Below are 57671 nucleotides of genomic sequence, written 5' to 3'. Positions count from 1 at the left end.
GTAACATTGGCTGCAGTTTCTGTGCCAGTGGCTTATTGGCCAAGAGCCGTGATTTGTCAGCCGCGGAAATCGTGGAACAAATTATGAAGGTGCAATTTCATTTGGACGCCATGGGCAATGCGGAGCGCGTTAGCCACATTGTTGTGATGGGAATTGGCGAACCGTTCGACAACTTCGTGAATATGGTTGATTTTATCCGCGTCGTGAAAGATCAGAAAGGTTTGGATATTGCAGCTAGACACATCACAGTATCTACGAGTGGTCTTGCTCCTAAAATTAGAGAGTTTGCAGACTCGGATTTGAAAGTGAATCTAGCGATTTCCTTGCATGCGCCAACGAACGAGCTTCGTACACGCATCATGAAAATCAACAAAGCGATTCCGATCGAGACGTTGATGGAAGCGATTGAGTACTACTTGGAAAAAACGAATCGCCGTATTACGCTTGAGTATATTTTGCTCAAAGACGTGAACGATGGCAGAGAGCATGCGCTTCAACTAGCTGAGCTGATTCAGCATATCCGCCAGCTGGCGAATGTGAACTTGATTCCGTACAATCCGGTGGATGAGCACAGCCAATATCAGCGGAGTGAGCGCGAATCGGTGCGCGCTTTCTACGATACGCTCAAGAAGCAAGGCATCTCTTGCAGTGTGCGTTTGGAGCACGGGTCGGACATTGATGCCGCTTGTGGGCAACTGCGAAGCAAACAAATCAAACAATCCACAGAGGATAACGTTGTGGCGGGATAATAGAATGGCCTATGGATGATCTTTATTCATAGGCTTTTTTCTTATCCATTTTTCCAAATAGAGGAATTAAATGGCTGAAGTAGAATGAGTAAAGTAAAATAATTAAGTTATACGAGCCCTTCACTACTCAAAGTGGATGCGCTTACGTAATAGTGTAAGTTTTGACATACAATCTTAGAAGAGTTCTGGGGGAGCGTAATGAAACTTATTCAAGTAGAGGAATTAACCAAGAACTTTCGCCAAGCTGTCAAAAGTCCAGGATTGGCTGGTGCTGTTAAACATCTATTCACCCAGTCTTATCGTGAAAAACTGGCTGTTGACCGCATCAGCTTCTCGATCGAAGAAGGGGAGGCTGTGGCCTATGTTGGGCCGAATGGGGCAGGGAAGTCAACCACGATTAAAATGCTGACAGGCATACTTACACCCACAACAGGAAGCATTATTGTCGATGGCCTAGTCCCATACCAGCAGCGCACGCGCAACGCCAAAACGATAGGCGCTGTATTCGGCCAACGCTCACAGCTTTGGTACGACATCCCAATCATTGAATCGTTCTCGTTGATCAAGGATATTTATGAAATTCCGTCCGACGTGTACAAACGAAATATGGATCGCTTTACAGAAATGCTTGGTTTGGCTGAATTTCTGAATCTTCCCACGCGCAAGTTATCGTTGGGGCAACGCATGCGGGCCGATTTAGCGGCAGCCCTGCTGCATAATCCGAAAATCATTTATCTCGATGAGCCCACGATTGGACTGGATATTTCAGTGAAAGTGAAAATCCGTCAGTTCATCAAAGAGCTAAACAAGGAGCAAGGGACAACCATCGTGTTAACGACGCATGATCTCGAAGATATCGAGGATATTTGTCGCAGGCTGATTATTATTGATCATGGAAGGATTCTCTACGACGGGTCACTTCAGTCGGTGAAAGACTCCTTTGCACGTGAGCGGACGTTTCACGTGCAATTGAAAGAGGAGGCTCCTCAGCTCGCCCATATCATTCGGCAGCACCCGGAAATGATCCTTGAGGAACAACAAGGCCGACAACTGTCCATTCGTTTCGATCGAATGCGATTTACGGCGGGCGAGATTCTGGCACTCGTCATGCGGCATGGCGAGATTATTGATTTTCACATCGATGAACCGAGGATTGAACAGGTGATTCGCAAGCTATATGATGGGGAGTTGGAGTTAGGTCAACAACTCATGGGGGCTAACGAGCGATGAGAAAATACATCACACTCGCTAAGTTAGCTATGCAGGCTGCTATCGCGTATCGCATGTCTTTTTTGATCAATATGTTAGGCGGGATGTTTTTCATCATTGCCATGTTTTATTTGTGGGAAGCGATTTATCAAGGGAAACCAGTCATTGTTAATTTTACTTGGGAACAAATGAAAACGTATTTATTTGTCGCGTATTTATCGAATTCCCTGCTTTCTTTTTATTCAGAGGGTAAAATCGGCGGACGTATTCGTAGCGGTGAGGTGGCGATCGACTTACTTAAACCGCTCAATTTTCAGAGGGCACGTTTTGCGGAGACGATCGGAACGAGTGTGATTGAAGGCGGTTTGACGGTTGTCTTGATGGTCGGGCTGGCCATCGTATTTGAAGGCGTTCAGCTGCCGACACATGCGCTGACATGGGTATATTTTATCATCAGTATGTTGGGAGCGGTTGTGATCAAGTTCGGTGTCGTTTATTTGTTTGCGCTATGCTGCTTCTATACGGATAGTGTATATGGTATATCGCTAGCGCGGGCTGCGGTGACGAATTTGTTTTCAGGAGCGTTAGTGCCGTTTGCGTTTTTGCCAGGTTGGCTCAATAGCTTATGTGAGGTGCTCCCATTCAAAGGGATTGTGTATGTCCCTTCCATGATCTATTTAGAGCAATTGAATGGCAGTGCGCTGTGGCAAGCCATCGGCGAGCAGTTTCTATGGGCTGCCGGCTTATGGATACTTGGCACCCTATTGTACAGCAGAGCCGTTCGTCAAGTAACGATCTATGGAGGGTAATGGTATGCGTCGGACTATGTATTTGTATGCGCGTCTGTTTAGCCAGCAACTGAAGGCAATTCTGGAATATCAGGCGGATTTCTTAATTCTAGTTGTTGCCGCTATGCTCACACAGGTGCTCGGATTAGTGTTTATTTGGCTTGTGTATCAGCGCATTCCTGTCGTCCATGGATGGAGCTACTGGGAAGTGATATTTGTATTTGCGATGGTGAACTTATCAACGGGGATCTCGCAGTTTTTCTTTGAAGGTACGTGGCGCATCAGCGGATTGATTAACACGGGTGGCTTTGATCTGATTCTTCTTCGCCCGATTTCGCCTACTTTGCAAATCTTGAGCGGTGCTGTTGGGATGAATGGGCTCGGGAATTCCCTGCTAGGCGGTATCATGCTGTTCCAAGCACTTTCACATGTTGCCATTGACTGGTCCTTTCTTCGTGTAGCGATCTTCATTCTGCTCTTTCTATGTGCACTCGTGATTCGTGTGGCGATTAATTTGGCATCGAATAGCCTATCCTTCTGGACGGGCGCGCCAGGCAACGCATTTCCTATGATGGTAAGCAGCTTGTCGGAGTTCGTGAAGTTTCCTTTGACGATCTATGCTACGGGTGTGCAACTGTTTTTCTCGATCATTATTCCTTATGCATTTATTAATTTCTATCCAGCATCCTACTTGTTTAATAAACCAATGGGAGCGACGATGGGGTTGCTGACTCCAGTCGTAACAGTGCTGTTTGCGGCTGCATCTATCTGGATATTTAGAAAAGGTCTAAACCGTTATGAGGGCACGGGGAGTTAACGTGTACATAACTGGAACGAGCACTTCCGGAGGATATCGGGGGTGCTTTTTGCTTATATCGGTTTATGTAAAAAGAATTGAATTAATGCTGATGTGGACAATCGTGGCATACAATAAATACAAACGATCAATGCTATCATCCTGCTCGGTACTAACTTCTCGAAAGTGACTCGAAGGGAGTGGTGAACTTGAACAAATGGTTGCTTGCTCTTATCGGCAGCATTGCTTTATTTACAGCGACAGCTGTCTACGCTTCTGACCCGTTTCAGATGGGTAGACAAGTAAAGGTGAATGGCAAAGTGCTCGATACACATGTGGAAGTAACGAGTGATGGAACAACAATAACCTCGACTCGAGCGATTGCGGAAGCGCTTGGTGCAGAAGTGAACTGGAACGCACCGTTGAACACGGTTGAAATTCGTAGTGCAGAAGACAATAGGATGCAATATGCCAAGTATGTGTCCTCTCTCCTTCACGGTACATATAGTTTGAACATGGAGATTATAGGAGAGAATCTAGGCGCGCATTCGGATACGACAGTCGTGTTCTCGGATGGTTATGTGGATGTGCCTGACAACACGGATTTTCAGAAACTTTTCCTTCTCCTCCTTGCTGACCAAATGGGGGATCTACGAGTGAATAAGCGTATCGAATTCTGGTCTAATAGAGAGCTTGCGCAAGCATATGTCTCTGGGGAATATCGCGTAGATGGGATAGAAGGCTGGTCGGGATTGAATGCTCGGTTTGGCTTATTAACGAAAGAGGGAGAACGCCTATCGCTTTCACATATTCTGAGTGTCCATGAGCGTGACAACGTCTCGATTGGCAAATATAAGCCCCAATGAAACAAAAAGGCGTCCTTGCAGTGAACCCTGCAGGACGCCTTTCTTATTGGGATTAGTTGCGACTACGTACGATCATCATGAGGCCGCCAACGACGATGAGGCCAATGGCGATGATTGAATTGTTATGGAAGAGCGTCCCGAAGATGGAACCGATGGAGAAGATCGCGAAGAACAGCAACGACATCACCGCTAGGATGTTAATTGGAATAAGCAAATATTTATTGCGGCCGCCGAACCAATACAGTTCGAACAAGCCGACAGCCACAGCGAGCATGAAACCTGGCCACATGAGGTGCCAAATATCAAAAAGCGCGGAGATTTGGCACACGATACCTGCCGTAAGTAGAATACCACCTGGAACAAGTACGCCTACGCCTCGTCGTTGCGTGATGAAGAAGTACAACCAGTGGAAGAAGACCCCGACGGGAATAACGAAGAGTGTCGGCCAGAAATATTCAAAAATAGTGCCTGAGCTGAACGATACATCCCCTTTTAGAAACAAAAAAACACCTAGCAGAATCAAGATCGGGCCGAGAAAGGCGCTGCGATTCATATTCAATTTGTTCACTCCTACTGTTTGGATTCATTACTCTAAGAATACCATGATAGGGTACAAGTGTCTTCAGACTATAGGGAAGGACGAAGATCGGTCTGAGGACTGATTTAACTGCAAATCCTACAGCTAAATTCAACCAATTCGTCATTGGAAAAGGAATAACTGGATTTCCTACAGCTAATTTCGCATATTCCGTCCCAAAGCGCCTTAAACCCGAAATTTAACTACCTAAAATCCATTTAATTGAATAAATTCGCCCATTTGCGCTTGATTAGATGTAGTTTTTCCAGTTAATCCAATTCCAATCTACACAAGTGCCTGGAGGGGGAGTTGGCTGCGTACTTAGTGGGAGAAGGAGCTGTTGGTGGAGTAGATGGAGACGAAGAAGTTGGATGGGACTGTAAATGGCGTGGTTGCGGAGACAGGTGTTTGAGGAGCAGTGATGCAGGAGCGGTAATGCGGGTGAAGTAATAGCGGAGCAGTAATGCAGGTGAAGTAACTGAAGAGGCAGGAGCTTAGGATTCCCCATACGTCAAAAAGCCTTCCCCCCACAACGTGGAAGGAAGGCTTCTACAGAAGGGGCAGAAGCCCCTATAAACCCTTACTAGAAAAACTTAACGAGCTCATCCTTGATCTCGTTGTTCGAACCGCCGACCACCTTCTGGAACTGTGGTTTGTCGAACAGCGCTTGGATTTGCTCCGGATACGTCTGCGCAATACCGCGCAAGCGGATCGACTCATCGAACTTCGCCGGATGCGCAGTGGACAAGGATACCGTTACCTCACCAGCGACGGCGAGTTTATCGGCTGCAGCAACACCGCACGCTGTGTGCGGATCAAGCAAGTACTCGTACTTCGCGTGGTAGTCGCTGATCGTGTCGAGACATTCCTCGTTCTTCACACCGTACGCAGCGAAGTCAGCCTGAACGGTCTTGAGCTTGTCGGCAGGGATGACGACGCGGCCTTCAGCCTTGAACTGCTCCATGATCGCGTTAACAGCCGCAGCGTCCTCGCCGTACAGATAAAACAAGTAGCGCTCGAAGTTGCTCGCAACTTGAATGTCCATGGACGGGCTATACGTACCGCGGAACTCGCCTGGTTGATATACGCCTTCTTGTACGAATTTCTCAAGGATATTGTTTTCGTTCGTAGCAAGAATGAGCTTGTTGATTGGAAGTCCCATTTTCTGAGCTAGGTAGCCAGCAAAAATATCGCCAAAGTTCCCCGTCGGCACGCTGAAATTCACTTTAGCAGCCTGCGCCTCTTGTGGCAGTTGGAAGTAAGCGTAGAAATAATACACGGTTTGCGCCAAAATGCGTGCAATATTAATCGAGTTAATCGCGCGTAAATGGTAGCGGTGTTTGAACTCAACGTCAGCGAAAAGCTCCTTGATAATGCGTTGGCAATCATCGAAAGTACCTTCAACGGAAAGATTCAATACATTCTCGTCATTGACGGTTGTCATCTGAAGCTCTTGTACCTTACTCACCTTCTGGTGCGGATGCAGGATACAAATGCGGATGCCTTCTTTGCCGCGAACACCTTCAATAGCCGAAGCTCCTGTATCACCGGAGGTAGCTCCAAGGATGTGGATGATGGAGTTCGTTTTGCGTGAAACATACGAATACAGATTGCCAAGGAATTGCAGAGCAATATCTTTGAAAGCAAAAGTAGGTCCGTGGAACAATTCAAGTACATACGTATCATCACTTAGTCGCTTAACCGGCGTAACCGCTTCGTCACGGAACGTTGCATAGCTTTCATCAACAAGCTGCTTCAACTCATCGCGTGGAATTTCGTTGTTTACAAACAGTGAGAAAATTTCAAGAGCGAGCTCTGAATAGGAGAGCTTCGACCAGCTTTGAAGTGTGTCAGCGGATAGCTGCGGGAGGCTTTTCGGTACGAGTAGACCGCCGTCATTGGCTAATCCCATCAGGATCGCATCGATGAAGCCGATAGGTTCTACTTTGCCGCGAGTGCTAATGTATTCCATAGGAGTCCCCTTATACGATTGAATTTTCAGTAATTGTATCAAAAAACAGAACATTTGGACAGTGTACATCCATCACGGGCGCTCACCAGTCCAAACAAAAACAGGCTGTCCCATAAGGACGGCCCGAAATTTCTTTCATAGTGTAGTGTTCGAAATCCTACTCTTCCGCAGCAGCTACAACGATTTTCCAAGCGTTGCTGATCGGCGGCAAGCTTTTGGTCATCATAGGGCTATAAAAACCAATAACTTTCGTACCTTTAACAATTGCAGATTTCTGGGCAGGATCACCCTTGCCATTTACGATCGCTGTGTCTTTGTCGATGGTTAGAACAATTTCGTCGGGTGCATTCTCGGTTAGGCCTTCACCTTTAACGAGAAGGCTGCCATCTTCACGAACAACTTCAATGACACCTGCGGTGCCTAAAGCGTCTTTATGGACCGCTGTATCAAGCACCGTAATGTTGGATGCTGATGTTTGCGGAGGCAAGCTCATCGTCATTGCCAAGGAATGTTCAGCAGTGATTGTCAAACCAACGTGAAGATCAGCAAGCGTCAGCTTCGTACCATCTAGCATTTGGTAGGTGGTGTCTTTGCCCACATTGAGCACAATGCCGCCCAACCCCGTGTCTTGAATCTGAATTTGTCCGTGATCACCTGTTGTACGAATGGAGGTAATGACGCCGGTCGATTGCACTTTTTTAGTCGCTTCTTCCATTGTGATTCCGCTAAAGCCTCCTACCGCTGTATCGGGTGCCATAGCTTCTGTAGTACCTGTATAAGCCGCTCCTATTGTCAGCATGGTGGATAGGGTGAGGATCGCTAGTTTTTTTTTCATCATTATTTTCATCGTTGGCGACTTCCTTTCTGCATGTAAAATATGGTAAGATTTTGTTCTCATGGTGTTCGTATCTGTGACAAGGTTGCGGACGGGCAGAAAGTTTCATTTTAAATGAGTTACAGAGTGGACTTCACTTAGCTTAAACTATAGAATCAATGAGTATGCCAAGAATTCAAAAAGAGGTGGTAATGTTGTCTTTTGTTATGAAGCTTAACTGGTTTTTTAAAGAGAGATGGAAGTATTATGTACTCGCGGTCTCCCTCTTAATCGGTGTGAATATCTTAGCGACGATTCCGCCCAAAATGATCGGGAATATCATCGACCATATCCGTAATGGAAATTTAACAGCTTCCGGGCTTCATTATACGGTTTACTTGCTGATTGGGCTTTCGCTGCTCCTTTATGTCATGACGTATTTGTGGATCATCAACTTATTCGGTAACTCCGCTTTGGTGGAGAAGCTGCTTCGAGGGCGATTGTTAACGCATTTGTCTAAAATGTCGCCTCCGTTCTTCCAACGCAACACGACGGGGCAGCTGATGGCGCTGGCGACGAATGATATTCTTGCCATTGGTCAAACTTCCGGGTACGGGGTGATGACGCTCGTCTCTACGATCGTAGGGGCATCCGTCGTCATCATCACGATGGTGTCTCTGATTTCGTTTAAATTAATGCTTGCGGCGTTAATTCCGCTGCCTTTTTTAGCTGTGATGATTAATTTGTTAGGCAAAAAAGTGCGCGTGCGCTTCCTAGCAGCTCAGGCTTCCTTCGGTGTGATGAATGATCATGTGCTGGAATCGATCTCTGGCATCCGAGTGATTCGTTCCTATGTCCAAGAAGCGCAGGATTTGAAAGCCTTCGATAATGTTACATCGGATGTGATGAACAAAAACCGCCGTGTATCCATGCTCAACGCCCTGTTCCAACCGTTGACCTCGTTGATCGTTGGGCTCAGTTATTCAATCGGCATCGGATATGGCTCATATCTCGTGTTCCAAGGCGAAATCACGCTAGGACAGCTGATTTCTTTCAATATTTACCTCGGTATGCTCATCTGGCCGATGATTTCCTTCGGCGAGTTTATTAACGTTCTGCAACGCGGCAGCGCCTCGGCAGATCGTCTGGATAAGGCCCTGATGCAGCAAGCTGATATTGTTGACGCGGAGAAGCTTGTTCACGTCGCTGTGCCTGAACGCATCGCGATGAATGATCTGACGTTCACCTATCCGACTGCGAATCATCCAAGCCTCGTCCACGTCTCTTTTGAGTTGGAGCGAGGACAGACACTTGGGATCGTTGGCCGGACTGGCAGTGGCAAAAGCACGCTCCTCAAGCAACTGCTGCGCCAATATCCCATTGATCCAGGTAAGTTGAGCATCTCGGGTGTGCCCATCGAGCAAATCGCGTTAGATCAAATCAAACGCTGGGTTGCCTACGTGCCACAGGAGCATCTACTGCTATCAAAATCTATCCGGGATAATGTCGCGTTAGGTAAACATACGGCTTCACCTGAGGAGATTGCGCACGCCGTGGAAATGGCCTCTTTTACCCAAGATATTGCCCAGATGCCGGAAGGTTTAGCAACGATTGTTGGTGAGAACGGCGTGATGTTGTCCGGCGGACAGAAGCAGCGTCTAGCGATTGCGCGAGCGTTGTTGATTGATTCGGAGATTTTGCTGCTGGATGACTCGCTCTCAGCGGTCGATGCACGTACGGAAAGTCGCATTCTCCAGCATATCCGCAAGGAACGCGCGGGGCGTACGACACTCATTTCCACACACCGACTGTCAGCTGTGAGCCACGCGAACTGGATTCTCGTCCTAGATGAAGGGCGGGTCATTGAAGAGGGCACGCATGAGGAGCTTATGCAGTTTGGTGGCTGGTACCGGGAACAGTGGGATCGTCAACAGATGGAAGCCAGTCTCGAAGATTGAGAAAGGAGGACAACTATTTTGTCTAAACCGACTACGGCCAGACGACTCGTGTCTTATGCACTCGTCTACAAGTTCAGAATTCTCGGAGCGCTGCTCATTCTTTGTTGTTCAGTAGCTGCCGAGCTGGGCGGCCCTTATATAACGAAAACGATTATTGATACCTATCTTTCTACAGGTGCGAAAGAAATAGCTCCGGTGCTCAAACTGCTTGGCCTCTATATGGCTTTACTGTTAACAGCGGGTCTGTGTAATTATTCACAAGCCTATATTCTTCAATCTACCGCCTTACAAATTATAAAAAATATGCGGATGGACCTGATGGGTCACATTCAGCGTATTTCACTTCGTTACTTCGACAACACGCCGATCGGCCAAGTCGTCTCTCGTATCGCAAATGATACGGAAGCTGTCCGTGATCTGTTCATGAGCTTCATGGCCACGTTCGTTGTCAGCATGCTGCAACTAATTGGGATTTACGTCGCACTCTTCCTATTGGATTGGCGTCTAGCCATGTTCTGCTTGGTGCTGCCGCCGATTTTTGTGGTGATTATGTATGTTCATCTCAAATATTCGAAAATCTTCATCACCATCATGCGCGCTAGACTCAGCGATATGAACGCTATGATTAATGAATCGATCGTCGTGATGCCGATTATTCAGGCTTTTCGCCGCGAGAAAGTGACGCTGGATGAGTTCGAAGTACTGAACATGGATCGCTATGTGAACCAGCGGAAGCAATTTCAAATTTACGGCCTTTCCACACGTAATGTGGTGGGGACGATCGGCAGTTTGGTGACGGCGATGGTCATTTGGTATTTTGGTGGAAAATCGTTAGAAACCGCTATTTCGTTCGGGGTGTTCTATGCGTTTATTGATTATTTGGGTCGGGTATTTCAGCCGATCATCGGGATTTTCGATCAGTTAACGAATGCGCAGCGGGCTTTTGTATCGGCGGAAAAGGTGTTCACGATTCTTGACATGGAGGGTCAAGACGTTGAGCAAGTTGGCCACGTGCAGCGACCTGAGGGCATCGTGAAGTTCGATAATGTCACCTTTGCTTATAAAGAAGGGGAAAATGTACTGAAGGGTATTTCGTTCGAGGCGCGAAAAGGGGAAACGATCGCCCTAGTCGGGCATACGGGATCAGGCAAAAGCTCCATCCTGAATCTTCTCCTAGGCTTCTACGAGCCTGGTGAGGGCGCGATCACGATTGATGGCCGTAACATCAAAGGCATGTCCAAGCAAGCGCTGCGTAAGCATATGGGGATCGTGCTGCAGGATCCGTTCCTGTTCGCAGGGGATATCAAGTTCAATGTCAGCCTGTACAACCAGGACATCTCGCTCGACAGAGTGAAGGCTGCGCTTCGGGATGTAGGCGCGGCTGGCTTTATCGAGCAACTGCCGAAAGGCTACGACGAGCAAGTCGTCGAGCGGGGCAGCACGCTGTCCTCCGGTCAGCGGCAGTTGATCTCATTCGCACGCGCGCTAGCGTTCGATCCGTCGATCCTGATCCTCGATGAGGCGACAGCCTCCATCGACAGTGAGACGGAAGGACTCATCCAGCGTGCGCTGAAGGTTGTGAGTGAAGGGCGGACGACACTCATCATCGCGCATCGATTGTCCACGATCCGCGATGCGGATCAGATTCTTGTGCTGCACCGCGGCGAGATCGCCGAGCGGGGCAATCACGAGACGCTCATGGCGCTAGGCGGGCGCTACGCGAAAATGTACCAACTGCAGAAGGGTTCATCTGCAGTTGTAGGGTAAAGAAAGGCGCTTCCTCGATTGCTGAGGAAGCGCCTTTTGTGTTTTGGTTTGCTGCGGTGCACAGCGCGGCTGGTGCCGGCGACGACGGTCGCTGCGACTAGCCTGCCTAGGGGCGACGAGCTCCCGCGTCAGGGCCGTCGATGTCCCAGGCGACAGTCGGACGAACGCGCCGCATGAGGAGAGGCGCTTTCGCACCCGCACCCGCACCCGCACCCGCACCCGCACCCGCACCCGCACCCGCACCCGCACCCGCACCCGCACCCGCACCCGCACCCGCACCCGCACCCGCACCCGCACCCGCACCCGCAATAACTGGAAAACTTCCATCTATTTTCGGAAATTTTGCCCCTGATAGACGAATAGCTGGAAAACCTCCAGTTAATATCGCCGATTACGGGCTTGACCGCTGAATATATCCAAATTAACTACAGGAAATACAGTTAAGTTCCCTAAAGTGAGGAAAGTGGCGAAATTAGCTGTACTTTTTACAGTTAACATACGAGCGTGAGGTGGAGTAGTGGACAGTAGGCAGTAGTCAGTAGGTAGGGGATAGTAAATAGTAAATAGTGGGGAGGAGTAATGGATAGTGGACAGTGGGTAATGGTAATGGTAGTCGATAATGAGTTGTAGTGTAGAAGTAGAAGTAGAAGTAGTGAAGGGTGAGTAATGAATGTAAGTGAGTAGGAGTATAGTAATGAAAGAGTAAGAAGTAAGAAGTAAGAATAATGGGGAAAAGGCTGGAAGAAAACAGTCCTAAAGCTAATTTGTTTAAAACACGTGTCCCTCAACAGAGCTATAACCCAACATTCCCCATCAAATTGACTGGAACTCTAGTAACACGCCACTCTCCAACAGCACAACAAGCGGATAACTCATCAGAACAAGAATCTCTGCGACTGCCCACGCTGTACATCTACAACCTCCATGATAACACTCGACAACAAGCTATTTTCCTGCCCGTCCACATGTTAAATCCCTTATCTTAATATCCAATCTCTTAACCAACCCGTAATTTAGCCGCACTCTCTAATCAATGATTAAGCGATAAGTGAACCAATATTTCCATATTCTGTTTGACATGCAACTAAAATGTTGCATATAATAGGCGTATGGACAAACTTTTTAAAGCACTTGCAGACGGAACACGCAGAGAATTATTAGACATCTTGTTCGTGAGTAACGGACTATCCTTAACAGAGCTCTGTCAGCAAATGACGATGAGTCGCCAAGCTGTTACGAAGCACCTTTTGCTGCTGGAGGAAGCTAATCTGGTTACTGTCATGTGGCATGGCCGCGAGAAACTTCATTATCTGAACCCGGTACCGATCGGGGAGATTTACCATCGCTGGATCGGTAAGTTCGATCAGCGCCGAATTGAGGCGTTAACTAATTTGAAGCAAGCTCTTGAGGAGGATTCGAATCATGAATAAAAAGTCTTTTGTATATGTGACTTACATCGCAACGACACCGGAGAAGCTGTGGGCAGCCCTGACGAGCAGCGAGTTTACGAAGCAGTATTTTTTTGGTCGTGAAATCATTTCAGATTGGCAAGTCGGTTCGAGTTTTCACTTAATGAATAAAGACAAGACGGAGCATTACGGTGAAGTACTTGTCTATGAGCCGTATCGGTTGCTCACGATTACTTGGAGCATCAAGGATGCGGAAGGCGATCGGATGTCCAACGTGACTTATGAACTAACGCCATTGAATGGTACGATCAAGCTAACACTTCGCCATGAAGAGCTGTTGGAACAGGATATTCGTAAGGATGAAGGCAAGATCGAAGGATTTAACAATGGCTGGCCTGTCATTCTCAGCAATTTGAAGAGTCTGCTCGAAACAGGCAAGACGCTGCCAGCATTCTAAGCTTGAAGCCTTAAGCTAGTATCCCTGAAATTTATCTCATAGGAGGGAAAGATAGTGAGCGCAAATCAATCGAATTACTCGGTTAACAACGCGGGTGCATTTTCTGATTTTGCAAGTGTGACGGAAGGCATGTTGAAGGGTAAAATCTTTCTTAAAGACGCCCTACAACTAACGAGTATGGAAGTTTCACTTAATCATTTACCCCCGCAAGGGGAGATCCCCTTTTATCATAAGCACCAGCAGAATGAAGAACTCTACATCTTTCTTCAAGGGCAAGGCCAGATCCAAGTGGACGGCAACGAAATCGATGTGCACGAAGGCACGTCCGTTCGCATTGCACCTGATGGTGTGAGAGTATTGCGGAACACGTCGGCGACAGAAGGCCTGCATTTTATTGTCATTCAAGCCAAGGAGAACAGCCTCATCCAGTGGGTAGAGTCAGATGGAATCATTTTGGATCAACCGGTCCAATGGGCTATCCAGCACTAGATGTTATAATAAAAAACCAGCGGCAAGCAAAGACTTATGTTCAAGTCCTAGCTTGCCGCTGGTTCGTCACTTGTTCCTACTATTTCACCTTACGATCCCGGAGATAAGTCCACAGCATCAAAACAAACCCCGCCCCCGTCAATCCCGCGCCGATCCAAGGCAATGAAGACAGTCCTATGTGCGTAATCGCCCAGCCACCTAGAAAGGCGCCGCCAGCATTCCCAAGATTCAACGCAGAATGCGTTGAGGTGGCGGCGAGCTCTGGCGCGTCTTTGGCCAGATTCATGATACGAATCTGCAGACCAGGCAAAATCCCGAACGCCGCAATGCCCCATATGAATATGGTAATAATCGCGGCAACCGGGAATTGATCCGTATACGCGAACACGGCTAGAATAAGCGCTAACGCTGCGAAATTGCCGATCAAGGAAGGCATGAGCTTCCAGTCCGCCATTTTGCCACCTAAGATATTGCCTAGGGTGACGCCAAAGCCGAACAAAACGAGAATCCACGTTACGCTGCTCTCTTTGAACCCTGTGATGTTGATAAGAATAGGTGCAATATAGGTGAACACTGCAAACAAACTGCTGCAACCTAATGCGCCAATCAAGAATACGAGTAACAATTTCGGCTGCAATAGAGCGCGAACCTGTTTGGCAAGGCTGTTATTGGTTTTCTGTGTAATCTGTGGGATGAAGATGAGGATACCAATGAAAGAGATGATCCCCATAATGACAACGGAGCCGAAGGATGCCCGCCAGCCAAGATGTTGACCGATGAAGGTGCCAAGCGGTACGCCAAGAATATTCGCGATGGTTAGTCCCGCCATCATCACTGAAATGGCGCTAGCCCTCTTCTCAGGGCGAACCAAATTGGCCGCGATCACAGAGCCGACACCGAAGAAAGTGCCATGAGCCAAAGCCGTGATCAATCGCGCTACGAGTACAATTCCATAGGAAGGAGCAAGCGCGGCTAAACCATTGCCTAAAATGAAAATGAGCATCAGCATGAGCAGTAGGCGTTTTTGCGGCAGCTTATGAGTCAACATAGCGAGAATCGGAGCGCCGAATGCCACGCCAAGTGCATAACCCGTAATCAATTGCCCCGCTTGCGAAATGCTAACGTTCAAGTCATCGGCCACATTGGGCAGAATCCCCATAATAACAAATTCCGTCATCCCAATGGCAAAGGCGCCAACCGTCAGGGAGAAGAGGGAGATAGGGAACCGCTCTTTCTCGGTCACTGTCCCTTGTAAAGCTTGTGAAGTGTTCATAATTGCTTAGAGCCCACCTTTCTTTCCTAAAGGCTTAATCATACCACGAGACGTATCGGAAAAGGTGTGACAGTCTGTTCATTATTTTTCCAATTGTAAAGGAAGGATGGTAAGGGCAAGTTAAATTAGGCTACAAAAGGGATGAGACATTATTAAAATACTTGTTGACATTTATCTTTAAATAAAGTATCTTTAAATCAAGATAAACGAAGCGAACAAGAAACGAGGTGAAGCGACATGAGCGAAGCAAGAAACCAATCTTTAGATCTTTACATTGCCCTATCTAGAGCGAGTGAGTGGGTGAACGCCCACGGAGATCGAGATATTCGCAAGCATGGACTGAACCGCACAGAGTTTGGTGTACTGGAACTGCTTTATCATAAGGGAGCGCAGGCGATCCAACAAATAGGTAGCAAGGTATTAATGAGTAGCGGGAACATCACCTATGTGGTCGATAAGCTAGTCAAAAAGGAATTTGTTATACGTAATACCTCGACGGAAGATCGCAGATTAATTTTTGCTGAAATCACGGAAAAAGGGAAACAATTTATTGAGGACGTATTTCCGAAACACGCTGAAGTAATCGAGAACGCAGTAGCGGGGTTGACGGAAGAAGAGAAGCAGCTAGCAAGTCAGCTGTTGAAGAAGCTTGGCAGGTATGCGCAGGAAGGATTCAAGTAGTGATTGGGCTGACATCCACCTCAATCATGAATGGACTTCCATGATTTAAATGATAACATTGCACGCAAACTATCTTAAAACAAAGATTCTTAATATGAAGGAGTTGGCTATTATGACAACAACACAACAACAAACCGCAGGTATCCACCATATCACCGCTTTCGTACAACATGCTCAGGCAACTGTAGATTTTTATGCAGGTATTTTGGGTCTTCGTTTAATCAAAAAAACAATCAATTTCGATGCACCGGAAGTCTACCATCTCTATTTTGGTAATGAAGCAGGCAGCCCAGGTACAATCATTACCTTCTTCCCATACGCAGGATCTCGTAAAGGTCGGGTCGGCGGTGGTCAAGTTGGTATCACGACTTATGCCGTGCCAACAGGCAGCCTACCTTTCTGGGAAGCACGCCTAACCCAATTCGGTGTTGCCCATGAGAAAAATTCGCGATTTGGGGAAACGTATGTACAATTCAAAGACCCAGACGGCCTAAAACTAGAGATTGTTGAGCGCGAGCAAGGCGCGCCAAGTCAGTGGGCGTTTGGCGGCGTACCCGTGGACAAAGCGATCAAAGGCTTCGGCGGCGCTGTGCTCTACAGCACGGCACCTGACAAAACTTCGGAGCTCCTCGTGAATGTCATGGGGCTGAAAAAAGTAGGGCAAGAGGGCGCCTATGCACGCTTCACTTCCTTCGGTGACTTGGGTAACATCATTGATATCAATGTAACGCCTATGGATTACGGTGCTGGCGGTGCGGGTACTGTCCATCATATCGCATGGCGTGCCAAAGATGATGCTGAGCATGCGCTATGGAGAAGTCATGTAGCAAGCAACGGCTACCACCCGACACCAATCGTGGACCGTCAATACTTTAATGCGATTTACTTCCGTGAAGAAGGCGGCATCCTGTTTGAAATTGCTACTGATCCTCCAGGATTCGCAAGAGATGAAGCGCCAGAAGCACTTGGTGAAAAATTAATGTTGCCAGAATGGTTTGAAGCAAGCCGCGATCAAATCGTGCAAAATCTGCCGCCAATCGAAGTGCGGGTATTGGAAGGTGATGAGCAATGAAACATATCTATCAGCAAGGATCTGATGTGACTGCTCCCGTGCTCGTTCTGTTTCACGGAACGGGCGGGACAGAGAACGATCTGTTGCCGTTGGCGCAGGCGATTTCACCAACCTCCTCCGTACTAAGCGTACGGGGGAACGTCCTAGAGAACGGCATGCCGCGGTTCTTCCGTCGGCTGGCTGAGGGTATCTTCGACGAGGAGGATCTCATCTTCCGTACGAAGGAAGTGTACGATTTCCTCGACGAAGCAGCTGTCGAGCATGGCTTCGATCGCAACAACGTCGTCGCGATCGGCTACTCCAACGGCGCGAACATCGCGGGCAGTCTCCTGTTCCACTATCCGAATGCGCTTCGCGCAGCCATTCTTCATCATCCAATGGTGCCGCGGCGCGGCATCCAGCTGCCGGATCTCTCAGGTACCCCTATATTCATCGGGGCTGGCAAGAACGACCCGATCTGCTCACCTGAGGAGTCGGAAGAGTTAGAACGCCTGCTGAGTGATGCTGGATCGGATGTTCATGTGCACTGGGAGAATTCAGGCCATCAATTGACGCGCTCTGAGGTTTTTGCCGCAGCAGAGTGGCTCAAAGGAATCTCACTCTAATAGATGAAGAGGGGGATTGTCACCATGACAATGCTAGGGATTGATCCATCCGCACAAAGCGAGAGAGAGAACTATAAGCTGCTCATCGGCAGCATTATCCCGAGGCCGATTGCTTTCGTCTCGACCTTATCTACGGAAGGCGTCCTGAACGCCGCACCTTTCAGCTATTTCACCATCGTCACGGCAGATCCGCCGATGGTAGCCGTTTCCGTGCAGCGCAAGCAGGGTGTCCGCAAGGACACCTCCCGCAACGCGGTCGATACAGGAGCCTTCGTCGTGCATATCGCAGACGAATCCTATATCGACCAGATCAACCAGAGCGCCGCTGCGCTGCCTCCTGAAGAGAGCGAAGTGACGCTGGCGGGACTAACGCCCGTCATGAGCAGCCAGATCGGCGTTCCGGGCATCGCCGAAGCCAGCATCCGCATGGAATGCGTCCTCGAGCAGGCGATTCCGCTTGGCGGAACGTCGGATGCACCCGCGGCAGATTTGTTAATCGGACGTGTTGTATATTTTCACATCGATGACAGCTTAGTTGACAACGGACGTATTGACCCTCAGAAGGTGAAACCTGTTAGTCGATTAGCAGGCCACTCTTATGCGAAGCTTGGCGAGCTTTTTGAGATAGAGCGCCCCATTTAAAGAGAGACGAATTGCTTCGTTCTTACACAGAACGAGAGGCGATTCGTCTCTTTTTTTCTGACTTCGGCTTTCCCACCCGGTCTAAATGGAAAATATACAGCTAATTCTCGCAATTTCCTCCAAATTCAACGATTAGATGGAATTTATGTCGTTAAATCATCGAATTCCATGCGTATTCTCTTGAAATCTTGAAATTAAATGGGTAATTTCCAGTTAAATCACGGAAACACGAATTAGACGTGAGATTAGCTGTACAAATTACAGTTACTCTAGTGTTTGGCCCACGGCTGCCCGCATCCCTGCACGAGCAAGGGAGCGCGAACGTGGCTGCCGTATACAGAAGGGACGTACTTTTCAAGTACAGTCCCTTTTCTTGTATTTCTCCATAAACACACCGTCCTTGAGGGACGGCGGAGGCGGTTTTCTTGGAAGACTTACTTATATTACATTTTACAAAAAAGGTTTACCCACGTATGATGAGATAGCTATGTAATATTTGTTATCGTATAACGGGAACTTATTTCGATTCGTAACGTACTACTTCAAGTGATATTAACTTACGAGATCCGAAACGACGCGGAGAGAGGGAGTTCTAACAGGATGAAGCATGAGGATAAGGGTGGGTGGCGGTCAGATATCGCGCCTTACGAAAGACCACATATGAAGCACAGCGTGTGGCAAATCATCAATACAGTGGGACCCTTTTTCGTGCTATGGTATTTTGCTTTTCTAAGTTTGTCCGTTTCCATTTGGCTAACTTTCGTAATTGATCTAATAGCAGCAGGATTCTTAATCCGCATATTTATCATTTTTCATGATTGCTGTCACAAATCCTTTTTCAAAAACAAACTAGCCAACGAAATAGTCGGCACACTAACCGGAATATTAACCTTCGTACCGTACCATCAGTGGCGCCATACGCATTCCGTTCACCACGCATCTAGTGGGAATTTGGACAAAAGAGGCGTTGGTGACATCTGGACGCTAACCGTGGATGAATATATGCAAGCAACATGGCTTAAACGCATGACATATCGCCTGTATCGCAGTCCGTTTGTGATGTTTATCATTGGACCGATTTTCATTTTCTTGATCGATTACCGGTTTAACCGCCGGAAGGCAGGCATGAAAGAAAGAATCAATACGTATATAACGAATATCGGTATTATTGGCAGTATTGCTCTGCTTTGTTGGGGGATCGGATGGCAGTCGTTCTTGCTGATTCAAGGACCGATGTTCTTCTTCTCGGGTATGGCGGGAATTTGGCTATTCTATGTACAGCATAACTACGAAGAAACGTACTACGAGCATAATGAAGAGTGGGATTATGTGAAGGCCGCGATGCACGGCAGCTCATTCTATAATTTACCGCGTGTTCTACATTGGATTACGGGTAATATTGGCTATCACCACATTCATCATTTAAGCCCGCGCGTGCCTAACTATCATTTGGAAAAGGTGCACAACAAGAACGCAGCACTTCGCAATGTGCAGACGATTACACTGAAAACGAGTCTGGAATCTCTGAAATTCCGTATCTGGAATGAAGAGTCCAAGAAATTCATTCAGTTTAAGGATTTGAAGCAGTTCCGCGTGAACAGCCTGAAAGTGAAGCCGCGTATTGTGAAAGCTGTAGATGTGGAATGAGGAATTTGTGTCTGACCTGTGATTATCTGCAGGTTGGGCGCTTTTTTTTATCAAAATAGCGTTGAAATGCCCAAGTGGGCGCTGTATAATCCAACTATGATGTCAAAAAGTGAACGGGTGTTTATTAATGCAAATTTTAAAAGATGAAGTCAAACAAAGTATCCGCCAAGCGGCATTGGCCGAGTTCAAGAAGCATGGATATTTGAAAGCCTCCATTCGGCAAATTGCAGAAGCAGCAGGTATAACACCTGGCAACATCTATCGCTACTTCAAGAGCAAGGATGATCTCTTCGATGAGCTTATCCAGCCGATTCAAGAGCAGTTGGCAGAGGTGCTTAGAGTTAGTAAGCAAGAGGTAGATAATACCCTTTGTACCGCTTTATCCGATCATTTAGTCATTCTTCGCCAAATTGATGCCTCTCTGATGATCCTTTTCAAGGAGTCCAGTACGGAGCTAACGATTCTGTTGAACTTAAGTGAGGGCTCTCGATTCGCATCGGCGAAACAAGATATGATTACACTGGTACATCAGATTATTTCAGAGGTATTTACAGCGGAAATTGCGCCATCAGGCACGTTATCACAGAAAGATCAGCTTGCAGCGCGCATGATTGCATCGACAATGATTGAAAGTATTTGTCTTATTTTGCGCGACCATGAGGATGGCGATACGATCAAAATGCTCGTTGATGAACTGTTGTACCTGTATTGCACGGGTATATCAGAAAAAATAAAGCTAGCACAGGCATAAAATTTTTTGGATCAATAATGAACGCTTGTTTACTACTAGTTGAAGTGAGTGGAGGAGAAGAGAGAGATGAAATCCATTATTAAATGGCGCTGGGCAATTCTAGCGGTATGGTTGGTCGCGACGGTGTTGTTGACGGTTTTCCAACCCAATGTGAATGCGATCCTTGGACTTAGAGGGCAGGATCCGTTGCGTAGTGATGCACCGTCAAAGGTTGCCTCAACGATCCTGAACAAAATCAATGGTGTCGAGGGCACGAGCGATATCGTGGTTTTCCATAACCCCAATAAGCTGTCAGATGCCGACATGAAAGCGATCGAGGCCGGTATTACGAATTTGAAAAGCCATCAAGACCAGCTCGGCTTCAATCAGTTGATTGATCCGTTTACCATGCCTGAGGCGAAATCATCGCTGATTTCTGAGGATGGCACGACCTTGATGGCGAGCTTTTCTTTGGATAAAAGAGGGCGTCACGTCGAGGACATTAAGTTGGAGTTTGAAGATGTTCTGAAGGACATGAAGGTTGAGTATTACCTCTCTGGGGAGGATTTCATTCAGGATGATTATATTAAAGCTTCCGAGTCCGGTGTTGAAAAAAGTGCCGCGTTGACGGTCATTTTCATCCTCGCTGTCTTGGTCATTATGTTCCGTTCCGTCATTATTCCAGTAGTTTCCTTGCTCGCGGTCGGAATTTCGTACCTGGTGTCCATGGGGATTGCCGCGCAGCTCATCGATAAGTTCAATTTCCCAGTGACGAGTGTCACGCAAATGTTGTTGATCTTGATTCTTTTCGGGATTGGGACCGATTATAACATTCTCTTATTTAATCGATTCAAAGAGGAATTATCCCATGGCTTATCCGTGGATGAAGCCATTATTGTGACCTACCGAACAGCAGGTAAAACGATTTTTTATAGTATTTTGACTGTGTTTATCGCATTTGCTGCATTGACGTTATCCGATTTCGGTATTTATCAATCAGGTAACGTGGTTGCGATTGGTACGGCGATTCTCTTGCTCCAAATCGTAACGGTGACGCCATTTTTCATGAAAATGCTAGGGAATAAGCTCTTCTGGCCTTCCAAAGGATCGACAGGGCATAAGGAGAGTAAATTCTGGGCGGGCTTGACGAAAATTGCGGTGAAAAGACCAATTATTACGACGGTCATCATTCTGATTATAACGATTCCGCTTGCGCTTGCGAATCATCAGAAATTGTCTTTTGACCAGTTAAAAGAGCTTGGGAATGACCACCCGTCCACCAAAGGCTTCAGCCTTGTGGCGGACCATTTCAGCCGAGGTCAGGCGCTCCCTACTATGGTTGTTATTGAGAATGATAAACCGCTTAACACGAATGATGGTTTGGCGGCAATTGATAAGGTAACGGAGAAGCTGAAAACTATTCCTGGTGTCGACATGGTATCCAGCGTGACACAGCCGCAATCTAAGCCGATCGATGACTTCTATATTTCTACGCAAACGAAGACGGTTGCCGATGGTATTACAGCCTCGCAAAAAGGTGTTAATCAAATACGTGATGGTCTTACATTGATGCAAAGCAAGCTGGAGGCGCCGGATACGTCTAGCGTTGGTCAACTGGTAGAAGGCACAGGTCAAGTGCAGGACGGCTATAGCAAGCTAACAACTGCGCTAGATCAAGTGGCTAGCGGTATTGCGCAAGGTGCTGGCGGTGCAGGTGAGCTAAGTACGGGGATTGCTGCGCTGAAAGATGGCATGGATCAAGTGAGTGCCAATAGCGTTAAGATCACGGATGGTTTGACGCAGCTTGGTCAAGGGTATAGTGCTGTGACAGATGGCTACGGCCAAATTGAGGGGCAGCTTACAGGCATTCAGCAAGGACTTGTCGGCATGAATGGTCTGATTGGCGGGCTTGGCAGCAAATACAGCCAGCTGGCGACTGATGCCGACTACATCAAGTTGAAACAAACCGGTGAAGGTCTTGCCTCCGGTCTGACACAGTTGAGCGGCGGGTTAGGAGAGCTGGGCAAGAACGCAGCTAAGCTGAACAGTGCTTTCGCCGAGGCGACGCAAGGCCTGGCGCAAGTGAACGGTGCGCAGGCGCAGCTAGCGGCGGGACTTACGCAGCTGGAGAGCGGAGCCGCTGAGCTCGCCAAAGGGCTGAAGCAAGGCAGCGCGGGCAGCCGCGAGATCGCTGCGAACATGGCGAAGCTGAACGCTGCGCTAGGCAGCGTCAAAGACGGTCAGCAGAAGCTGAGCGAAGGCTTGTCGGGTCTCAGCGGCGGCATGGGCCAGCTGAAGGACGGCCTTGGCCAGAGCGGCAACGGACTCGGTGACGTGTCCGAGGGGCTGGGCATGACGAGCCAGTTCTTGACGCAGCTGAACGGCTCGAAAACGTTCTTTATCCCGAAAGAGGCGCTATCGAGCGCGGATTTCGGGAAGTCCTTGGACAGTTTCATGTCCAAGGATCGGACGATGACGAAGTTGATCGTCATCTTGAAGGATGATCCGTATTCATCGGCGGCGATGGATACGATTGAAGGTATTAATGCCGAACTCGCTGCGAGCGTGAAAGGTACTGTGCTGGAGAATGCGAAGGTCGGCGCAGCGGGACCGAGCTCGACGACGTACGATACGAACAAGGCGCAGCTGAAGTCGTTCAATAGCACCGCGATTATTGTCATCATCGGTGTGTTCATTGTCTTGTTGTTCGTCATTCGTGCCTTCTGGCCAGCCGTCTATATCATCCTTAGCCTAGTGATTTCCTACTACGTGGCGATGACGGCGACAAATGTCGTGACAGATAAAATCATCGGTGCCGACGGGGTTTCCTCCTTCGTACCGTTCTTCTCCTTCATCATTATTATTGCAGTCGGCGTCGACTACAGCATCTTCCTGATGATGCGTTACAAAGAGCTTGGTGAGCTATCGCCTTCGAAGGCGATCGTGCAAGCAGCGAAGCACATCGGCGGTGTGGTGATCTCGGCGATGGTGATCCTTGGCGGAACTTTCGCCACGCTCGTACCATCCGGCCTCGTTCTATTGGTCGAGCTAGCTGTGGCCGTCATTGTCGGGCTCATCGTGCTCTGCTTCATCTTGCTGCCGATGTTGTTGCCTGCGCTGCTGGCTATGCCAGAAGCACTACGGGCAAAGCGCGGCGCCAGCGTGCACAAAGTGTCGACAGAGAGTCGCACGGCATACGAATCGTAGTATACATCGAAAAGTGCCTTTCCACCTATTGTGGGAGGGCGCTTTTTTTTGCGTGTAAAAAGCTAAACGCGAGGTGTGCGTTTGGATAAAACTAGAAGAAAAAGCAGAACCTACTCGTAAAACACATGGGGGGATGACTATGGTCTCTCTAATTTTTGCTCTTATTCTGTTGGTAATCGGCCATCCCAAGAAACGTGCCCGCCAGCAAGATCACAGAATTGTTCCTGCTTATGTCACCTTGCTGCTAATCGCTCTCATCCTTGCTGTACTTCATGCAACGGGAACCGCTTATGTGCTAACGGACATGATGCAAAACGTAATGAATAGTCTAGTTGAAAAGGTAGGCGGATAGTTTGTCGTTATTGGGAAAACTCCTCAAAAAATCTGCCTCTAACGCATCGCATGGACCGCTGTCTGAAGCTACTCATGGACCCGATCTCGCAGAACAACAATTAAGCGGGAATCTCGAGAAGGACTTGCAGTTAATCCTTTCGACCACTCAGCATCCGTCGGATCTTATTGTTCGTGAACTTCTCCTCCAGATGGGGGATGGTTCGGAGATTCGTGCAGCCGTTCTCTATATTGATGGACTCGCTGAAAAGGATATTGTACACCAATGTGTCATTCTCCCCCTGATGCAAATGGGTCATCAAGATGAGGTTACCTTAACGTATATCGAGAAATTTGTGATAACAGCTAGCGGTATCAAGCGCGTAAACTCGCTCGCTGAGAGTATCAAGGGACTGCTGTATTCGAATACGCTTGTTTTACTTGATGGGATTGCGGAAACATTGCTCATCACTTCAGAAGGATGGGAGCATCGATTTGTAAGCAATCCGACCAGTGAACCGATTATTCGAGGCCCTCAAGATGCTTTTAATGAAGTGCTGCGCACAAATACGGCCTTAGTAAGAAGAAAAATTAAAGATCCCAAATTGGTTCTTTTTCCGATTCAGATTGGCACGCGCACGTTGACGGATGGGGCTATCGCGTATTTACAGGACGTAGCCAATCCAAGCATTGTTGGCGAAGTGAAGAGAAGACTGATGGCGATCGAGACCGAGGGAATCCTAGATAGCGGACAGCTTGAGGATTATTTGGAGGATTCGCCACTCTCGCCATTTCCGCAAATTAGCTCGACAGAGCGGGTGGATAAAGCGGCGGCAGCTATCTTAGAAGGTAAAATTGTCGTTCTAGTAGACGGCACACCATTTGCCTTAACCATGCCGATCACCTTTACGGAATTTCTACTATCGACAGAGGATTACTACACGAGTTATATCGCAGCCACGATGTTGCGCTGGGTGCGATTCCTAGCGATGATGATGGCGCTTATGCTGCCATCCATCTATATTGCGATTACGACGTATCATCAAGAAATGATTCCGACGGAATTGATGCTGGCCATTGCGAGCAATCGCAGCGGCATTCCATTTCCTGCCTTTGTAGAGGCGCTGATTATGGAGATTAGCTTGGAACTTTTGCGAGAGGCGAGTCTGCGACTGCCTGGCACCATGGGGCAAACGATTGGTATCGTCGGCGCGCTCGTGATTGGACAAGCGGCGGTTCAGGCGAATATCGTTGGCCCTGTATTGACCATCATCGTCTCCTTTACAGCGATTGGCGCCTTTGCCATACCCAATTACAATGCGTCCCTAGCCATCCGATTGCTGCGTTTTCCTATCATGATATTAGCCGCTGTTTTCGGTATTTTTGGTATCGTATTCGGCACCAGCGCGATACTCATTCACATGATTCATCTGCGCTCTTTTGGCGTTAGCTATCTGGCAGCATTGACCCCGCAATCGCTCAAAGCTGTGGATGATTCGATTGTCTTTAAGAAACCGGCGCCATCACTCAAATATCGTCAATCATTTCTTGGTCCTAAGAAGCAAAAACCTTAAGCGAGAAGAGGAGCATCCTTGTCATCTGCCCAACTAACAACCAAGCAAATTATGATTCTTCTCTGCTTTACTGTGTTTGGCACGATTTTTTTTACACTTCCACGTACGATAATGCAGGCTTCGGGGCACAGTGGATGGGTGTCGATTCTGGTCGGCAGCCTGATGGTGCTCCCCCTTCTCTGGCTAATCTCACAAATTGGTTCGTCTATGCAAGAGATGAGCATTATCGCTTATTGCCTGAGCCTATTCGGACCCTTCTTCGGCCGCGTGTTTGCGCTTCTCATTTTGGTGCCACTGGTATTTCTTTCAGGTACGTCCATCAGACTTGTTGGCGAATTATTCGTTACGCTGATTCTTCCAGAAACGCCATTGGAGATCATTGCGATCATGTTGCTCGTTCTGCGCTACTATTTGGCGAAAGGCGGGATGGCATCCATTGCACGCTGGGGAGAAGTGGTTATGCCTGGTGTTGTCGTATTGATCATTATTATGTTTGGCCTCTCTTTTCAAAAAGTGGATGTGGAACGCATACTGCCACTTTTGAATGCGTCCCCTATGGATGTGTTTAGGGGCTCTTTAGCCATTTGGAGCGTTTTCTCTGAGATTAGTGTACTGCTATTTATTTATCCGCAAATTAAGCATAAAAACCACATGTTCAAGAAGCTAATCTGGTGCACGATCATTGTTATGTTTCTATTCGAGGTTATCTTTCTAGTTACGATAGGAACTTTTGGCAGTGCATATACGCAGAGGCTTATGTTCCCGGTCGTCGAGCTAATTAAAGATATTGCGATCTTTGATTTTATCGAGCATCTGGAGAGTATCTTCTTGGCGCTATGGGTATTCATCAATGTGTCAAAGGGGGCATTAACGTTTTATGCTTGCTGTATCGGAACGCAAGACTGGTTCGGAACGAAAGATTATAAGGAATTGATGCTGCCTGTTTCCGTCATTATGTTCTATATTTCATTACTGCCCGACAATATTTACGTGTCCATTGTTAGTTTTGAAATTGCGAAAGGAGTCACCTTTTGTTGGTATGCCTTCATCCTACTCATCATCGTTTGGATCGCAGGTAAGTTGAAAGCGAGGAGAACAGCGAATGATCAGAATACTTAGAACGCTGCTATCACTGGGCCTCCTGCTGAGCGTAATCACAGGCTGTTGGAATCGCCAAGAATCGGATAAAGTCGAATACGTCCTTGCTGCAGGCATTGATCTGAATGATAAAGGGCAAATCGTTCTTACCGTGCTTACGCCTGTATTGGAGGCTTTAAAGCCAATGAGCGGTTTGAAGGCAGAGCAGAAGAAGACCTTGAGTGTCGTTGGGAATACCACGTTTGAGGCTGTACGATCCTATATTAAAATAACAGGCAAAAAGCTGTACTGGTCCCATTTGCAAATGTTATTAATCGGGGAATCCGCTGCAAAAACAGATGCGCGTTATTACTTTGACTTCTTCTCATCCGATCCGGAGCTTCGGGGTACGGCTTATATTGCCACAGTAAAAGGACGTGCGCTGGATATGCTGGAATCTAGTCCAGACATTACCGCTTTATCATCGAATTATCTGAAAGAAATCATAAAAAACTCGGACTTGGAGGGAAAAGCTGCCATGGTGTATTTATCTGAGTTTGCTCGAAAGCTTGCACAACCAACAGGTGCTCAGCCGTTCAGTCCGATTATTCGTTTAATTGATCAAAGCGATTACGTCAAAACGATTGTTGGCGTGGAGCCCTATGAGCAGAAGGACACCCATCAATCTACGTTATTTTACGCTAATGGAACAGGCGTGTACGCTGACGGGAAAATGGTAGGTACATTGAATGGTACGGAGACAAGGGGGTTTTTATGGGTTATGGGGAAATTAAAATCGGCACTTGTCGTCGTGCCCTGTCCGGATGAAACCGATTGTCACATATCCTTGGAATTATCCGGTGAAAAGGTCAGTAAACGAAGAGTGAGCTATCAGGACGGTCAAGCCAAGATTCAACTTCGCATTGAAGTGGAGTTCAATATTGGAGATAAGGCGAGTACCAGGTTCAAAACAGATCCCCAAACGATTGCCTATGTCCAAGATCAATTTTCCAAAACGATACAAAATGAAGTGAAAATGGCTTTTCACAAAGTTGCTGTCGACTATCATTCGGACATATTTGCTTTCGGCAACAGCCTGGAAGATCGAAACCCTAAACTATGGAAGCAGATTAAAGATCGCTGGGAGAATGAGATATTACCAGAGGCCGAACTGGACGTACAGGTCATCTCCAAGCTTCGCAGAACGTCAAGAACGCTCTATTCACCTTGGGTAAAGGCGGATCATTCTTAATTAGATGTAAGTGGGGGACGTATGATGCGCGGTATTATGCATGGTCGTCCTCTTTGCTTTGTCCCAAAACCTAAAAAAAACACAAGTCAGTGAAAAGCCATTCCATAGTTGAAAGCGCTGTATCAGGGTACGATAGACCTATAACATCGACGAAGATAAGTGAGGGGGGCCAGAGGATGGCGGTCAACGCACAAGCGGTAAAACAAATGAGTGGACGTAAGCAGATGAGCAAAGGTAAGTCCTTGCTGCGAACGTTTTGGAAGTATAGGGCGTTATATCTCATCTCGCTGCCAGGTATTATTTATTTTATTGTTTTCAAATATGTACCTCTGCTAGGATCAGTTATCGCTTTTCAGGATTACAACATTTTCGACGGCTTCACAGGCAGTAAATGGGTAGGTTTTGAACATTTCACCCGCATGTTCGCACACTATGATTTCCTCAATATTTTGAAAAATACAGTGCTAATCGGTGTCTATGATTTGCTGCTAGGCTTTCCGGCGCCAATCATTCTAGCCTTACTATTGAATGAACTGCGCATCGTGATGTACAAGCGTATTCTTCAAACGGTTGTGTACATGCCTCACTTCTTATCCTGGGTTATCGTAAGCGGGATTGCAATCGGCATTCTTTCTCCTTCAACAGGGGCTGTTAACCACTTTATCACTTGGTTAGGTTTTGAACCCATTTATTTCATGGGTGAAGAATCGTGGATTCGTACCGTGTTAATTTCCTCAGGTATTTGGCGGGATTCCGGTTATGGAACCATCATTTATCTAGCAGCTCTAGCTGGGATTAATCCGGATTTGTATGAAGCTTCTGAGGTAGATGGCGCCAATCGATGGAGACAAACGATATCCATTACACTACCCTCATTGTTGCCGACAATTATGATTTTGTTCCTCTTACACATTGGTAAATTCCTTGACTTTGGCTTCGAGCGTGTTTATGTATTCTTGAATCCGCTTAACAAAGAAAGTGGCGAAATTCTAGATACGTATATTTATGCGCAAGGTTTACAAGGTCAGCAATTTAGTTATACGACAGCTATAGGACTTTTCAAAGCCGTTGTAGGCGTGATCTTTATTGTAACTGGTAATCTTCTAAGCAAAAAAACAACGGGTGAAAGCTTGTACTAAGACGGAGGTGAACGCTATATGAATCGCAAGCCGACAGCCGGCTGGCAAGTGTTTAACGGCTTTAATATATTATTTCTATCACTCCTATCGTTAGCGATGCTCCTGCCGTTCTTAAACGTGCTGGCTCAATCGTTCAGTTCTTCGGAATCAATTGTGAATGGGAAGGTATTGTTCTGGCCTGTTCAGTTTACATCGATTAATTATCAATATGTATTTAGTGATGCGGCAATCTGGCGTTCCTTCGGAGTAACTGTGTATATTACTGTAGTGGGAACACTCATTAATCTGATCGCGACCGCCTCACTGGCTTATCCGGTGTCGCGTCCTGAGTATGCTGGCCGTAAAGCAATCGTTATTATGGTTCTAATTACGATGGTTTTCACAGCGCCGCTCATTCCTAACTTTATTTTGATGAAAAATTTACACCTGACGAACTCGCTTTGGGCCTTAATGATTCCTGGTGCGATCAGTGCTTTTAACTTCTTCATTATGCGTTCGTTTTTCATGCAAATTCCGAGTGAGTTAATTGATTCTGGTCGAATCGACGGTTGTTCCGAGCTCAGAATGATTTGGAATATTGTTTTACCGCTATCCAAACCGGTTATGGCTTCCTTGGGGATTTTCTACGCTGTAAGCCATTGGAATACGTTTCAAGCTGCCTTGTACTATGTGAATAAGCCTGCACTTTGGCCGCTTCAAGTGAAGCTTCGTCAATTGATTGTATCCGAGGACATCAGTATTGATCCGAATGCCTCCCAGTTCAGTGGACTTGCTCACATGGACCCAGAAGGTATCAAAATGGCGACGATTATTATCGCTACGCTTCCGATCATTATTATTTACCCGTTCTTACAACGTCATTTCGTTAAAGGTATGATGGTTGGATCGGTTAAGTCCTAATTAACATCGACAGATTTATACAAAAAAACTACTTTTTAACTCTTTTTACACAATTCTAAAAAAAAGACAATTCGAACTAAAGACAGTCCATAGTCGCTAATTGTAAACGCTTTTACAATGAGGGTATGAAAGTGTTAGTTACCTAGTCGATATGAAAAGAGGGGTAGAAATGAAAAAATGGATTCCCACGACGATGGCTGTCGTATTAATGGCCAGTGTGATGGCTGCTTGTTCTTCTTCCAAGACTGAGGATAAACCAGCATCTAGTGCTGGCGCGACTACAGCTGCTAGTACTAAGCCAGCAGAGAAAACAAAGTTCTCGATCTCCTTGCGTACACTTGCTTTCGGACATGTTGAGAAATCGCCTGATATTAATCAAGACAAATGGGTGAAAAAGCTTGAAGAACTAACAAACTCCGATATGAATATCGTGCTTGTTCCACACAAAGAATATGAACAAAAAATGATCCAAATGTTTGCAACAAATGATATCCCTGATGTCGTACAAGGCAGCGGTGGTGTGAACGGAAAAGAAATGGCAGGATCTGTGAAGGCTGGTGTATTCCAACCGCTAGATGAGTTGCTGAAGAAATACGGTCAGAATTTGCTGAAAAAAGTGCCGAAAGACGCTTGGGATAACGTAACGTACAACGGTAAAATCTATGCGATTCCGGAGTACTTGTCCAACCCGTCCCGCCGTTCGATCTTTATTCGTAAAGATTTGCTAGACAAAGCAGGTTTAGGCGTGCCGAAAACGGTAGATGAGTACATGGCAGTTCTGCGTAAGTTCAAAGAAATGGGTGTTGAGAACCCGTACATGGGCCGTGAGAACTTCAAGTATGCCGATTCCTTCTTCGGGGCTTATGATGTGTATCCGTACTTGTCGATGTTCGAGAAGTCTGGCGATCAAATCTTGCCGAAATTCTTCGATACAGAGAATATGACGAAAGCTCTGCAAACGTACAAAACGATGTTTGACGAAGGCTTGATCAACAAAGAATTCGCAACGATTAATGCAACGGTGTTCAAAAACACGATTCTTGCAGGCAAAGCAGGTATGTGGTCCATGAACGCCAATGAAATGCTGCAATGGGAGACACAACTGAAAGCGACAGTTCCAACGGGCGATATCGAAATTATCTCATCCCCGACTGGACCTGATGGTAAAGGTGGTCACTACTTGTATGGACCAGCGCCGCGTGCTTACTTCATAAACAAGAACGTGAAAAATGCCGAGCAAATCATCAAGTTCTTCGACTGGATGATGTCCGATGAAGCTGAGAAATTCTTCACATTCGGTATCCAAGGCGACACGTATACAGAAGCTAATGGTAAAATCGACTACAAAGCACCAACAGATCCAGCTGCAGTTGATGAAGAGCGTTACCGTCAATCTTTCTTGTGGCTTGTTCAAGATACAACTTATAATAAGGGTACTCTTAGCTTGACAGAAGATGGCAAGAAATTGATGAACGTGTATGATACGACGTTGAAGAATGAAGGACGCGATGGTATCAACTTCGAGCCACGTCTAGAATCTTTGATGAAAAATCCTGATATTTCACCACTTTCTGACCAAGCGCCTCCAGTTATTCTTTCCCACATGGTGAAAATGGTTTATGGTAAAGAACCGATTTCCGACTGGCCGAAAGTATTGGAAGAGTGGAAGTCCAAAGGTGGAAACGAAGTCATTAAGGAAGCAACAGAGAAATTTAATAGTAAAGATTCCGGTACGACTGTGTCGATGCCGCGTAAATAAGCTCAAGTATTGAGCATGCCGCCTCCTCACGTACCCAACGGTGCGTGGGGAGCGTGCATTTCATCCCATTTTGAAAGGAGAGTTTCTCATGTACCGCATACTCATTGTCGATGACGAACCGATGATACGCAGAGGATTACAGAAGCTTGTGGAACAATCGGGGCTGCCCATTGAAAGCTTGCGAACGGCTGAGAATGGTGTTGTCGCAATGCAGCGGATTCAAGAGGAACGACCTGACTTCCTTTTTACAGATATTCGCATGCCGAAAATGGATGGTCTAGAGCTGTGTGCGCAAATTGCTGAGATGGATGCTGACATTCAGGTGGTTGTGATTTCTGGCTATGGCGATTTCGAGTATGCGCAGAAGTGTGTGTCTTACGGGGTCAAAGAATATTTGTTGAAGCCAGTCAACATCAAGGGGTTTCAGCAGGTATTAGAGAAACTCATTCTGAACAAAAGCAAGGTGAGCTCGGAGTCATTTGTCGCCGTCACGAAGCTGGAGAGCTGGGCTACTCGTTTGGAGCAAGCGGTATGGATGCTGCAACAAGAGGAGCTGGACCGAGATCTCGAAGAGATCAAAGCGGAGCTAGGTGCCTATAAATTAAAGCTCAATCGTATGAGTGATATTGTGCAGGAAATCTATACGCTTGTACACGGGCGTCTCATCGTTCGCGATGTGTATATGATTCAGGAAGAGCCGCAGATCTCTGCTTCGCTGAGCGAGGAAGATGTGTGGCTGTGGTTTACAGCCTCTGTGAAAGGGCTGTTGCAAGAGCTCAAAAGCAAGCGCAAAGGCAAGCAGAAGGACCCTGTTGAGGAAGCGAAACAGTACATGGAGAAGCATCTGGCGGAGGAAGTTTCCTTAGAAGAGGTGGCTGAATTCATTGGACTCAATCCCTCATACTTTAGCCAATTGTTTAAGCAAAACACGCAAGAAACCTTTGTTCAGTATCGAACACGTCGCCGTATGGAGAAGGCGAAGAAACTTCTTCAGCAGCCACATTGGCGCATTACCGATATTTCCGGTGAGGTTGGGTATGCGGATCATCCGCATTTTACCAAAACGTTCAAAAAGTATGAAGGCTGTCTACCCTCGGAATACCGTCAGCGTATGGGGATCCGATAATGAAGAGAAAGTCGCTATCGCGTCAAATCTATGCGTATTTTCTCATCGTCATCGTGCTCTCGTTGGTGTCTGTAGGCGCTGTCTCCTACGTGCAGTCTTCGCGGGCGCTGGATGATCAAGTTAAGCAATATATGGAGCAGATGGTCGATAGTGCGAACTATCAGACAGATAGCTATTTACAGGCGTATGAGCTGCTCAGCAATGCCTTTTCGTCGAATTCGGATGTGCGGGCGTTTATGGAAATCAAGCCAGATGATGGTTATGAATACTATGTGTATTCGGAAAAAATCAAGGAATTCGCCCGAATTTCGGTCACTTCCGTCATTACCCTGTATAAACAGCTAAACATGAGCTACGTCGTGGGCCAGCACGGTCGATCCGTTATTTATGAGAATCAGAACCTGCTGAATTTCGATCCAGTGCTTGTCCGTGAAAAGTTCGACTACTTGATGAAATCAACGCCTGGTGATGGCAAAATTGCGCTGCTCAATATGAGTATCCGTCCTGTTGATGAAGGATCCGTTGTAACGATGGCTCGCAAAGTGAGGGGTCCCTCCTATGGGGATGCCAACCGCGGGGTGGTCGCCATTGAAATCAAGTTAGATGAACTGGCGAAGACGTGGGATCGTGTTAGTTTGGGGAAAGAGGGCTTTTTCTTCATTGTGGATGACGCCGGTAACTACATTTATCCACGTACGATGAGCCAACGCAAATCGCAGGATGAGTTAGCTTCGCAAGTGCTGACAAGTGGAAATCAAACGTTTTTGTCCAAATACAACGGAGAAGAACGTATGTTTGTATCGAGAAAATCAGGCTACTCCGATTGGAATCTTGTCGCCTCTATGCCCGTGCAAGAGCTGCGTCGACCTGCTAACACGATTCGAACAACGACGATCATTGTAGGTCTGGTTACTCTGGCTGTTGCACTTGTGCTTGCTTCTCGCTTTGGTCGCTCCATTATTCGGCCGATTCGGGATCTCAAAGACAGCATGCGGGAGACGGAGAAAGGGAACTGGCAGTATATCGAGGACGCGGGGAGAACGGATGAGATGGGCGGACTCATTCACAGCTACAACCTGATGGTAACGCGTCTATCGGATATGATCGAGCGGGTATATGAGGCCGAGCTGGAGCAGCAGAAAAATGCTCTGGAACTTGGCGAAACCAAGCTCGAACGGCAGAGGGCTGAATTTCAGTCCCTGCAGCTGCAAATTAACCCCCACTTCTTATACAACACATTGGAAACGATCAATTGTTATGCCATTGTTCAGGATTCAGGAGAAATTACGGAGATGGTTGAAGCGATGGCTTTCATGCTTCGCTACTCCGTCCAGACCAACATAGAAGAAATCACGGTTGCGAATGAGCTGAATCATGTGCGGAACTATATGATTATTTTGCAGCATCGAACGGAGCGGGAATTCGAGATTGATGTAGCAATCCCGCCAAGCCTGCTGCTAGAGAAGATGGTCCGCTTGACGTTGCAGCCGTTGATTGAAAATATTTTTCAGCATGCTTTTCCAGATGGTGTGGAAGAGCGGCATATCATTCGAATTGATGCCCGCAAAGAGGGTGGTTTGTTCCAGGTTTTCATTGAAGACAACGGCGTGGGCATGATGCCGGAAAGACTGGCGGAGTTACGCAGAAAGCTAGAGGAGAACCGTCTGGCGGAGCCGGAAGAAGCGAGCACTGGGACCAAGCGTGGTGGGGGCATCGGACTGATGAACGTCCACCGACGGATTCAAATGGTGTTCGGCGAAGCTTACGGGCTGTCCGTTGTCAGCGAGTGGGGGCGCGGTACCTGCATCACGATGACGATGCCGGAGACGGCGCGGCCTCGGCTGCGCGGGTGAATGGAGGGGCGCCAGGGAGTCAGGGAGCAAACCGAACCCTTCTCTGCCCTACGGATTGCCCCTTCGCGCCCGTCCCCGTCCCGTCCCGTCCCCCGCCGCCTCGTCTTACGGACACAGGGGACGCTATTCGGTCTTTTAGCGGGATTCACATGTTCTAACGGACAACATAGACGTTATTCCCTTGTTAGGGGGACTATTTTACCCCCAAAACAGTAAATAGCGTCGGTTGCGTCCGTTATACGAGGAAATTGTCTTTTTATTAGAAATAGCGTCGCTCGTGTCCATTACAATTACAGGTAGTTACGCTGCACAAGCAGCGATTCAAATAAAAATAGATTACATCCATGGGAGGATATTACAATGAACATCAACTTAACAGGGAAAATAGCACTTGTCACAGGATCGAATGCAGGGATTGGACGCGCAGTTGCACTTGCTTTAGCTAGCAATGGTGCGAAGGTAGGCGTGAACTGCTTGAACAATGTAGCACAAGGGCAGGAAGTTGTTGCAGAAATCCAAGCTTTAGGCGGGGAAGCGGTACTAGTACAAGCAGATGTAACGAATGTGGAGCAAATCGACAGACTTGTGAGCGAAGTGGAGCAAGCGCTTGGTGGAACGATCGATATTCTTGTGAATAACGCGGGTCACCTTGTACAGCGCGTACCCAATGTAGATATGTCCGAAGAAATGTACAACCGCATCATGGATGTCAACTTGAAAAGCACCGTATTCGTTTCGAAACGAGTGCTCCCTGGGATGAAAGAAAAAGGCTATGGCCGGATTATCAACATGACATCCGTAGCTGCTCATAACGGTGGTGGACCTGGCGGAAGTGTGTATGCAGCAAGTAAAGCAGCGGTTCTTACTTTCTCTAAAGGTTTGGCAAAAGAAGTTGCAGCTAGCGGCATCACTGTGAACAACGTTTCACCGGGTTTCATCGGCAATACGATGTTCCACGCGACATTCACAACGGATACAGCGCGCCAAGCAACAATTAATGGCATTCCGCTGCAACGTGAAGGAACTCCAGATGATGTTGCTGGCGCAGTTCTTTACCTAGCTTCCAATTTAGCTGCTTACGTAACAGGTGAAACGATCGAAATCAACGGTGGGATGATGATGCGATGAGTACCGCGATCCCCTTAGCCGCTAAAGTAGAGACGTTGACGTGGGCGGGCCAAACTGCCCACAAACTCCAAGAAGAAATCGACAGGCTGCAGCAAGCAGGCAGCCTGGTCGTTCCTAAAGAACCTGGTGGTTGGTGGCACCAGTATGTTTGTCCACACCATCATACCGAACTGATGTTCGATGAAGCTCGTGTAGATGCTTCAGAATTTCTGTGCCCACACGGTTGTGTGATTACAGGTGATGCCTACCGCGGTGCGTGGCTTGTATTTAAGCACCAATCCTTGGCACGTGTGGCGCTGCAGTCGGCTGCTGTTTATGCGGCCCTGGGTGACGTTTCCTATGCACAGATCAGTAAACGTTTGCTTGTCGAATACGCCGAGCAGTTTCCGCTCTATCCCGTGCATCCAGAAGCACAGAGCTGGATGCTGAAGGGACGCGCATTCCACCAAGCGCTGACCGAGGCGATTTGGTCTACAACGCTAATTCGCGCCTATTTACTGCTTCGCGATGGAGGCATTACCTTCGATGCGAAGGAACAAGTTGCGATCGACGTGTTCTTAGGTTTGTTGGCGGGAAGCATGGAGGAGTACCGGCATATTTTGATCCATGAACGGAACAATGCGGAGAACAACTATACCGCTTGGCTGAATGCGTCTTTATCTTGTGTGTATGCGGCGAGAGGCGATCAAGCGCTGCTTGAGGCACTTATTGAAGGCCAAGGAGGCTTCATTCATCATCTTTCCATCGGCGTGAAGGCCGATCAATTCGAATTCGAAGGAAGCACGTATTACCATGTCTTCGTGCTTCGTGCCTATCTGATCGCTGCCGAAATGGCGCAGCGCTTCGGCATTGATCTCTACGCCACGACAGGCGCAGAGGGGCAATCCATGCGCGGCATGCTCGAAGCGTTGGCCGACTTGGCCGACGACCAGGGCGCTTTGCCGGCCCTGCATGACGGGCCGCTGGAGCGGGGCCCTTACGCCCGCGAAATCGCCGAGATCGCGGAGCAGGGGCTCGCGATCTACGGCATCGCTGGCCTCGCGAAAGTAGCGCGCGAAGCGTACCGGCAGCTAGGCGCTGCCGGGAACGAGCAGCTCGAGGCGCTGCTCTACGGTGGAGGCGCTGACCGCGCCGCTGCCTCGGAGCCGCGCAGCTCGCGGCTCTGGCCGGACGCGGGCTTCGTCATCGGCCGCATCGCGGGGAACCCGCTGTCGTTCCTCGCCGATTTTGGCGAGCACGGCGGTTCCCATGGCCACTACGACAAGCTGCATCTGACGTTGATGCACCAAGATCAAACCCTGACACCCGATCTGGGGATGGTGCCTTACGGCTCGTCCATGCGCAGATCGTGGTTTGCCGAGACGGCCAGCCACAACACCGTTTCGCTGGCGGGTCAATCACAAGCGCCGCATGAAGGGCGCCTAATACACTACGAAGCAACAGAGACTTCGGTGTACGCTTGGCTGCAATCGACGGAAGGTTATGAAGGCTGTACGATGAATCGACATCTTTTGCTAACGGATGATTGGATGTTGGATTGGTTCCAAGTAGAGCTTTCTGGCAATCAGCCGCAAGCGATTGAATGGTGGATGCACCCGGTCGTAGCGGTAGAAGCTTCGCAACAACCACTTGACCCAGAGGCTGCTTATCAGTTACTTATTGCTGAGAAGGCGGGGGACATTACGACAGTCAAGGAGCAGCAACTGCCCATGACTAGCAGATTCGTGCCGAATGAAGGCGTTGCCGGCAATGGAGCGGGTGAACTGCAAGCTTTGTACAACCTCACCAACGCAGACGCTGTCATCTACCACTCTGCACTCGTTCAACCAGGCGATGAGATTGTGGCTGTTCAGACACCAGGCGATGCCGTAGACCCTAGTCGCTCACTTACAGCCATGCTTCATCGACGTCATGATCGTAAGGCGGATTTCATTCATATGTATCGCGCAGGCAGTGCCGTGCAGCTTTCACAAATGACGGATAATGAAATTAGCATAACCGTTCCTAATGATTCTGTTCGTGTTAAAATGACAGATAAAGGATTACAAATTTTATAATTTGTCATTCGGGCTTTTGTTCGAAAGATATACGCGACGCGCAGAAATTCATCATCGAGCTTAAGAAGTCGCCATCATCTTCGCACTCATTGTCATAATTAATCAAGCCTCACTACCGAGCCTGGAGGGGAATTATCCATGTCATTATCGCCACTTTACGAACCACAGAGCGGTGTGTTAACCGTACAATACGAGCCGAACGAGAAGACGGTGCTGCTGGAAAACCCGCCTCGCTTCACGTGGATTCCGGCACAGCTGGAGCATGATCGTTATGTGCTTCAAATCTCAGAATCGGAGGTTTTCTCACCGACAGAGACGCAGACCGTGCAACCAATCCCCTATAACTTGTATACACCTGATGCTGCGCTCAACCCAGGCACATACTACTGGCGTTATGCCCTGCTTGAAGAAAATGGCGAACATACCGCATGGAGCCGCACTCGCCGCTTCGAAGTACCGGCAGATTTGCCGGAAACACCCCTGCCTAGCAGAGCTACGCGATACGCAGAGGTTTCTGCTCAGCATCCGAGATTATGGCTGCAAGCTTCGGAGGTAGAGGCCTTTCGTGCCGAGCTAGCGACGGATCCAAGCTATTGCGAATGGGATGTTTTTTTCGAGAAGTCAGTTAAGCCTTGGATCGAACGAGATCTGATTGCGGAGCCGCGTCATTACCCAGGAAATAAGCGAGTTGCCAATCTGTGGCGTCAGATGTATATGGATACACAAGAAGTCTTGTATGCGGTACGTCATTTGGCCGTAGCAGGAAAGCTGCTCAACAATGACACACTATTAGATCGAGCGAAAACCTGGCTGCTTCATATCAGTACTTGGGACATTAGAGGGACGACGAGCCGCGACTATAACGATGAGGCTTCCTTCCGAATGGCTGGCGCCATTGCTTGGGGTTATGACTGGCTTTATGATCAATTATCAGAGGATGAAAGAAAGCATATTCGCCACGTTCTGCTCGAACGTACACGCCAAATCGCGCAACATGTGATCGAACATTCCAAAATTCATCACGTACCGTTCGACAGTCACGCCGTTCGCTCTTTATCCAGTGTGCTTGTGCCTTGCTGTATTGTTCTTTTGCAGGAGGAGCCGGAGGTTCAAGAATGGTTAGACTATACACTTGAATATTATGCATGTCTCTACTCGCCGTGGGGCGGGCCGGATGGGGGCTGGGCCGAAGGTCCGATGTATTGGACGACGGGGATGGCTTTTGTTACGGAAGCGATGAATTTGCTGAAAAAATATACAGGCATTAACTTTTATAAGCGGCCGTTTTTCGCAAAAACAGGTGATTTTCCGCTGTATGCGTTCAGCCCTGACACCCTGCGTGCAAGCTTTGGCGATCAATCGACATTGGGAGATCCAGTTAGTTTGAAAACGGGCTTCAACATTCGTCAATTTGCAGGTGTGACAGGAAACGGTTTGTATCAATGGTATTACGAACGGGTTCGTGAGACGGATACAGATTCCGAAATGAAGTTTTACAACTATGGTTGGTGGGACTTCCGTTTTGATGAAATGGTCTATCGTCACGACTATCCGCAGGTTGAGGCTATCGCGCCTACCGATGCAAATATTCAATCGGTCAAATGGTTCCGTGACATTGACTGGGTCGCTTTCCATTCCAATATGGCGGATCCAGAACGTCACATTATGCTCCTCACGAAGAGCAGCAAATATGGATCTGTCAGCCATAGTCATGGCGATCAAAATGGCTTCTTATTGCATGCCTACGGAGAACCGCTGGCCATTGAGAGCGGCTACTACGTGGCGTTCAGCTCCACAATGCATATGAATTGGCGCAGACAGACGCGCTCAACGAACAATATTTTGATCGACGGACTGGGTCAATACGCGGAGAAAAACAAAGTGCTAAATATGGCGGCCAATGGTTTCGTCGAGGTTGCCGAGCAGCGCAAAGGCTACGGTTATTCCCGCAGCAACGCAACCGCGGCCTACCAAGAATATGTGCCATACTTGGAACGGTATGTGCGGGAACTTTACTTCTTCGGTACCTACGTTGTGGTTGTCGATCATATCGATCTCGCGCAGGCTGGTACCGTAGATTGGCTGTTCCAAACGCTATATGAGATGAAACTGAATGGACAGACCTTCAAGGTTCAAGGCCGTAAGGCTGATATGGACGGTCGGTTCGTCTACTGCTCCTCAGGAGAGCTGGAGCTTACACAACATCAGAGTTTCACCGACATCGATCAATCCGAAATTGAAGGTTTGCCGCCACACTACCATTTGAAGGCAACGACGAAGTCAGCCCGAAGCCATCGTATTGCAACTTTGCTTGTACCGATCAAACACGGCGAACCGAAATACGTATCGTATTTCATGGACGATCAAGGTTTCGACGTTCATATCTACTTCACCGAAGATGGTATCACGAACCGCGTAGAAGTGCCAAAGGCCTATTAATATCTCCGTATTTATCAAGCGATTCCAAGGTCAGCGTGAGCTGCTGAGGGGTCGCTTTTTTGTATCGCTTTAAAGGTTAACTCATAAAAAATCCCCCGAACGGGAAAGTTATGTGGGACGATAAATCTATAGAAATCAAACATCATATCTAAAGTTCACACATTGTAAGGGGTACCATTTTCACGGCATAATAAGGACATAAAGACATTCACTTAAAACGAACGAGGGGGATTTACATTGGTGAAAAAGTATAAAGCACTAACAGTTATTGGAGCAGGCGTGCTAGCAATGAGCTTAACAGCATGCGGATCGGATAAAGGAAGCACGAGCACGGCTTCACCGGCTGCAGGCGCATCAACAGCACCAGCTGCTACAGCAAAAGCTGAAAACGTTACGATCACATTCCAAAATATATATCCAGATCCAACAGATCCGAAAAACGGTATGTTGAAGAAAATTGTTGCTGACTACCAAACGAAAAACCCGAATATCAAAATTGAGCTTGATTCGTTGAACACGGACCAACAAAAGCTTAAATTGAAAACTCAAGCAGCTTCCAAAGAAGTGCCTGATATCACTATCGTTAACCCAGCAGCACAAATGCAACCTTTCGTAGATGCGGGCCTATTCGCACCACTGAATGACATGGTTGAGCAAAACGGACTTAAAGATACATTCCAAAGTGGAATTCTTGACTTCTACAGCTTCAACAAGAACATTTACGCATTGCCAGATGGTAACAACATCGGTGTTATTTACTACAACAAAGATTTGTTCAAACAAGCTGGAATTGCTGAAATTCCAAAAACTTTCGAAGAGATGGTTGCGGACGTAAAAATCTTGAAATCCAAAGGCATTCAGCCAATGGCGATCGGTGAAAAAGATTCCTGGACGGGTTCCTTCTTGTTCATGAACGTATTGCTTCGCACAAATGGCGGCCCTGGATTCTTGCAAGCTGTTGTTGACGGTAAGAAAACATTCGCTGATCCAGCATTCACGGATGCAGTTAGCTCCTTTGAAGATTTGATCCAAGCTGGCGCGTTCCAAGAAGGCGCAACTTCCTTTGATTACAACGCAGGAGAGAACTTGTTCAAAACAGGTAAAGCAGCTATGTACTACATGGGTAGCTGGGCAACTGGCGGTATCGAAACTTCCTCCGTTAACGGTAAAGTTGGCGTGTTCCAATTCCCTACAGTTAAAGGGAAAGGTAACCCTGATGAGTTCATGCTGGCTCCAGGATCTGCATTCGCAATCTCTGCAAACAGCAAACATTTAAAAGAGACGAAAGATTTCTTGAACTACTTCATGTTGAACTTCCCTAAAGAAGCTTTCGCAGTTAAAGGCGCTGTTGGTTTGGCTCAAAAAGTTGACGGCGACTTCAAGGCTGCTGGATACTCCGATATGGCAATGGATGTTCTTGCTTTGTTCAAAAAAGTTAAAGGCGGCGACCTAGCGTTCGATAACACAATGAACCCAGGAACTGCGCAAGGTCACTTAACGAGCATTCAAAACCTTTTCGTACAAAAAGTTGATCCTGCAACTGTAGCGAAAGAGCACCAAACCGCTTACGACACAAATAAAAAGAAATAAATAAATAGATTTGATGTAGTAGCCCAATAGGGAATTTACCTAGAGCGCCTCAGAGGTGCTAAGGGTAAGTTCCCCATGGGTATATCTAACCCCATGAAGGAGGCGAGCCAAGTGAATGTGTTAAGAGTCTCCAAGTGGACGATTGCCATGTTTGTACTGCCCTGTTTGATCATATATGTTGGCCTTGTGTTTGTACCTATTCTCGTATCCATGTACAGTGGATTGCTGGAATGGAATGGGATTGGCGCTTCGAAGTTCATTGGTTTAGAGAACTTCCGCACGATGCTTTTCCATGATCCTATATTCTGGCCATCTGTCAAACGCACATTAATGTTTGCTGTGTTTTCCATGTGTGAAATCCCGATTGCATTGGGTGTAGCCATTTTGCTAAATCGTTTTATTAAAAAACCGAATTTCCTTGTTTCTGCTTACTTTTTACCGGTTATTTTATCTGTAGTTATCATTGGGCAATTGTGGAAAACAATTTACAATCCAGCATCAATGGGTGGTATGCTCAATCAAGTTCTAGATTTACTAAACTTACATAGCTGGACGAGATCATGGTTAACGGATCCCAAAATTGCTATGTATTCCCTTTATTTTGTAGCCCTATGGCAGTACTTGGGGTATCACACCTTAATCCAGTTTACTGGTATTCAGAACATCCCGGCTGATATTTATGAAGCTGCGCGTCTGGATGGAGCAGAAGGCCTTAAAGCCGACTGGTATATCACTTTCCCTATGAATATTCCGATTTTCAAAATATCGATCGTCCTAGCTTTTATCGGTTCCTTACAAGCATTCGACATGATTATGGTCATGACAGGCGGCGGTCCTGCACATGCAACGGATGTCATCTCCACCTTGATGTACAACAATTCCTTCCTTTCTCTGAAATATGGTTATGGAAGCGCGATTGCAGCCTTCTTGGTTGTGGTATGTCTCGTAGCAACCGTCATTATTAACTCGTTATTCAACAAACTAGAGAAAAAATATACGTAGGAAGGGGAGTGTCACCATGTTAAACGCCAGGGATGTAGCTTCGGCTAAACCTGCCATCATCCGGAGACGCAAAAGCTTCTCTATCCTAAAGGTTCTTGTTGTTATATTTCTATCCTTACTTGTGGTCACACAGGTATATCCATTGCTGTGGTTGTTCATTTATTCTCTCAAAACGAATGAGGAAATCCTGTCCGGCCGTTTCTTCTCCCTGCCGCACGTGCTCCAATGGAGCAACTTTACGAATGCGATCAAGTCGGGGCATTACTTCCAGTATTTGAAGAACAGTCTCTTCGTTACCTTAATCACAATGGTATGTGTCCTGTTCTTGAGTTCTTTAACGGCTTTTGCCATTACACGGTTTAAATGGAAGTACGGGCAGCTCGTCATGGTCATCTTCCTGATAGGGATGATGGTTCCTATGCAGGCAACCTTGCTGCCGCTTATGATTATTTTCAAAAACATGCACATCCTAAATACGCATCTTTCGATCATTCTGCCCTATATCGCGTTTCAAACGCCAGTTGCGGTCTTTATCCTCAGCGGCTTTATGAAATCCATTCCGGCAGAGATTGAAGAGTCGGCTGTCGTGGATGGCGCGGGGATCTTCAAAATTTTCACGGGGATCATTCTTCCTATTTCAGTTCCTCCGATGATGACGGTGTGTATTCTCACCTTTATTAACATCTGGAACGAGTACATCCTAGCAGCGACGTTTATCTCGTCCGAGCGGCTTAAGACGCTTCCTTTCGGAGTGAACAGCTTCGTAAGTCAATACTCCGTTAACTATGGCGCGATCGGGGCCTTCCTTGTACTCGGTGCGTTACCGGTTATTATCGTGTACTTCTTATTAGCGGACAAAATTACAAAAGGTATGGTAGCGGGAGCGGTGAAGGGTTAACTTCACCCCTCGCTTTTTTTCTATTTCAGATAAGACTATGATAAAATAGCAAATACCGCCTTAGGAGAGGGGATCACGACAGGTGAAAAGGGGCCTTAATTCCATTCATAATCGGCTATTTATGCTATTTATCTCCTCGATGCTAGCGCTCGTGCTGATTGTCAGTTTTTTGTACTATCAGAAAACGACGCAAATCATACATAACAAGATTAACGATTTGGCTCAGAAAAATATTTCACAAACCGTAGGCTTATTTGATTTGCTCCTGCAAGGGTATGACAGTATTACAAAATCCTTGAATAGTAACAATGAAATGATTCGGTTAATTGAGGAACGGGATTACAATCCTGATGTGACAACAAGTATTTTCAATGAGCGAACCATTACGAATATACTAGGCGCTATTTATTATTCGCGGGATGATATTGTTGGGATCCACGTCATCACGAATGCGGGCAAAAATTATAATTACGAACGCGGCTTTGATACCGTCATCGATGCGAATTATTCCTCTACAGATTGGTACAAGAAGCTTCAGGATTCCACTGGGGAGATGGTTTGGTTAGGACTCGTACAAGGCTCTGTTATCAATCAATTTCAGCGTGATCCGATGTTTGTCTTTGGCCGCAAGCTGTTTGATCTAACTGACCATCGCGTCATCGGCGTCATGCTGATCGAAACGAATCCACAGCCGATTCTAGCTGCTCTATCCAACGTTACGATTAGCCCGAACAGTCGGGTCTACATTGTAGATCAGGATAATCGATTAATTGCAACGACCGCGGAAGATAAGAAGAATTCTCCTTCTTTTAGTGGACTGCCGCGTCCTTATAAAAATGAGATCATTGTCGATGATCAAACGGATCAGTTGATTGTAGCTGCCAATGCGAAAATGTCGAATTGGACCGTTTTTGGCTTAACCCCTAAGGGTGATATTAATGCTGAAATTGTTAAAACGCGAGAATACTTATATGTCGTGATTATTGTTCTCATTATTCTTTCTACTGCTTTGGCGAGTTTGATCTCGCAGAACATTGCTTCCCCTCTGAAACTGCTTATCCGTGAGATGAAACAGGTCGAGATGGGGAATTTCAAGGGCTCCGTAACGGTTAGGTCGTTCGAAGAGATTAATTCCCTCGTATCCTCCTTTAATCGGATGGTGAACCGGATGGATGAGTTAATTGAACGGATTACACTGTCTTCGATGAGCGAGAAAAATGCGGAATTGCATGCCCTGCAGTCTCAGGTAAATCCCCATTTCCTGTACAATACACTGGATATGATTTATTGGATGCTGGATGAACGAGAGAATGATCGGCTGGGGAAAGTCATCCTAGCGCTGTCGCATATGTTCCGGTACAGCAGTGATTGGCAAGAAGCTTCCAAAACGACGCTGCAGCATGAACTGGATCAGATGCGCCATTATATGACGATTATTGAGAATCGGCTGGAGGGCAGGGTCCGAACCGAGATACAGATAGACCCCGAGTGGTTGGATGTTACCTTACCTAAGATGACCTTGCAGCCCATTATCGAGAATGCCGTTAAATATGGTCTTGAACCGATGCGGGAGCCAGGTGTGTTACGGGTGTTCGCGGAGGTGCAAGAGCAAGAGCTTCATATTATCATTTCCGATAATGGTGTAGGAATTGAGCAAGGTCTTCTGCGTCAGATGCAGGAAAAGCTCGAGGAGGATGCTCGTATGATTGGGGATCAATTCACGTACAAAGATAATGCTGCCAACAAATCACAGCTCGTACAAGACGGCAAGACTCGACGGGGTATCGGACTTACCAATGTCCATCGGCGTATTGCATTAATGTTCGGTGACACGTATGGACTTCGAATTGAAAGCAAACTAGAGGTAGGAACCACGGTGATCATCGCGATGCCGCTACCTCGCAAGGGGGTATAAAAACGTGGATATTCTAATTGTGGATGACGAGACGATTATTCGAGAAGGCATTCAACGTACGCTGCAGAATCGCTTTCCTGAGCACACTATACATTTGGCCTCCAATGCGGAGCAAGCGATCACGATACTGCGGAGTCAATCCATACACATCGTGTTAACAGACATTCTCATGCCCGGGATGACCGGCTTAGAGCTCATGAATATGTCGCGAAGCCGGCATCCCCATGTAAAATGGGTCGTAATCTCGGCGTATTCGGAGTTCTCCTATGCACAAGAAGCTGTGCGCCTTGGTGCAAAGGACTATTTGCTGAAACCAATCGGTAAAGAAGTGTTGAGCGACATGATTAGGAAGCTAAGCGAGGAAATCGCCCATGATACCGAACTGATCGAGGAAGCGGAACTGCTCAAGACGAATCGCAAATATCTGCAAGAAGCTGTGTTTCAGCGCTGGGTGCAGGGTTTGGATACGGGGCGAATTGATATGGGGCCATTCGTGGAGCAGCATCCTTACTTCTATCTGATTATGGTCAAAATGGAGACGGATAAGGCTGTTTTCTTGGAAAATTTCATTATCGAGAACGTCCTGTTGGAGCTGATCGAACGCTACGGCAAAGGTTTCGTGACTGTACACGACAGCAAAAGCTTGCTCGGACTCGTGACTCTGCCTGAAGGAACAAGCATCGCACATCTCGTTGAGGAGCTTCGCAGCCATCTCATTAAATATTTGAAGGTGCCGTTCCAGATCATGACTACGGAGCGGATTGAGCAATTCCAGTCCGTACCTGCCGAGGTGCAGCGGATGCGGCAGGCATCAACAACACAGGTCTATGAGTATCATGCCAGCGGCAGTGATCGTTCTGTTGAAGTGGCTCTGCAATATATGCGCACGCACTATCAAGACGACTTATCGCTTGAGAAAGTAGCTTCCATCGTGTATTTAAACCCCGTGTACTTTAGCCAGTTGTTTAAACAGAAGACAGGTCAGGGTTTCAAGGAATTCGTCATTAACTTGCGGCTAGAGCAGGCGAAGCAGTTGCTGCTGAATCCCAAGATCAAGCTGGCGGACGTTGCCGAACGCATCGGCTATCAAGATATGAGGCATTTCTCTCAGGTGTTTAAGAAGAAATATGGTGTGACCCCGTCAGAGTTTCGGCAGGAACATACTGGAGATAAAGCGGATTCATTGGTGTCAAGAGATTGATTCTCATCGAATTCTCATGAAATTCTCAGAATAGTGCCTACGATTAGGTGTGATGCGACTTTCCTCCTTTTTTGTTAAATATTAGGGCATGGGGCTTGTGCTATGGTAGTAGCAGATCCCATAAGCACATATTTCATGCCCAAGGAGGAAATCAATCATGCCTGTTATGAAGAAGAACCACCTTAATTCAACTGTCGTAGGTCTAAGTCTATCCTTGCTAATCGCGGGAACTGCGTTATTAAGCCCGCAAGCGGCCTCTGCTGCGACGACAACCACGAATGGGGTGGTAGCTGCCGCGACAGCGACAGCTACAAGCACGTCCCGTGCAGAGAGCATTGTGCGTACAGCGAAGTCGTACATCGGGGACGTCACTTACCGATATGGTACTAGAAATACTAGCCGTCTAATCCTGGACTGCTCTGCCTATACACAGTTAGTTTTTAGCAAGAATGGGATCACGCTTCCATGGGGCTCCCAAGCGCAAGCGAAGCTAGGAACCCGCGTCTCCAAGAAGACAAGCCTAAGCAAGGGCGACCTCGTCATGTTCAGTACATCGACACCAGGCCGCATTAATCATGTAGGTATCTATGTCGGCAATGGCCAGTTTATTAGCAATACAACAAGCTCAGGTGTCGTAATACGTTCCATGACCTCAGGCTATTGGAAAGATCGTTTTATTATGGGACGTCATTTTTAAAAAATCATCAGACATATTGACCACAACTCCCTTCGGGTGGTATATAGTAGAAATCTATAACCATGTTAAGGGAGATCAGATACAATGACATTAAAGCTAGCCTTCGATGCTGTGAAGAAGTTCCATGAAACGTTTGAGCACCCAGTGGGCGCATCACCACAGCGCCTATCTGCTCAGCGTAAAGCCGCGCGCCTGGCGTGGATGCAAGAAGAGCTCAATGAATTTGAAGAAGCAGCTACATTAGAAGATGAAGTAGATGCGATGATTGATGAATTGTATTTTGTACTAGGGACGCTTGTTGAAATGGGTGTAGAGCCTGGACCGATCTTCGATATCGTACAGCACGCGAATATGTCCAAGGTTTGGCCCGATGGGAAGGTTCATAAGAATGAAATGGGTAAAACCATCAAGCCGCCGCACTGGGAAGACCCATTCGACAAAATTAGAACTGAAATTCAAAAACAAAAAAATAAAGAAAGTTGAGGTGGGGCGAGCATGTCCTTCCACATCCGGCTCAAAGAGCTGAGACAGCAGGAAAATCTTACACTTCGTAAACTTGGAGAGAAAGCGGGGATCAGCTATTCCATCATAAATTCTATCGAAAATGGTCGAATTATCCCGTCGAAAGATGTCGCATTAGCACTAGCTATAGCACTTAAAATTGAGGATCGTGAATCCTTTGTCTCGTTAGCAATAAATCCCTCTCAGGTATAATTGCAATACCTAATATAGTGTGGTACAGTATTAATAGTCTTAAAGGGAAAACCTGAATTGCGTATTGCAAAGGGTTATCATTTAAGTAAATGAAACCTTTTCCAATGTGTAATTTTTTTGTTCGAAACAAGAAAAAAGACATGTTAATAAAACTTTGGAGGTATTACCCATGGCAGTAGGAACAGTTAAATGGTTTAACGCAGAAAAAGGATTTGGATTTATCGAAGTTGAAGGTGGAAACGATGTATTCGTACATTTCTCCGCAATCACTGGCGAAGGTTTCAAATCTTTGGACGAAGGCCAACGCGTTGAGTTCAACGTAGTTCAAGGCAACCGCGGACCACAAGCTGAGAACGTTGTAAAACTGTAAGCTTCAGCTTGCAAATATAGCATTCTCCAGAAAGGCTCTTAACTTCGGTTAAGGGTCTTTCTTTTTTTGCGTTCGGGAGGCTGCTAGCAATTTGTGTAGACAAATTTGTCATACCAAGCGTACAGTATTCTTGGAGTAAAAAGCTTCGAGCATTGTTATGCATCGTGCAAGGAGAGTAGATCATTCGTGGCAATTAAAGATATGGAGATGTTTAAGGACTTCTCTAACATAGAGTTAGCCAAGCTTCTGGGCAAATTGGACATGGTGAAGGGGCAAGCTGGAGATATGCTGTTCGAACAAGGCGATCCTGGTGACAGCATGTATCTGATTGAGAGCGGGAGAATTGAGCTGTTCTCTCAGAAGCAAGATGGTACAAGGCAGTCGCTCGCGAGCTTACAGGATGGAGATACGCTCGGTGAAATGGCGTTGTTAACGAACGAGCCCAGATCAGCAACGGCAATCATAGCTATAGAAAGCGTTCTCTACTATATTGATCGAGAAACCTTCGATCGGTTAGTCGTTGAGCAGCCGCAGATCTCTTCCTATTTCATTCGGCTGTTGTCGCAACGGTTGGTATCAACCAATGGTCGCTTACAAGCCTCCAAGGAAGCGAAAGCCCAATGGGTATTGCATGAGGTGGAGCTGCTGCCGACGCATTTGCGGGATTTCCTTCTCGCGTGCGCTTGCTTGCCAAGTGTGCGTGATGGACTGCTCAAGCATCTCTTCGGTATGACCATAGAAGATGCCAATCAGGCTTACGCTGCTCTTGGACGGTTCGTCCAGGAGGACGTGGAGCGTGATTCCGTTCACATGCGGCCCGAAATCGCTCGTGTTCTGCTCGACATCCTGCCACAGCGGTATGGTGAGCGTCAGCAGCAGCTGTGGGTGGATCAGGCTTTGGCTTACTATCGAACCGAAGGTGATTGGGCGTCGGTGGTTGAGGTCTATGCTGCGCGCAATGAGTGGGAGCTGGCGCTGGAGGTCGCGGCTATTGCAGCGGGTGAATTAGTGGAAAAGGCAGAGATGGCAGCAAAAGCTGCTCTGGACGAGTCTGAGCGGCAGCAACGGTCGATCGGCCAGGCGCTTCGGCGCTGCCCGGATGAGCTGCTCGTCGCGCGTTACGCGGTCTTGTGGGCCTATGTCCGCTACTGCGTGGAACACGCGCCTGAAGCGGGCTTGTCCATCGTCGAGGCGGCGCTGGATCAGCGAGGTGCCGCCTATTCGGCGCAGCAGCTCGCCACCGTCTACGAGTGGGGGGCTGATTTGTGCCGCAAGCTGGGGCGAAAGCAGCTTGCGCTCGAGTATTTGCAGCTCGCGGAGTCAACCGCGCTGTCGAGCTCGGGGTCGACCAAGCGCAGCGGCGACCAAAGCTTCGGTCTGGCCAAGCAGATGCTGGCCAGAAGCAAGAGCGAGCGCCTCGCCGCAGGCGCGGGGCGGCTTAGTGATCGTAGCCGCTGGCTGGGCCTAGCGGCTGTCATCCTGGCCGTGGCCTCCGTGCTCGGCTTCCACGTCGCCGAGCCCGTTGCGGGGTTGTCCCGCCACGGCATGGACTTTATCGGGATCGGCTTAGCCGCCGTGATCCTCTGGATCGTGAACATCATGCCCGACTACATCGTAGCCTTGGGCATGGCCATGCTCTGGGTGCTCGGCGGACTCGTCGAGCCCGAGATAGCCTTGTCGGGCTTCGCCTCGCCGACCTGGCTGTACATGATCTTCATCATGGCGATGAGCGCCGTCATTACGAAGTCGGGCTTCTTATACCGCTTCTCCCTCCATGCCCTTAAGCGCTTCCCCGCGAACTATCGCGGGCAGCTGTGGGGCATCGTGGCCGGCGGCATCATGCTCAACCCGATGATCCCTTCCTCCTCAGCGAAGGTATCACTCGGCGTGCCGATTGCTCAGACGCTGTCCGAATCCATGGGATTCGGAGCGCGCAGTCATGGCGCAGCAGGCTTAGGCCTTACCGCTATGCTGTTCTACGGCTTCACAGCGCCGTTTGTGCTCACGGGCTCCTACACAAACGTACTGGCGTTCGGACTGGTTACCAGCGCTTCGCCTGTGAACTGGATTCAATGGTTTCTCTATGCCTTACCGGCATTTATCATATTTAGCAGCGTGCTGCTTACCATTATCTTCATCATGTTCCGCAAGACAGCTTCCGCCAAGCCGATCGCTGCCGACGTTCTAGACGAGCAGTTACGACTGCTAGGACCGCTGACGCGCGAGGAGCGTATTGCCGTCGTAACTGTCCTGAGCTGCATCATCATGCTGGTACTACAGCCGCTTCACGGCATCGATAGCGCTTGGATTATGCTGATCGGCTTTGCCGTACTGGTCATCAGCGGCGTATTGGACCGCAAAACCATTTCAACCGGCATCGACTGGACATTCCTGCTATTCCTTGGCGTAGCCTTCAGCTTCTCGGCTGCTGCCAATGAGCTTGGACTTGTCGAAGCGCTGTCTTCATTCCTCGGTCAGCATATGGGCATTTTCGTAACGTCGCCATTCTTCTTCCTAGCCGCGGTTATCGTGCTCTCGTTTATCGTCACGTTGATCGTCAGGGACGATCCCGCTGTTATTTTGCTGGTCACGGCACTCCTGCCGCTGGCTAATCAAGCGGGGGTTCACCCATGGATTCTCGTATTCGTGGTACTATTGTCAACAGACCCTTTCTTTTTCGCGTATCAATCGCCGACGTATTTGACGGCTTACTATAGTTCCGAAGGGAAAGCGTTTAGCCATCGACAAGGCCAGAAGGTTGCATTTGCTTATGGATTAGCTGTATTGCTGCTTGCACTTCTGTGTGTGCCTTATTGGAAATGGTTAGGGTTGATTCACTAGAAACGCTAAATGGCTAAGGAGGTCGGACCGTGTGTTTGATCCTCATCCCTCTTGGCATCTGACGTAGCCCACCAGTCATTTGAAAGGGAACGAGAATGCGCTAATTGCTGCCAAATAGACGAATTCGACGTCGAAGGGAACCACAGTGCGCTATTTAGCTGAAAAATGCCTGAAATGCCGGGAAATCAGGCAAATATCGCACTCAGGTTCCCCTTTGGAGTCAATATTGGCTGATTTCGAAGGAATAAGGCATCTACGTTCCCTTTCAATACTCGTTTCGGCCATTGTGGGAGCCGCGCCCCTAAAATAAAGAAGAGGCTGTGCCTATGTAGAAAAGTCTACGTAGGGTACAGTCTCTTCTTGTTTGTGTCGCGCTAATAAACGCTAGCGCAGGTTCGCTCTCTTCAACAACCGCTGAATCGAGCGGTTCGCTTCGGGCAGGACGATGTCCTTATCAACCGTCCGCAGGATGCGGTTTTCCATGACGATCCGACCATTGATGATGGTCGTTTCGACATCAGCACGCGTCGCCGAGTAGACGATGCGCGAGATCGGATCCACGTCGTAAGACGGATACGTGTGGAAGTTGTTGAGATCGAGGATCGCGAGGTCGGCTTTCTTGCCGACTTCTAAAGAGCCGATCTCATCAGCCATGCCAACGGCGCGAGCGCCGCCGATGGTCGCCATGCGGAACACCGTCTGCGCGTTCATCGCCGTCGGTCCGTGCACGGGCTTCTGGATGAGCGCAGCGAGCCGCATCTCGTTGAACATATCGAGATTGTTGTTGCACGGCGCACCATCTGCCCCTAGGCTAACCGAGATGTCTAGTTTGAGCATCTCGGGCGTCTCGGCGATCCCTGAAGCCAGCTTCAGGTTGGAGCCAGGGCAGTGGCTGACATGCACGCCGCGCTCGTGGATGATGCGTTTTTCTTGCTCATCGAGCCAGATGCAATGCGCTAAGATCAGCCGCTCGTTCGCCAAGCCGAGATGATCGAGGTAGACGACGTTGCGCATGCCCGTTTCGGCTTGCACGATCTCGATTTCACCGAGATTTTCAGAAGCGTGCGTGTGGACCTTCACGTTGTACTGTTCCGACAAATTACGAACCTCGCGCAGCAGCTCTTCCGTACACGAGATAACAAAACGCGGCGAGAACGCGTACTGAATACGGCCACCGTCGTGCCCGTTCCATTTTTCCAGCAAATCAACGCTTTGTTGAAGCGATTCCGTCGTATTTTCCTGCAAGGCAAACGGAACTTCGTCCCCTTTGTCCATCATCACCTTGCCTGACAGCGCACGAATCCCGCTCTCAGCAATGGCTTGAAAAGCAAAATCCGTATGGTGAACCGTCTCCATATCCACAATGGTTGTGGTGCCGCTTTGAATCAGTTCCCCGATGCCGAGCATCGCCGAATAGTAGATCGACTCCTCATCATGGGAGGCTTCCAGCGGCCAAATGCGCTTTTTTAACCAATCCATAAGCTCGAGATCGTCTCCCTTACCACGGAACAACGTCTGGCACAGGTGGATATGCGTCTGAATAAAGCCTGGAATGATCGTGCGATTCTTAGCGTTGATAATTTTATCTGGGTGTGTAGGGTTCAAATCGGGTCCGATCGCGGTTATGCGATCATTTTCGATGAGTATATCCCCCGTTATGATGTCTCCGCTCCGATTCATGGTCACGATCTGAGCATCTTTAATTAAAATTGTTGTCATCGATCAAAACCTCCTACTCCCCTAATATATGAAAATATAGGCACAAAAAAACTAGCCATGAAAAATATGCCTGTTTCTCAGTGCACATTTTTCGTAGCTAGAAATTTACGGTTTCTAAGTAGAGACCCTTAATCCAATTATTAAGGTTATACGAAAGAGGTCATATGCAATTTGTCGTGCCTTCCTCTTTTAGAGTAAACTGCTAAGGTATGTTTTGTCAACTGTGTGTAAGTTAATGTGACATGCCCTCCCTCTTTTTTGAAAATAGAGCTTCCAATCTTGTCGAAATGGTGAAGACCATTCACTCCGGATGATTCTGTGTACCACTTCCAACCGAAAATGGCGTTGTCACTCCTTCATACATCAAATGCATCGACATTCCCGCGGCAGCGTGCACAAGGTTATGGCAGTGATCCATCCATAGTCCAGGGTTATTCGCCACGAAAGCAACCTCATACGTTTCGCCTGGCTGAACATCTAGCGTATCCGACCACCAAGGACTCCCGATGGAAGGCTTACCATTGCGTGAAAGGACAAGCACATGATGTCCATGCAAATGCATCGGATGCTCGACATTTCCGCGATTAATGAACGTCGTTTTAACCAAATCCCCTTCCTTCACCATGAACATCGGCGCATCTGGGAACACTTTTCCATTCAACGTATAGAGGAAATCAAAATTTCTGTTATAGAAACCCAATTTATTATCTAAAATCAGTGTAAAATCTCGATCGAATTTGCTATTTGCATCAAAAGGTGTGGCCGCAGGGCGTCCATAGGTAAGCGGATCGAAAGCTACGGTTTGCGGCAGCTCAGGAACGTTTCCTTGGCCATCGGCTGACAGAAAAATCCCTCCTTTTTTATTAGTTCCCACATTTAAATAAACAGGATGATCCGGCATAACAAAGGTTAGATCAATTCGTCCGCCAGTTGGTACAATGACACGTGTATTGGTCAAGAGATCCGGCTTATTCAACTCTGTCCCGTCGATAGCCGCCACTTCAAAGGGCGTACCCACTAGCGTATAGGTTTGATTGACCCAGTCATCTGTATTGATGAGTCGCATTCTGACAGGCGTACCAGGAGCGACCGCTTGACGGTCCAATTCATCATTGGCGCCAATAGCGAACGCATTCTTCCAAAGATGGGTCATAACCGTAATATCTTTAAATGGAATCGTAAATGTCGTTGTATCTGCAACCTCTTTCGGTTCCACAATCAACGCTCCGAAAAGCCCCTTGCTAACCGCTTCTTGTGAATCCTGATGGGAATGGTACCAGAAAGTGCCTACCTGTTCAGCGCGGAAACGGTACGTATAGGTTTCACCTGGCATAACGGCATTTTGTGTGGCACCAGCAACGCCATCTTCGGCGTTAGGTACATCTAAACCGTGCCAATGGGCGGTGACGCCAACATCAATATCTTCGTTCGTTAATGTGACTTCAATGAGCTCGCCTTCTTTCATACGAAGCTCAGGTCCAGGGAGTTGACCGTTATAGGTCCAAGCATCCACGGTTTTGCCAGAGCTGAGTGTGACGGTTTTTTTCTGTGCTACGAGTGTAAAACGACGATCCGGCGTCCCTTCTTTCGGGCCCGTTAGGTCAGCGACAGATACCATGCCAGCCATTGCCGTCATGTCATGATGTGCGTGATCCATTGTGGCAGCCCCACCGCCGTAATCATGTGTTCCGCTTGCCATATCGATCTCGGCTGGGAGTACGCTTTTGTCCATTGCAAATGTAATTAAGTAGAAACCAATACCAGCGATCACGATGAGAACGCCCGTCATGGCCCCAAAGCGCGCCAATAAACGAGGTGCTTGATAGTTAGTTGCTTTACGAACTTGTTTGGCGCGCAGCGCATGTCTCGACCAAAGTCCAGCTGCTAAGACAAGAAAGACTGCGAGCGGAATCGCGACTTCTAACCATTGGAAAGGAACTGGCGGTACAAATGAGAAATATAGCGACGTTACTGCACTAAGAGCAGTTAATTGATAAGGAAATATAAGGCCTGGGCTAGCGGCTCTTTGGAACATAGCAGGCTCAATTGTGGCGCCACTTTCGGCTAAGCTTATCCTGATTAGAGAGCGAAGCTTCAGCAGTTTAGGAACAGCCACGAACCATATGCTCAAAAGAGGAACAACGACTAGCGGCGCTTGCAGGAAGATGCGATCCTTCCAAAAAATCGGGTCCATGTTCATCTGCAGCCAGACGATGGAAGCTGCAATTGCTCCCGCAGGAAGGATTGGAAACCATGCCCAGAAAAGCAGCTTGCGTGTTTTGCGGTTCAGCTTCTCCAAGCTTCCGCTGTACAATAATCGGGACGCTTTGACGCTTCCGATCCATGTGAAAATGACGAATAAAACACTTACGGCTAATATCGTTTGAATACTTGCGTTATACACGGTGAAAACCCTCCTAAACTCGATACGTCAAGTATAGTCCCCCTGCCCTGCGCATCAAACCGTCTGGAGACCAAGGGGCAACCTAGACTAAAGTTGGGGCAGCTTTCACAAAATTTACACTAGTAAGTTCTGGAAATAGTTTGCGTTTTCATAAGTGGTGTGTTATGATAAATCCAATCGACAAATAGAACCTGAATTCACATATTGTAAAGGGTTTTCATTTTTGTTAGTGAACCTTATACAATGTGTGAATTTTTTCTCTTTGAAGAATAAAAAACATGTTAATAATTTTTGGAGGTATTTCACAATGGCTACTGGTACAGTAAAATGGTTTAACGCAGAAAAAGGTTTCGGTTTCATCGAAGTTGAAGGCGGCAACGATGTATTCGTTCACTTCTCCGCAATCCAAGGCGACGGTTTCAAAACTTTGGACGAAGGTCAATCCGTTGAATTCAGCGTAGTTCAAGGTAACCGCGGACCACAAGCAGAAAACGTTGTAAAACTGTAATATAATTAAAAAGACTGCCTTTACTTAAGTAATGGCAGTCTTTTTCAATTTAAAGCTAGCTGACGCTTAGTACTCTAAGGAGGTTTATCCATGTATTCCAGAAAAAAGTCGCTTGAAGAGATGCCTCTAGAAAATGTGACGGTATGGTCTTGTGAAAATGAAGGCTGTAAAGGCTGGATGCGAGATAATTTTGCATTCGATCACGTGCCGACATGTCATTTATGTCAGTCCACAATGGTTCGAAGTGTCAAGTTACTTCCATTAGTTAATAACACGAATAGTGATCAGAAAACGCTCAAAAAGGGCGTACAAATATAGCGTTATAGAACCCGGAGACATAGCTGTCTTCGGGTTTTTTGTGTTACCATGAGAAGAGTGAAATCAGAGACGACGGCGTCTAGCAAGTGGACAACCCTCGTCATCCTTTGGGAGGTAGGCATGTCTGTGAAACCTAGAAAACGGCGCCAATGGCCACTGCTAGCCGGTGCTTGCATCCTAGCTGCTGGTGTGGTCATTTTCATTGGAGACTCACCATTTGGAACATTGACCTCTTCGAAGAAAGAGGTACCAGATATCGTAGTCGCAACACCTGTACCAACGCCAACACCTCGCGTAGCTTTAGAATTTCGAATGCTTGACCTCGATCGAGGTTGGGTGAAATACGCGGACGGGATGGCTCATACTTCAGACGGCGGCGCCCATTGGCAGGAAGTCACCAGTACGGAAGCCCTGCCGACAGATGGAGGAACGGCTACGAATGGACTGGAAGCGATCACAAAGCTGTTGAGCTTGGAGAGCGGGACTGGGAGCACGGCGGCAGGCGCATCGGGAGCATCAGTAGCGTCAGGAGCTGCAGCTACGACGTCCTCAGGAAGCCCGAGCGTGGATATTGTTACGTTGAACGGGACGATGTTTGATGTGAAGCAGTCACAGTTCGTGACGCCGAAGATTGGTTGGGCTCTACTACCAAGCACAACAAATAGTAAAAGCCCACTCGTACTCACCGTGGATGGTGGACAGAGTTGGATAGATGGTATGACGGAGGATGCGAAAGCGATCATTCAAGGGGTGAAAGCCCATTTGACGCAGCTCCAAGCGGAGTCTTTGCTCTATAAAGATGAAGCTGGCGCGAAAGCGGTCTTGGGCGCGAGCTGGAAGCTCATACCGGATCAGGCATCGCCGGGAGATATCGTACTTGTGCGCCATAAGGAGCCAGGCAGTATCGCTTGGCAGGGCAAAACGTACACACTTCAACCGTATGAAGCGGGATATTTTACGTATTTGCCAATCCCGATGAGTGTGAAGGCAGGTACGTATCCGATTGGTGATCAGACGCTAACCATCAAGGCGAAGAAGTTTGAGACGCAGTATTTGAAGGTTACCGAGCAAATGGAAAGCATGAAACAGGATACGGCACGCATCAACGCGGATCAGAAGAAGATCGATCTGGCGCGAAGCAAGTCGGAACCG

The 57671-nt window shown here is 47.7% G+C and carries 48 protein-coding genes and 1 riboswitch (2 of these 49 cut by a window edge); of the genes, 42 read left to right on the top strand and 6 right to left on the bottom strand.

Translation table 11 applies throughout. The annotated features are described in order from the left end of the window. The 5 genes from rlmN to HQN88_RS31625 all read left to right on the top strand — a co-directional run. A protein-coding gene (gene rlmN / locus HQN88_RS31645; RefSeq protein ID WP_173119782.1) for a dual-specificity RNA methyltransferase RlmN crosses the window boundary here: on the top strand, window positions 1-749 show its 3' portion. 334 nt of this gene lie to the left of the window's left edge; the window shows 749 of its 1083 coding nt (coding positions 335-1083); its start codon lies beyond the left edge, outside the window; the stop codon is at window positions 747-749. A gap of 198 nt (window positions 750-947) precedes the next feature. Then, the gene (locus HQN88_RS31640; RefSeq protein WP_173119780.1) at window positions 948-1979 is read left to right on the top strand and encodes an ABC transporter ATP-binding protein; all 1032 of its coding nucleotides are present in this window, start codon (window positions 948-950) and stop codon (window positions 1977-1979) included. Next, on the top strand, window positions 1976-2767 hold the full coding sequence (locus tag HQN88_RS31635) for an ABC transporter permease (RefSeq protein ID WP_173119778.1): 792 nt from the start codon (window positions 1976-1978) through the stop codon (window positions 2765-2767). Before HQN88_RS31640 ends, HQN88_RS31635 begins: the two co-directional genes overlap by 4 nt. A 4-nt stretch (window positions 2768-2771) precedes the next feature. Then, window positions 2772-3563: an ABC transporter permease gene (locus tag HQN88_RS31630; RefSeq protein ID WP_173119776.1), complete on the top strand. Its 792-nt coding sequence runs from the start codon at window positions 2772-2774 to the stop codon at window positions 3561-3563. 188 nt (window positions 3564-3751) lie between these two features. After that, the gene (locus HQN88_RS31625; RefSeq protein ID WP_173119774.1) at window positions 3752-4408 is read left to right on the top strand and encodes a stalk domain-containing protein; all 657 of its coding nucleotides are present in this window, start codon (window positions 3752-3754) and stop codon (window positions 4406-4408) included. A gap of 52 nt (window positions 4409-4460) precedes the next feature. Here the strand turns inward: HQN88_RS31625 and HQN88_RS31620 are convergent, their stop codons facing one another. The 3 genes from HQN88_RS31620 to HQN88_RS31610 all read right to left on the bottom strand — a co-directional run bounded on the left by HQN88_RS31620 (window position 4461) and on the right by HQN88_RS31610 (window position 7804). Continuing rightward, window positions 4461-4961, bottom strand: coding sequence for a hypothetical protein (locus tag HQN88_RS31620; protein ID WP_173119835.1), 501 nt, complete (start codon window positions 4959-4961; stop codon window positions 4461-4463). A gap of 607 nt (window positions 4962-5568) precedes the next feature. Further along, complete coding sequence (thrC, locus tag HQN88_RS31615) at window positions 5569-6957, bottom strand: threonine synthase (protein WP_173119772.1); 1389 nt, start codon at window positions 6955-6957, stop codon at window positions 5569-5571. Between the two features lie 157 nt (window positions 6958-7114). Beyond that, window positions 7115-7804 (bottom strand): hypothetical protein, encoded by a 690-nt coding sequence (locus tag HQN88_RS31610; RefSeq protein ID WP_173119770.1) that lies wholly within the window; start codon window positions 7802-7804, stop codon window positions 7115-7117. A 179-nt stretch (window positions 7805-7983) separates the two neighbouring features. Between HQN88_RS31610 and HQN88_RS31605 the strand changes: the two genes are divergently transcribed. From HQN88_RS31605 to HQN88_RS31585, 5 genes are all read left to right on the top strand, one after another. Continuing rightward, on the top strand, window positions 7984-9729 hold the full coding sequence (locus HQN88_RS31605; RefSeq protein ID WP_173119768.1) for an ABC transporter ATP-binding protein: 1746 nt from the start codon (window positions 7984-7986) through the stop codon (window positions 9727-9729). A gap of 18 nt (window positions 9730-9747) precedes the next feature. After that, on the top strand, window positions 9748-11496 hold the full coding sequence (locus HQN88_RS31600) for an ABC transporter ATP-binding protein (protein WP_216855894.1): 1749 nt from the start codon (window positions 9748-9750) through the stop codon (window positions 11494-11496). A gap of 1109 nt (window positions 11497-12605) precedes the next feature. Next, window positions 12606-12926 carry an ArsR/SmtB family transcription factor gene (locus tag HQN88_RS31595; protein WP_056622409.1) on the top strand — a complete coding sequence of 107 codons (321 nt, stop codon included), beginning with the start codon at window positions 12606-12608 and terminating at the stop codon, window positions 12924-12926. Further along, on the top strand, window positions 12919-13362 hold the full coding sequence (locus tag HQN88_RS31590; protein ID WP_173119766.1) for an SRPBCC family protein: 444 nt from the start codon (window positions 12919-12921) through the stop codon (window positions 13360-13362). Before HQN88_RS31595 ends, HQN88_RS31590 begins: the two co-directional genes overlap by 8 nt. A 54-nt stretch (window positions 13363-13416) precedes the next feature. Then, a complete protein-coding gene (locus HQN88_RS31585; RefSeq protein WP_173119764.1) occupies window positions 13417-13851 on the top strand; it encodes a cupin domain-containing protein in 435 nt (144 codons plus the stop codon). Between the two features lie 79 nt (window positions 13852-13930). Here HQN88_RS31585 and HQN88_RS31580 read toward each other — a convergent pair whose 3' ends face one another. Then, window positions 13931-15124, bottom strand: coding sequence for an MFS transporter (locus tag HQN88_RS31580; RefSeq protein WP_173119762.1), 1194 nt, complete (start codon window positions 15122-15124; stop codon window positions 13931-13933). 237 nt (window positions 15125-15361) lie between these two features. Here HQN88_RS31580 and HQN88_RS31575 point away from each other — a divergent pair, with 237 nt between their 5' ends. The 29 genes from HQN88_RS31575 (at window position 15362) to HQN88_RS31435 (ending at window position 51570) form a co-directional block, all read left to right on the top strand. Next, complete coding sequence (locus tag HQN88_RS31575) at window positions 15362-15805, top strand: MarR family winged helix-turn-helix transcriptional regulator (protein ID WP_173119760.1); 444 nt, start codon at window positions 15362-15364, stop codon at window positions 15803-15805. A gap of 112 nt (window positions 15806-15917) precedes the next feature. After that, window positions 15918-16877 carry a ring-cleaving dioxygenase gene (locus HQN88_RS31570; RefSeq protein ID WP_173119758.1) on the top strand — a complete coding sequence of 320 codons (960 nt, stop codon included), beginning with the start codon at window positions 15918-15920 and terminating at the stop codon, window positions 16875-16877. Continuing rightward, a complete protein-coding gene (locus HQN88_RS31565) occupies window positions 16874-17482 on the top strand; it encodes an alpha/beta hydrolase (protein WP_173119756.1) in 609 nt (202 codons plus the stop codon). The genes HQN88_RS31570 and HQN88_RS31565 overlap by 4 nt, the downstream gene beginning before the upstream one ends. A gap of 30 nt (window positions 17483-17512) precedes the next feature. Beyond that, window positions 17513-18124, top strand: coding sequence for a flavin reductase family protein (locus HQN88_RS31560; protein WP_173119831.1), 612 nt, complete (start codon window positions 17513-17515; stop codon window positions 18122-18124). Between the two features lie 600 nt (window positions 18125-18724). Next, on the top strand, window positions 18725-19771 hold the full coding sequence (desA, locus tag HQN88_RS31555; RefSeq protein WP_173119754.1) for a Delta(5) desaturase DesA: 1047 nt from the start codon (window positions 18725-18727) through the stop codon (window positions 19769-19771). Window positions 19772-19898: 127 nt separating this feature from the next. After that, window positions 19899-20522, top strand: a complete 624-nt coding sequence (locus HQN88_RS31550) for a TetR/AcrR family transcriptional regulator (RefSeq protein WP_173119753.1) — start codon at window positions 19899-19901, stop codon at window positions 20520-20522. Window positions 20523-20588: 66 nt separating this feature from the next. Next, complete coding sequence (locus HQN88_RS31545; protein WP_173119751.1) at window positions 20589-23708, top strand: MMPL family transporter; 3120 nt, start codon at window positions 20589-20591, stop codon at window positions 23706-23708. A 139-nt stretch (window positions 23709-23847) separates the two neighbouring features. Next, a complete protein-coding gene (locus tag HQN88_RS31540; RefSeq protein WP_173119749.1) occupies window positions 23848-24060 on the top strand; it encodes a hypothetical protein in 213 nt (70 codons plus the stop codon). 1 nt (window position 24061) lies between these two features. Then, on the top strand, window positions 24062-25612 hold the full coding sequence (locus HQN88_RS31535; protein ID WP_173119747.1) for a spore germination protein: 1551 nt from the start codon (window positions 24062-24064) through the stop codon (window positions 25610-25612). Between the two features lie 18 nt (window positions 25613-25630). Further along, window positions 25631-26731 carry a GerAB/ArcD/ProY family transporter gene (locus tag HQN88_RS31530; RefSeq protein WP_173119745.1) on the top strand — a complete coding sequence of 367 codons (1101 nt, stop codon included), beginning with the start codon at window positions 25631-25633 and terminating at the stop codon, window positions 26729-26731. After that, a complete protein-coding gene (locus HQN88_RS31525) occupies window positions 26715-27941 on the top strand; it encodes a Ger(x)C family spore germination protein (RefSeq protein WP_173119743.1) in 1227 nt (408 codons plus the stop codon). Before HQN88_RS31530 ends, HQN88_RS31525 begins: the two co-directional genes overlap by 17 nt. Window positions 27942-28147: 206 nt before the next feature. Then, window positions 28148-29080, top strand: a complete 933-nt coding sequence (locus HQN88_RS31520) for an ABC transporter permease (protein WP_246320572.1) — start codon at window positions 28148-28150, stop codon at window positions 29078-29080. Between the two features lie 18 nt (window positions 29081-29098). Then, entirely contained in the window at window positions 29099-29980 is an 882-nt protein-coding gene (locus HQN88_RS31515; RefSeq protein ID WP_173119739.1) for a carbohydrate ABC transporter permease, read from the top strand. 169 nt (window positions 29981-30149) lie between these two features. Then, the gene (locus HQN88_RS31510) at window positions 30150-31739 is read left to right on the top strand and encodes an extracellular solute-binding protein (RefSeq protein ID WP_173119737.1); all 1590 of its coding nucleotides are present in this window, start codon (window positions 30150-30152) and stop codon (window positions 31737-31739) included. 88 nt (window positions 31740-31827) lie between these two features. Next, window positions 31828-32865 (top strand): response regulator transcription factor, encoded by a 1038-nt coding sequence (locus HQN88_RS31505; RefSeq protein WP_173119736.1) that lies wholly within the window; start codon window positions 31828-31830, stop codon window positions 32863-32865. Next, the gene (locus HQN88_RS31500) at window positions 32865-34718 is read left to right on the top strand and encodes a cache domain-containing sensor histidine kinase (RefSeq protein WP_173119733.1); all 1854 of its coding nucleotides are present in this window, start codon (window positions 32865-32867) and stop codon (window positions 34716-34718) included. The genes HQN88_RS31505 and HQN88_RS31500 overlap by 1 nt, the downstream gene beginning before the upstream one ends. A gap of 360 nt (window positions 34719-35078) precedes the next feature. Continuing rightward, the gene (locus HQN88_RS31495) at window positions 35079-35846 is read left to right on the top strand and encodes an SDR family NAD(P)-dependent oxidoreductase (RefSeq protein ID WP_173119731.1); all 768 of its coding nucleotides are present in this window, start codon (window positions 35079-35081) and stop codon (window positions 35844-35846) included. Next, complete coding sequence (locus tag HQN88_RS31490) at window positions 35843-37903, top strand: heparinase II/III domain-containing protein (RefSeq protein ID WP_173119729.1); 2061 nt, start codon at window positions 35843-35845, stop codon at window positions 37901-37903. Before HQN88_RS31495 ends, HQN88_RS31490 begins: the two co-directional genes overlap by 4 nt. A gap of 138 nt (window positions 37904-38041) precedes the next feature. After that, window positions 38042-40342 (top strand): DUF4962 domain-containing protein, encoded by a 2301-nt coding sequence (locus HQN88_RS31485; protein ID WP_173119727.1) that lies wholly within the window; start codon window positions 38042-38044, stop codon window positions 40340-40342. 288 nt (window positions 40343-40630) lie between these two features. Further along, window positions 40631-41932, top strand: a complete 1302-nt coding sequence (locus HQN88_RS31480; protein WP_173119829.1) for an extracellular solute-binding protein — start codon at window positions 40631-40633, stop codon at window positions 41930-41932. Window positions 41933-42043: 111 nt separating this feature from the next. Next, window positions 42044-42934, top strand: coding sequence for a carbohydrate ABC transporter permease (locus HQN88_RS31475; protein ID WP_173119725.1), 891 nt, complete (start codon window positions 42044-42046; stop codon window positions 42932-42934). Between the two features lie 16 nt (window positions 42935-42950). Continuing rightward, window positions 42951-43832, top strand: coding sequence for a carbohydrate ABC transporter permease (locus HQN88_RS31470; RefSeq protein ID WP_171633585.1), 882 nt, complete (start codon window positions 42951-42953; stop codon window positions 43830-43832). Between the two features lie 82 nt (window positions 43833-43914). Then, the gene (locus tag HQN88_RS31465; RefSeq protein WP_337995169.1) at window positions 43915-45747 is read left to right on the top strand and encodes a sensor histidine kinase; all 1833 of its coding nucleotides are present in this window, start codon (window positions 43915-43917) and stop codon (window positions 45745-45747) included. Window positions 45748-45751: 4 nt separating this feature from the next. After that, window positions 45752-46948, top strand: a complete 1197-nt coding sequence (locus HQN88_RS31460) for a response regulator (protein WP_173119723.1) — start codon at window positions 45752-45754, stop codon at window positions 46946-46948. Window positions 46949-47105: 157 nt separating this feature from the next. After that, complete coding sequence (locus HQN88_RS31455) at window positions 47106-47645, top strand: C40 family peptidase (protein WP_173119721.1); 540 nt, start codon at window positions 47106-47108, stop codon at window positions 47643-47645. 84 nt (window positions 47646-47729) lie between these two features. Continuing rightward, window positions 47730-48128, top strand: coding sequence for a pyrophosphohydrolase domain-containing protein (locus HQN88_RS31450; protein ID WP_173119719.1), 399 nt, complete (start codon window positions 47730-47732; stop codon window positions 48126-48128). Window positions 48129-48140: 12 nt separating this feature from the next. After that, entirely contained in the window at window positions 48141-48359 is a 219-nt protein-coding gene (locus tag HQN88_RS31445; protein WP_056622353.1) for a helix-turn-helix domain-containing protein, read from the top strand. Between the two features lie 169 nt (window positions 48360-48528). Further along, complete coding sequence (locus tag HQN88_RS31440; RefSeq protein WP_028555213.1) at window positions 48529-48729, top strand: cold-shock protein; 201 nt, start codon at window positions 48529-48531, stop codon at window positions 48727-48729. A 186-nt stretch (window positions 48730-48915) separates the two neighbouring features. Then, the gene (locus HQN88_RS31435; RefSeq protein WP_173119717.1) at window positions 48916-51570 is read left to right on the top strand and encodes an SLC13 family permease; all 2655 of its coding nucleotides are present in this window, start codon (window positions 48916-48918) and stop codon (window positions 51568-51570) included. Between the two features lie 384 nt (window positions 51571-51954). On the opposite strand, the gene HQN88_RS31430 is transcribed toward HQN88_RS31435, so the two are convergent. Both HQN88_RS31430 and HQN88_RS38510 read right to left on the bottom strand, forming a co-directional pair. Beyond that, window positions 51955-53289 carry a 5'-deoxyadenosine deaminase gene (locus HQN88_RS31430; protein WP_173119715.1) on the bottom strand — a complete coding sequence of 445 codons (1335 nt, stop codon included), beginning with the start codon at window positions 53287-53289 and terminating at the stop codon, window positions 51955-51957. 74 nt (window positions 53290-53363) lie between these two features. Next, window positions 53364-53463: riboswitch (purine riboswitch) on the bottom strand. A gap of 127 nt (window positions 53464-53590) precedes the next feature. Further along, complete coding sequence (locus tag HQN88_RS38510; RefSeq protein WP_173119713.1) at window positions 53591-55693, bottom strand: multicopper oxidase family protein; 2103 nt, start codon at window positions 55691-55693, stop codon at window positions 53591-53593. A gap of 307 nt (window positions 55694-56000) precedes the next feature. On the opposite strand from HQN88_RS38510, the gene HQN88_RS31420 reads away from it, so the two are divergent. From HQN88_RS31420 to HQN88_RS38225, 3 genes are all read left to right on the top strand, one after another. After that, a complete protein-coding gene (locus HQN88_RS31420) occupies window positions 56001-56201 on the top strand; it encodes a cold-shock protein (protein ID WP_047679716.1) in 201 nt (66 codons plus the stop codon). A 90-nt stretch (window positions 56202-56291) separates the two neighbouring features. Next, a complete protein-coding gene (locus HQN88_RS31415) occupies window positions 56292-56519 on the top strand; it encodes a cold-shock protein (protein ID WP_056622331.1) in 228 nt (75 codons plus the stop codon). A 120-nt stretch (window positions 56520-56639) separates the two neighbouring features. Beyond that, window positions 56640-57671: the 5' portion of a M23 family metallopeptidase gene (locus HQN88_RS38225; protein ID WP_173119711.1), read on the top strand. The gene runs 423 nt beyond the window's last position; only the first 1032 of its 1455 coding nucleotides appear in the window; it begins with the start codon at window positions 56640-56642; the stop codon falls past the right edge of the window.

The organism is Paenibacillus qinlingensis, assembly GCF_013204845.1.
Lineage (GTDB): Bacteria > Bacillota > Bacilli > Paenibacillales > NBRC-103111 > Paenibacillus_E > Paenibacillus_E qinlingensis.
The sequence above is the reverse complement of the archived record's forward strand: the minus strand, read 5'-3'. Positions and strand labels throughout refer to the sequence as shown.

What these genes read in the sequence shown, in the direction of transcription:
- HQN88_RS31640 (WP_173119780.1), top strand. Translation starts at nt 948, where the DNA reads ATGAAACTTATTCAAGTAGAGGAATTAACCAAGAACTTTCGCCAAGCT.
- HQN88_RS31635 (WP_173119778.1), top strand. Translation starts at nt 1,976, where the DNA reads ATGAGAAAATACATCACACTCGCTAAGTTAGCTATGCAGGCTGCTATC.
- HQN88_RS31630 (WP_173119776.1), top strand. Translation starts at nt 2,772, where the DNA reads ATGCGTCGGACTATGTATTTGTATGCGCGTCTGTTTAGCCAGCAACTG.
- HQN88_RS31620 (WP_173119835.1), bottom strand. Translation starts at nt 4,961, where the DNA reads ATGAATCGCAGCGCCTTTCTCGGCCCGATCTTGATTCTGCTAGGTGTT.
- thrC (WP_173119772.1), bottom strand. Translation starts at nt 6,957, where the DNA reads ATGGAATACATTAGCACTCGCGGCAAAGTAGAACCTATCGGCTTCATC.
- HQN88_RS31610 (WP_173119770.1), bottom strand. Translation starts at nt 7,804, where the DNA reads ATGAAAATAATGATGAAAAAAAAACTAGCGATCCTCACCCTATCCACC.
- HQN88_RS31605 (WP_173119768.1), top strand. Translation starts at nt 7,984, where the DNA reads ATGTTGTCTTTTGTTATGAAGCTTAACTGGTTTTTTAAAGAGAGATGG.
- HQN88_RS31595 (WP_056622409.1), top strand. Translation starts at nt 12,606, where the DNA reads ATGGACAAACTTTTTAAAGCACTTGCAGACGGAACACGCAGAGAATTA.
- HQN88_RS31590 (WP_173119766.1), top strand. Translation starts at nt 12,919, where the DNA reads ATGAATAAAAAGTCTTTTGTATATGTGACTTACATCGCAACGACACCG.
- HQN88_RS31580 (WP_173119762.1), bottom strand. Translation starts at nt 15,124, where the DNA reads ATGAACACTTCACAAGCTTTACAAGGGACAGTGACCGAGAAAGAGCGG.
- HQN88_RS31575 (WP_173119760.1), top strand. Translation starts at nt 15,362, where the DNA reads ATGAGCGAAGCAAGAAACCAATCTTTAGATCTTTACATTGCCCTATCT.
- HQN88_RS31570 (WP_173119758.1), top strand. Translation starts at nt 15,918, where the DNA reads ATGACAACAACACAACAACAAACCGCAGGTATCCACCATATCACCGCT.
- HQN88_RS31565 (WP_173119756.1), top strand. Translation starts at nt 16,874, where the DNA reads ATGAAACATATCTATCAGCAAGGATCTGATGTGACTGCTCCCGTGCTC.
- HQN88_RS31560 (WP_173119831.1), top strand. Translation starts at nt 17,513, where the DNA reads ATGCTAGGGATTGATCCATCCGCACAAAGCGAGAGAGAGAACTATAAG.
- desA (WP_173119754.1), top strand. Translation starts at nt 18,725, where the DNA reads ATGAAGCATGAGGATAAGGGTGGGTGGCGGTCAGATATCGCGCCTTAC.
- HQN88_RS31550 (WP_173119753.1), top strand. Translation starts at nt 19,899, where the DNA reads ATGCAAATTTTAAAAGATGAAGTCAAACAAAGTATCCGCCAAGCGGCA.
- HQN88_RS31545 (WP_173119751.1), top strand. Translation starts at nt 20,589, where the DNA reads ATGAAATCCATTATTAAATGGCGCTGGGCAATTCTAGCGGTATGGTTG.
- HQN88_RS31540 (WP_173119749.1), top strand. Translation starts at nt 23,848, where the DNA reads ATGGTCTCTCTAATTTTTGCTCTTATTCTGTTGGTAATCGGCCATCCC.
- HQN88_RS31525 (WP_173119743.1), top strand. Translation starts at nt 26,715, where the DNA reads ATGATCAGAATACTTAGAACGCTGCTATCACTGGGCCTCCTGCTGAGC.
- HQN88_RS31520 (WP_246320572.1), top strand. Translation starts at nt 28,148, where the DNA reads ATGAGTGGACGTAAGCAGATGAGCAAAGGTAAGTCCTTGCTGCGAACG.
- HQN88_RS31515 (WP_173119739.1), top strand. Translation starts at nt 29,099, where the DNA reads ATGAATCGCAAGCCGACAGCCGGCTGGCAAGTGTTTAACGGCTTTAAT.
- HQN88_RS31510 (WP_173119737.1), top strand. Translation starts at nt 30,150, where the DNA reads ATGAAAAAATGGATTCCCACGACGATGGCTGTCGTATTAATGGCCAGT.
- HQN88_RS31505 (WP_173119736.1), top strand. Translation starts at nt 31,828, where the DNA reads ATGTACCGCATACTCATTGTCGATGACGAACCGATGATACGCAGAGGA.
- HQN88_RS31500 (WP_173119733.1), top strand. Translation starts at nt 32,865, where the DNA reads ATGAAGAGAAAGTCGCTATCGCGTCAAATCTATGCGTATTTTCTCATC.
- HQN88_RS31495 (WP_173119731.1), top strand. Translation starts at nt 35,079, where the DNA reads ATGAACATCAACTTAACAGGGAAAATAGCACTTGTCACAGGATCGAAT.
- HQN88_RS31490 (WP_173119729.1), top strand. Translation starts at nt 35,843, where the DNA reads ATGAGTACCGCGATCCCCTTAGCCGCTAAAGTAGAGACGTTGACGTGG.
- HQN88_RS31485 (WP_173119727.1), top strand. Translation starts at nt 38,042, where the DNA reads ATGTCATTATCGCCACTTTACGAACCACAGAGCGGTGTGTTAACCGTA.
- HQN88_RS31480 (WP_173119829.1), top strand. Translation starts at nt 40,631, where the DNA reads ATGAGCTTAACAGCATGCGGATCGGATAAAGGAAGCACGAGCACGGCT.
- HQN88_RS31470 (WP_171633585.1), top strand. Translation starts at nt 42,951, where the DNA reads ATGTTAAACGCCAGGGATGTAGCTTCGGCTAAACCTGCCATCATCCGG.
- HQN88_RS31455 (WP_173119721.1), top strand. Translation starts at nt 47,106, where the DNA reads ATGCCTGTTATGAAGAAGAACCACCTTAATTCAACTGTCGTAGGTCTA.
- HQN88_RS31450 (WP_173119719.1), top strand. Translation starts at nt 47,730, where the DNA reads ATGACATTAAAGCTAGCCTTCGATGCTGTGAAGAAGTTCCATGAAACG.
- HQN88_RS31445 (WP_056622353.1), top strand. Translation starts at nt 48,141, where the DNA reads ATGTCCTTCCACATCCGGCTCAAAGAGCTGAGACAGCAGGAAAATCTT.
- HQN88_RS31440 (WP_028555213.1), top strand. Translation starts at nt 48,529, where the DNA reads ATGGCAGTAGGAACAGTTAAATGGTTTAACGCAGAAAAAGGATTTGGA.
- HQN88_RS31430 (WP_173119715.1), bottom strand. Translation starts at nt 53,289, where the DNA reads ATGACAACAATTTTAATTAAAGATGCTCAGATCGTGACCATGAATCGG.
- HQN88_RS31420 (WP_047679716.1), top strand. Translation starts at nt 56,001, where the DNA reads ATGGCTACTGGTACAGTAAAATGGTTTAACGCAGAAAAAGGTTTCGGT.
- HQN88_RS31415 (WP_056622331.1), top strand. Translation starts at nt 56,292, where the DNA reads ATGTATTCCAGAAAAAAGTCGCTTGAAGAGATGCCTCTAGAAAATGTG.